Source organism: Sinorhizobium sp. KGO-5 (assembly GCF_036245905.1).
GTDB lineage: Bacteria > Pseudomonadota > Alphaproteobacteria > Rhizobiales > Rhizobiaceae > Sinorhizobium > Sinorhizobium meliloti_A.
In genome coordinates, this window is record NZ_BDIZ01000003.1 from 227,905 (window position 1) to 285,575 (window position 57,671).

The 57,671-nt window shown below is 62.5% G+C and carries 47 protein-coding genes and 1 pseudogene (2 of these 48 only partly in view); 30 read left to right on the forward strand and 18 right to left on the reverse strand.

The window, feature by feature from the left end:
• The 7 genes from BHD07_RS15115 to BHD07_RS15145 form a co-directional block, all read left to right on the forward strand.
• Positions 1-620, forward strand: the 3' portion of a protein-coding gene (locus BHD07_RS15115; protein ID WP_275599177.1) for a response regulator. It extends 52 nt beyond the left edge of the window; 620 of the gene's 672 nt are visible here — the last part of the coding sequence; its start codon lies beyond the left edge, outside the window; its stop codon occupies positions 618-620.
• On the forward strand, positions 620-1,969 hold the full coding sequence (locus BHD07_RS15120; RefSeq protein ID WP_275599178.1) for a sensor histidine kinase: 1,350 nt from the start codon (positions 620-622) through the stop codon (positions 1,967-1,969). The genes BHD07_RS15115 and BHD07_RS15120 overlap by 1 nt, the downstream gene beginning before the upstream one ends.
• A gap of 449 nt (positions 1,970-2,418) precedes the next feature.
• The gene (locus BHD07_RS15125) at positions 2,419-3,123 is read left to right on the forward strand and encodes a CerR family C-terminal domain-containing protein (RefSeq protein ID WP_338281309.1); all 705 of its coding nucleotides are present in this window, start codon (positions 2,419-2,421) and stop codon (positions 3,121-3,123) included.
• Positions 3,120-4,124: a secretion protein HlyD gene (hlyD, locus tag BHD07_RS15130; protein WP_338281311.1), complete on the forward strand. Its 1,005-nt coding sequence runs from the start codon at positions 3,120-3,122 to the stop codon at positions 4,122-4,124. Before BHD07_RS15125 ends, hlyD begins: the two co-directional genes overlap by 4 nt.
• Positions 4,124-5,869, forward strand: coding sequence for an ATP-binding cassette domain-containing protein (locus tag BHD07_RS15135; RefSeq protein ID WP_338281313.1), 1,746 nt, complete (start codon positions 4,124-4,126; stop codon positions 5,867-5,869). Before hlyD ends, BHD07_RS15135 begins: the two co-directional genes overlap by 1 nt.
• Positions 5,866-7,020 (forward strand): ABC transporter permease, encoded by a 1,155-nt coding sequence (locus BHD07_RS15140; protein WP_338281315.1) that lies wholly within the window; start codon positions 5,866-5,868, stop codon positions 7,018-7,020. The genes BHD07_RS15135 and BHD07_RS15140 overlap by 4 nt, the downstream gene beginning before the upstream one ends.
• Position 7,021: 1 nt before the next feature.
• A complete protein-coding gene (locus BHD07_RS15145) occupies positions 7,022-8,134 on the forward strand; it encodes an ABC transporter permease (RefSeq protein WP_338281317.1) in 1,113 nt (370 codons plus the stop codon).
• A 3-nt stretch (positions 8,135-8,137) separates the two neighbouring features.
• Here the strand turns inward: BHD07_RS15145 and BHD07_RS15150 are convergent, their stop codons facing one another.
• The 4 genes from BHD07_RS15150 to BHD07_RS15165 all read right to left on the reverse strand — a co-directional run bounded on the left by BHD07_RS15150 (position 8,138) and on the right by BHD07_RS15165 (position 10,478).
• The gene (locus BHD07_RS15150) at positions 8,138-8,524 is read right to left on the reverse strand and encodes a type II toxin-antitoxin system VapC family toxin (RefSeq protein WP_100670199.1); all 387 of its coding nucleotides are present in this window, start codon (positions 8,522-8,524) and stop codon (positions 8,138-8,140) included.
• Positions 8,521-8,760 carry a type II toxin-antitoxin system Phd/YefM family antitoxin gene (locus BHD07_RS15155; protein WP_100670198.1) on the reverse strand — a complete coding sequence of 80 codons (240 nt, stop codon included), beginning with the start codon at positions 8,758-8,760 and terminating at the stop codon, positions 8,521-8,523. Before BHD07_RS15155 ends, BHD07_RS15150 begins: the two co-directional genes overlap by 4 nt.
• 87 nt (positions 8,761-8,847) lie before the next feature.
• Positions 8,848-9,450 (reverse strand): alpha/beta hydrolase, encoded by a 603-nt coding sequence (locus BHD07_RS15160; RefSeq protein WP_018098433.1) that lies wholly within the window; start codon positions 9,448-9,450, stop codon positions 8,848-8,850.
• 95 nt (positions 9,451-9,545) lie between these two features.
• Entirely contained in the window at positions 9,546-10,478 is a 933-nt protein-coding gene (locus BHD07_RS15165) for a VOC family protein (RefSeq protein ID WP_338281319.1), read from the reverse strand.
• 273 nt (positions 10,479-10,751) lie between these two features.
• Here BHD07_RS15165 and BHD07_RS15170 point away from each other — a divergent pair, with 273 nt between their 5' ends.
• Both BHD07_RS15170 and BHD07_RS15175 read left to right on the forward strand, forming a co-directional pair.
• A complete protein-coding gene (locus BHD07_RS15170) occupies positions 10,752-12,572 on the forward strand; it encodes a sensor histidine kinase (protein ID WP_338281321.1) in 1,821 nt (606 codons plus the stop codon).
• Positions 12,569-13,912 (forward strand): sigma-54-dependent transcriptional regulator, encoded by a 1,344-nt coding sequence (locus BHD07_RS15175; RefSeq protein WP_338281323.1) that lies wholly within the window; start codon positions 12,569-12,571, stop codon positions 13,910-13,912. Before BHD07_RS15170 ends, BHD07_RS15175 begins: the two co-directional genes overlap by 4 nt.
• A 145-nt stretch (positions 13,913-14,057) precedes the next feature.
• On the opposite strand, the gene BHD07_RS15180 is transcribed toward BHD07_RS15175, so the two are convergent.
• The 4 genes from BHD07_RS15180 to BHD07_RS15195 are packed head-to-tail and all read right to left on the reverse strand — an operon-like array spanning position 14,058 to position 19,357.
• Positions 14,058-15,659: an ABC transporter ATP-binding protein gene (locus tag BHD07_RS15180; RefSeq protein WP_338281325.1), complete on the reverse strand. Its 1,602-nt coding sequence runs from the start codon at positions 15,657-15,659 to the stop codon at positions 14,058-14,060.
• A gap of 1 nt (position 15,660) precedes the next feature.
• A complete protein-coding gene (locus BHD07_RS15185) occupies positions 15,661-16,791 on the reverse strand; it encodes an ABC transporter permease (protein ID WP_338281327.1) in 1,131 nt (376 codons plus the stop codon).
• Positions 16,784-17,707 (reverse strand): oligopeptide ABC transporter permease OppB, encoded by a 924-nt coding sequence (gene oppB / locus BHD07_RS15190; RefSeq protein ID WP_003529067.1) that lies wholly within the window; start codon positions 17,705-17,707, stop codon positions 16,784-16,786. The genes BHD07_RS15185 and oppB overlap by 8 nt, the downstream gene beginning before the upstream one ends.
• 51 nt (positions 17,708-17,758) lie before the next feature.
• Entirely contained in the window at positions 17,759-19,357 is a 1,599-nt protein-coding gene (locus BHD07_RS15195; RefSeq protein WP_100670192.1) for a peptide ABC transporter substrate-binding protein, read from the reverse strand.
• A gap of 644 nt (positions 19,358-20,001) precedes the next feature.
• Between BHD07_RS15195 and fba the strand changes: the two genes are divergently transcribed.
• The gene (fba, locus tag BHD07_RS15200) at positions 20,002-21,045 is read left to right on the forward strand and encodes a class II fructose-bisphosphate aldolase (RefSeq protein WP_018098425.1); all 1,044 of its coding nucleotides are present in this window, start codon (positions 20,002-20,004) and stop codon (positions 21,043-21,045) included.
• A 169-nt stretch (positions 21,046-21,214) separates the two neighbouring features.
• Here the strand turns inward: fba and BHD07_RS15205 are convergent, their stop codons facing one another.
• The 5 genes from BHD07_RS15205 to BHD07_RS15225 all read right to left on the reverse strand — a co-directional run bounded on the left by BHD07_RS15205 (position 21,215) and on the right by BHD07_RS15225 (position 27,478).
• Entirely contained in the window at positions 21,215-23,008 is a 1,794-nt protein-coding gene (locus BHD07_RS15205) for an ABC transporter ATP-binding protein (RefSeq protein WP_338281332.1), read from the reverse strand.
• 9 nt (positions 23,009-23,017) lie between these two features.
• Entirely contained in the window at positions 23,018-24,055 is a 1,038-nt protein-coding gene (locus BHD07_RS15210; protein ID WP_338281333.1) for a glycosyltransferase family 2 protein, read from the reverse strand.
• Position 24,056: 1 nt separating this feature from the next.
• On the reverse strand, positions 24,057-25,160 hold the full coding sequence (locus BHD07_RS15215; RefSeq protein WP_338281335.1) for a glycosyltransferase family 2 protein: 1,104 nt from the start codon (positions 25,158-25,160) through the stop codon (positions 24,057-24,059).
• 16 nt (positions 25,161-25,176) lie between these two features.
• Entirely contained in the window at positions 25,177-26,310 is a 1,134-nt protein-coding gene (locus tag BHD07_RS15220) for an acyltransferase family protein (protein ID WP_338281337.1), read from the reverse strand.
• 337 nt (positions 26,311-26,647) lie between these two features.
• Entirely contained in the window at positions 26,648-27,478 is an 831-nt protein-coding gene (locus BHD07_RS15225; RefSeq protein ID WP_324763635.1) for a MerR family transcriptional regulator, read from the reverse strand.
• Between the two features lie 214 nt (positions 27,479-27,692).
• On the opposite strand from BHD07_RS15225, the gene BHD07_RS15230 reads away from it, so the two are divergent.
• Entirely contained in the window at positions 27,693-28,961 is a 1,269-nt protein-coding gene (locus BHD07_RS15230; protein ID WP_324763634.1) for a 4-aminobutyrate--2-oxoglutarate transaminase, read from the forward strand.
• Positions 28,962-29,076: 115 nt separating this feature from the next.
• Complete coding sequence (locus BHD07_RS15235; RefSeq protein WP_338281340.1) at positions 29,077-30,552, forward strand: NAD-dependent succinate-semialdehyde dehydrogenase; 1,476 nt, start codon at positions 29,077-29,079, stop codon at positions 30,550-30,552.
• Between the two features lie 182 nt (positions 30,553-30,734).
• Here the strand turns inward: BHD07_RS15235 and BHD07_RS15240 are convergent, their stop codons facing one another.
• Positions 30,735-31,907, reverse strand: coding sequence for an acetate/propionate family kinase (locus BHD07_RS15240; protein WP_338281342.1), 1,173 nt, complete (start codon positions 31,905-31,907; stop codon positions 30,735-30,737).
• A gap of 105 nt (positions 31,908-32,012) precedes the next feature.
• On the opposite strand from BHD07_RS15240, the gene htpG reads away from it, so the two are divergent.
• Positions 32,013-33,902, forward strand: a complete 1,890-nt coding sequence (gene htpG, locus BHD07_RS15245; RefSeq protein ID WP_338281344.1) for a molecular chaperone HtpG — start codon at positions 32,013-32,015, stop codon at positions 33,900-33,902.
• Between the two features lie 61 nt (positions 33,903-33,963).
• Here htpG and BHD07_RS15250 read toward each other — a convergent pair whose 3' ends face one another.
• On the reverse strand, positions 33,964-35,148 hold the full coding sequence (locus tag BHD07_RS15250) for a CaiB/BaiF CoA transferase family protein (protein WP_338281346.1): 1,185 nt from the start codon (positions 35,146-35,148) through the stop codon (positions 33,964-33,966).
• A gap of 8 nt (positions 35,149-35,156) precedes the next feature.
• On the reverse strand, positions 35,157-36,344 hold the full coding sequence (locus tag BHD07_RS15255; protein ID WP_018098414.1) for an acyl-CoA dehydrogenase: 1,188 nt from the start codon (positions 36,342-36,344) through the stop codon (positions 35,157-35,159).
• A 187-nt stretch (positions 36,345-36,531) separates the two neighbouring features.
• Here BHD07_RS15255 and BHD07_RS15260 point away from each other — a divergent pair, with 187 nt between their 5' ends.
• From BHD07_RS15260 to BHD07_RS15290, 7 genes are all read left to right on the forward strand, one after another.
• A complete protein-coding gene (locus BHD07_RS15260; RefSeq protein ID WP_338281348.1) occupies positions 36,532-37,485 on the forward strand; it encodes a LysR family transcriptional regulator in 954 nt (317 codons plus the stop codon).
• Between the two features lie 78 nt (positions 37,486-37,563).
• Complete coding sequence (locus BHD07_RS15265; protein WP_338281349.1) at positions 37,564-38,691, forward strand: NAD(P)/FAD-dependent oxidoreductase; 1,128 nt, start codon at positions 37,564-37,566, stop codon at positions 38,689-38,691.
• A gap of 453 nt (positions 38,692-39,144) precedes the next feature.
• Entirely contained in the window at positions 39,145-40,665 is a 1,521-nt protein-coding gene (locus tag BHD07_RS15270; protein WP_445190493.1) for an ABC transporter substrate-binding protein, read from the forward strand.
• Between the two features lie 87 nt (positions 40,666-40,752).
• A complete protein-coding gene (locus BHD07_RS15275; protein WP_198516622.1) occupies positions 40,753-41,694 on the forward strand; it encodes an ABC transporter permease in 942 nt (313 codons plus the stop codon).
• Positions 41,694-42,563 carry an ABC transporter permease gene (locus tag BHD07_RS15280; protein WP_338281353.1) on the forward strand — a complete coding sequence of 290 codons (870 nt, stop codon included), beginning with the start codon at positions 41,694-41,696 and terminating at the stop codon, positions 42,561-42,563. The genes BHD07_RS15275 and BHD07_RS15280 overlap by 1 nt, the downstream gene beginning before the upstream one ends.
• Positions 42,564-42,566: 3 nt before the next feature.
• Positions 42,567-43,778, forward strand: coding sequence for an amidohydrolase/deacetylase family metallohydrolase (locus BHD07_RS15285; protein ID WP_338281355.1), 1,212 nt, complete (start codon positions 42,567-42,569; stop codon positions 43,776-43,778).
• Positions 43,779-43,818: 40 nt separating this feature from the next.
• On the forward strand, positions 43,819-44,319 hold the full coding sequence (locus BHD07_RS15290) for a RidA family protein (protein ID WP_018098406.1): 501 nt from the start codon (positions 43,819-43,821) through the stop codon (positions 44,317-44,319).
• Positions 44,320-44,330: 11 nt separating this feature from the next.
• On the opposite strand, the gene BHD07_RS15295 is transcribed toward BHD07_RS15290, so the two are convergent.
• Positions 44,331-45,146, reverse strand: coding sequence for an IclR family transcriptional regulator (locus BHD07_RS15295; protein WP_338281358.1), 816 nt, complete (start codon positions 45,144-45,146; stop codon positions 44,331-44,333).
• A gap of 112 nt (positions 45,147-45,258) precedes the next feature.
• On the opposite strand from BHD07_RS15295, the pseudogene BHD07_RS15300 reads away from it, so the two are divergent.
• The 9 genes and pseudogenes from BHD07_RS15300 (at position 45,259) to phnN (ending at position 56,579) form a co-directional block, all read left to right on the forward strand.
• A pseudogene (locus BHD07_RS15300) lies at positions 45,259-46,456 on the forward strand (aminotransferase class V-fold PLP-dependent enzyme).
• Between the two features lie 33 nt (positions 46,457-46,489).
• On the forward strand, positions 46,490-48,325 hold the full coding sequence (locus BHD07_RS15305; RefSeq protein WP_338281360.1) for an ABC transporter ATP-binding protein: 1,836 nt from the start codon (positions 46,490-46,492) through the stop codon (positions 48,323-48,325).
• Positions 48,326-48,687: 362 nt separating this feature from the next.
• Positions 48,688-49,527: a phosphonate ABC transporter ATP-binding protein gene (gene phnC, locus BHD07_RS15310; RefSeq protein ID WP_100670170.1), complete on the forward strand. Its 840-nt coding sequence runs from the start codon at positions 48,688-48,690 to the stop codon at positions 49,525-49,527.
• Positions 49,528-49,616: 89 nt separating this feature from the next.
• On the forward strand, positions 49,617-50,522 hold the full coding sequence (gene phnD, locus BHD07_RS15315; RefSeq protein ID WP_100670169.1) for a phosphonate ABC transporter substrate-binding protein: 906 nt from the start codon (positions 49,617-49,619) through the stop codon (positions 50,520-50,522).
• Between the two features lie 173 nt (positions 50,523-50,695).
• The gene (gene phnE, locus BHD07_RS15320; RefSeq protein ID WP_100670168.1) at positions 50,696-51,658 is read left to right on the forward strand and encodes a phosphonate ABC transporter, permease protein PhnE; all 963 of its coding nucleotides are present in this window, start codon (positions 50,696-50,698) and stop codon (positions 51,656-51,658) included.
• Positions 51,659-51,667: 9 nt separating this feature from the next.
• Positions 51,668-53,185: a phosphonate ABC transporter, permease protein PhnE gene (gene phnE, locus BHD07_RS15325; RefSeq protein ID WP_275599205.1), complete on the forward strand. Its 1,518-nt coding sequence runs from the start codon at positions 51,668-51,670 to the stop codon at positions 53,183-53,185.
• Positions 53,186-54,149: 964 nt separating this feature from the next.
• Positions 54,150-54,857 carry a DUF1045 domain-containing protein gene (locus tag BHD07_RS15330; RefSeq protein ID WP_100670165.1) on the forward strand — a complete coding sequence of 236 codons (708 nt, stop codon included), beginning with the start codon at positions 54,150-54,152 and terminating at the stop codon, positions 54,855-54,857.
• Position 54,858: 1 nt separating this feature from the next.
• Positions 54,859-55,998 carry an alpha-D-ribose 1-methylphosphonate 5-triphosphate diphosphatase gene (locus BHD07_RS15335; protein ID WP_275600156.1) on the forward strand — a complete coding sequence of 380 codons (1,140 nt, stop codon included), beginning with the start codon at positions 54,859-54,861 and terminating at the stop codon, positions 55,996-55,998.
• Positions 55,995-56,579, forward strand: coding sequence for a phosphonate metabolism protein/1,5-bisphosphokinase (PRPP-forming) PhnN (gene phnN, locus BHD07_RS15340; RefSeq protein ID WP_338281367.1), 585 nt, complete (start codon positions 55,995-55,997; stop codon positions 56,577-56,579). The genes BHD07_RS15335 and phnN overlap by 4 nt, the downstream gene beginning before the upstream one ends.
• A 27-nt stretch (positions 56,580-56,606) precedes the next feature.
• Here the strand turns inward: phnN and BHD07_RS15345 are convergent, their stop codons facing one another.
• Entirely contained in the window at positions 56,607-56,975 is a 369-nt protein-coding gene (locus tag BHD07_RS15345; protein ID WP_324764624.1) for an ArsR/SmtB family transcription factor, read from the reverse strand.
• Between the two features lie 89 nt (positions 56,976-57,064).
• Here BHD07_RS15345 and BHD07_RS15350 point away from each other — a divergent pair, with 89 nt between their 5' ends.
• Positions 57,065-57,671: the 5' portion of an MFS transporter gene (locus BHD07_RS15350; RefSeq protein WP_100670162.1), read on the forward strand. Its footprint extends 578 nt past the window's final position; 607 of the gene's 1,185 nt are visible here — the first part of the coding sequence; it begins with the start codon at positions 57,065-57,067; its stop codon lies beyond the right edge, outside the window.

The window sequence follows — 57,671 nt, forward strand, 5'->3', positions numbered from 1 at the left end:
AGACCATGCATGACGCGGGTTGGCGGCTCGACGGCGTTTCGACATTGCGCGATGCCGAGGCCGCCATTGCCGCACGCGAGCACGATCTGGTTCTCCTCGATCTCGGCCTTCCCGACGGCGACGGCCTGCAGCTCCTGCAATGGATCCGGCGGGAGCATGTCGGCCTGCCGGTGCTGATCATCACCGCACGCGGATCGGTCGACGAGCGTATCGCCGGGCTCGACGCCGGCGCCGACGATTATCTCGTCAAGCCGTTTCACCATCGCGAACTTCTGTCCCGCTGCAGGGCGATGCTCAGGCGAAATCCCAATGCGATACAGCCGGTCCTCGAGGCCGGTGCCCTGCGCTATGATCCTGCAACGGCGGAGCTTACCTGCGAGGGCGCCGTTCTGCCGCTTCCTCCGCGCGAGCGCTCGCTGATCGAAATCCTGTTGCGCGAGGTCGGGCGTGTCGTCCCGAAGCGCAGGCTCGAAACGGCCCTTTCGGAATATGGCCAGGAACTGAGCTCGAATGCGCTGGAACTCGCCGTCTCCAGGGTGCGGAAGCGACTGCAGTCGGCGGAAACCGGCGTGCAGATCGAAACCGTGCGCGGCATTGGTTATCTGCTTCGGACGGTTTGATGAAGAGCTGGAACCCGTCGCTCATCGGCATCGTCGCCCGCCGCATCATCGCCTTCTCACTGCTCGCCATGATGCTGCAGGTCGGCGTCGTCTTCGCCGACTACTGGTTCGATGATGACGAGCTCAGCGTCCTGATGCTGCAGGAGGAGACAGACACCCTGTCGACCGCAATCGCGAAGCAGGACGGGGAGCTGACATTCAAGCTCAGTCACGAACTGAAAGAGCGTTACCTGGAACGCGATGGACCGGGTGCGATCTATGTGAGGGTGCGCACCGCTTCCGGCTCGGTGCTCTTCACCAATTGCTCGGCCGAATGTTCGGAGCATTTTCTTCCGCTCGCCGTCAACGCACCGACTTTCTGGAAACGGCTGATCGCACCCGGCAAACCCTTCAGCGTTGCCGGCGGCCAATCGTTCGAGCGTTATGGAGAGATCGTGCTCGTAGAGCTGGCCGTCCTGAAGGACCCCAACGGCTTCATGTACAGCGTTTTGCTGCGCGAGATGTTCGATTCCATGATCGTGCCCATGACGCTGATGTTCTGCCTCGTGATCGGGGCCACGATCTGGTCGATCCGCAGTGCGCTCAAACCGGTGGCAGCAGCGGTGCGGGCGGCCGATGCGATCGATCCGCGCGACGGCAATGCCCGCCTCCCCTCGTCGCGCATGCCGGAGGAGATCGAGCGCCTTGTCGTGGCCGTCAACCGTCTCCTGGCGCGCGTTGCAGATCTCATCCAGGCGCAGAAGGTCTTTTCCTCCTCGATCGCCCACGAGATCCGCACACCGGTTTCGATCGCCAAGATGGAGCTGAGCCGCATCGACGATCCGCGCGCCCGCAATGCGGAGCGCGATCTCGATGCGCTGACCCACATTCTCGAGCAATTGACCTCGCTTGCCCGGGCCGACTCTGTGGACCCCTCGGCCTTTCAGCGCGCCGACCTCTCGGCGATCGGGGCGGAGGTCGCGCAGACGACTGCGCCATTTGTTTTCGACAACGGCAAGTCCATCGAATTCGTAGACCACGGCACACCGCCCGTAAGCGTGATTGCGCCGCTCATCGAGAACATGTTGCGCAACCTGATCGAAAACGCGGTGAAGCATAATCCGCCCAATACGCGCATAGTGCTCGCCTGCGGTCCCGGACCTCTGGTGTCTGTCGAGGACAACGGCAGGGGCCTCGTCGATCTGCCGGAGCACAATGACGATCTCGGCTACGTCAAACGCTCCGGCCAGCTCGGGCTCGGCCTCAAGATCGTACACCGCATCGGCGAGCTTCACAAAGCGAGGATCGCGGTCGATACGGTTCCCGGCGGAGGGACGAAAATCACCATCGATTTCGCCGCGGCTGCCTAAGGCCCGTTGAGATCGGATACCCGCGACGACTTATGTTGACTTCCTCATTCCTGTGCTCGTCACGGGAATCCAGCCAGACCGAGTAATTGGGCTGTATAGGCTCTCCCGCGCCGCAGACGCGGCGCTGCTGGATCCCTGTGACGAGCACAGGGATGAGGGCGGAGAGGGGGCGGCCCCTTGGCGCGCCTCATAAACCGTGAAGATAGCCAGGCGGGGCGGAAGGTCGCGGGTCACGCCCATGTACAGCGTCCCGCTTCGCTTCGATGTAGTAGCCGCACATCCCGTCCCTCATTCCTGTGCTTGTCACAGGAATCCAGCCAGACCAAGTCCTTGGGCTGAAAGAACGCTTCCCGCGCCGCAGACGCGGGCTGCTCTCTGGCGTTGCAAGACAGTCACTTCATTTCATTCGATCGATTGACTTAGTCGATTGATTGGCGCATCATCGATGCATGGTCAAGGATGGAAACCGACCCACTGTGCTCCGAGCCGACCGCGGCGACGCGACGCGGGAGAAATTGCTCAACACGGCCATCGACGTCTTCGGACGCTATGGCTTCGATGGCGCGACCACGCGAAAGCTCGCCGATGCAGCGGGCGTCAATCTCCAGGCGATTCCCTATTATTTCGGCGGCAAGGAAGGGCTTTATGTAGCCGCCGCCGAGCACCTTGCGTCGATCATCGGCGGCCATGTCGGCGACCTGCGGAGCATGATCGTCACCCGCCTTGCCGAACTCGACGCCGAAGGCGCTGCGATGACGCCGATGGAAGCGCGGCATTTCCTGACCCAGATGGTCCAGAGGATGATCGCTCTCTTCGTCAGCAAGGAATCGGAAAGCTGGGCACGCTTCATCATTCGCGAGCAGATGGAGCCGACCGAAGCATTCAAACGCATCTACGGCAGCATCATGGGGCCGATGATCGACATGGCGAGCCGGCTGATCGGCGCGATCATCGAGGACGACCCGACTTCGGAGCACATTCGTCTGAGAACGCTCTCCTTCGTCGGAAGCGTTCTGGTGTTTCGAATGGCGCATGCAGCCGTCTATGCCCAGCTCGAATGGGAATCTGCCGGACCGAAGGAGATCGCGACATTGCACCGCCATGCCGCCGAACTCGTGGCGGTGCTCGGTGCCGAGAGGGACCGCCGGTCATGAGGAAGGTCGCCATACTCATTGCAATCGCCGCCGCAGCTCTCGCCGGTGCCTGGTGGTTCGACCTGCCGGCGCGCCTCGGCTTTGCGGGTGAGCCGCGGCAGGCGGTGCTCTACGGCAATGTTGACATTCGGCAGGTGTCGCTTGGCTTTCGGGTGAGCGGGCGGATCGCTGAGTTGCGCGTCGACGAGGGCGATAGCGTGAAGGCAGGCGACGTGATCGCGAGGCTCGACGCCGAGCCGTTCCGCCAGGCGCTCGGTGCCGCCGAAGCGGACGCCGAGGCTGCCCGGGCGACGCTGGCAAAGCTAAAGGCCGGGGCCCGCGCAGCCGAAATCGCCCAGGCGAGCGCCACGCATGAAGAACGCCTGGCGGAGCTTGAGAATGCGAAGCTCGCCTATGAACGCGCAAAGCAGCTGCGTCCGAACGGCACGATCTCGCAGGCGGAGCTCGACCAGGCAAACGCCAGCCGTGCAGCGGCAGACGCACGCGCAAGGTCGGCCCGCGAGGCTTTGGTGCTTCTCGAAGAGGGAAACCGCGCAGAGGACATAGCGGCAGCAGCGGCCCAGGCGAATGCCGCGACGGCAAAGGCCGAGAGCGCCCGCATCTCGCTCGATGACACCCAACTTGCCGCCCCGAGCGACGGCGTCATCATATCCCGCGTGCGTGAAACCGGCGCGATCGTCTCGCCCGCCGATATCGTCTACGTGCTTTCGCTGACGGAACCGGTCTGGGTCCGCGCCTATGTCGCAGAGCCCAACCTCGGCCGTGTGCATCCGGGAATGAAGGTGACGATCACCTCCGACACCGCGCCCGATCGCAACTATGAGGGAACCGTCGGCTTCATATCCCCGGTCGCCGAGTTCACGCCCAAATCGGTTGAGACACCCGAGCTCAGAACCGATCTCGTCTACAGGCTGCGCATCGTGATCGCCAATCCGGGCAAGGATCTTCGCCAGGGCATGCCGGTCACCGTGCACCTGCCGGAAGCGAAGGAGGCTTCCTGATGCCCGCCCCCGCAACGGAGCCCGGTGCGGCCCCGTTCGTTCGGCTGAACGCCGTCACCAAGCGGTTCGGTACCGCGCCCCCGGCGCTCGACGTAGTTGCGGGCGAAATCTTCGGCGGATGGGTAACCGGTCTCGTCGGTCCGGATGGCGCAGGCAAAACGACGCTGATCCGGCTGATGACCGGCCTGATGCTGCCGGATGCAGGCACCATAGAAGTGCTCGGCTACGATACCCGGAGGGATCCCGCCAGTATCCAGGCGGCAATCGGCTATATGCCGCAGCGCTTCGGCCTCTATGAAGACCTGTCGGTCCAGGAGAACCTCGACCTCTACGCCGATCTGCGCGGCCTGCCGAAGACCGAGCGCAGCCGGACCTTCGGCGAGTTGCTCGACTTCACCGATCTTGCCCGCTTCACGACGCGGCTTGCCGGCAAGCTCTCCGGCGGAATGAAACAGAAGCTCGGCCTCGCCTGCGCGCTCCTGCGCAAGCCGCGGCTCCTGCTTCTCGACGAGCCCGGCGTCGGCGTCGATCCGATTTCGCGGCGCGACCTCTGGAAGATGGTCGGAAATCTGAGGGCGGAGGGCATCGCCGTCGTCTGGTCGACCGCCTATCTCGAAGAGGCGGAAGCCTGCGACCATGTTTTCCTGCTCAATCAGGGGAGGCTCATGTTTTCCGGCCCGCCGGCGGAGATGACCGGCCGCGTCGAGGACCGCGTCTTTCGCCTCTCCGGCATCCGCGGCCGCCGCCGCGAAGCGCTTGCGCGCCTCCTCGAAGAGCAAGGCGTGGTCGACGGCGTGATCCAGGGCGAAGCCATACGTCTCGTCATGAAGCAGGGTCTTTCACCGCCGCTCGGCGACACGGCCGATGCCGCTCACGCAGCGGTCACCCCGCCCCGCTTCGAGGACGCTTTCGTCGATATGCTCGGCGGAGGTCCGGGCGGCCGGTCGAGGCTTGCGGAAACACAGCGCGAGTTCGCCGAAGACGCCGGCAGACCCGTGATCGAGGCGCGGGGTCTGACGAAACGCTTCGGCGACTTTACCGCCGCCGACAACATCACCTTCGATATTCCACGCGGCGAGATTTTCGGCCTCCTCGGCCCCAACGGCGCCGGCAAGTCGACGACGTTCAAAATGCTTTGCGGCCTCCTGAAGCCGACCGCCGGCGAAGGCCGGGTTGCCGGCTTCGACCTCAGGCGCAACGCCCCCGAGGCGCGCAATCGGCTGGGTTACATGGCGCAGAAATTCTCTCTCTACGGTGATTTGAGCGTCATCCAGAACTTCAATTTCTTTGCCGGCGTCTACGGGCTGTCCGGCGCGAGAAAACGCGAACGCATCGCTCTGATGAGCGAAATCTTCGACTTCCGCACGATCCTCGAGATGTCGGCCAAGGACCTGCCGCTCGGTCTCAAGCAGCGTCTGGCGCTTGCCTGTGCGGTGCTCCATGAACCGGAAGTGCTTTTCCTGGACGAACCGACCTCCGGCGTCGATCCAATCACCCGGCGCGAGTTCTGGACCCATATCAACGGCCTTGTCGAAAAGGGCGTGACCGTGCTCGTCACCACGCATTTCATGGATGAGGCGGAATATTGCGACCGCATTTCACTCATCTATCGCGGCCGCTCGATCGCACTCGGCTCGCCGGACGACATGAAGGCCCGTGTCGCAAGCAAGGACCTCCCCGACCCGACCATGGAGGACGCGTTCATCGCGCTCGTTCAAGGCTCCGAGGCGAAGGAGGCTGCATGAACGCCGAGAGGAAAATGGCGAAAGCGTACGAACCCGCGGGCCGGGCCCGGCGTTTTGCCGCCCTGGTGCGCAAGGAAACCTATCAGGTCGTACGCGATCCGAGCAGTATTCTGATCGCCTTCGTCCTGCCATTGGTCCTGCTCTTCCTCTTCGGTTATGGCGTGTCGCTCGATACGACGCGCACGCGCGTCGCCCTCGTGGTCGAGGAGGCGACCCCGCTCACGCGCGATCTCGCTGCCAGCTTCGAGGCATCGCGCTACTTTTCCGTCGTCACCGGACGCGACCGCAGGGAATTTGAGGACGACCTCGTCCTCGGACGGGTGCGCGGCATCCTCGTGATCCCCGCCGGCTTTGCCGCCGACCACGCGGCGGGGCGCCATCCGTCGGTCCAGGTGATCGTCGACGGCTCCGATCCGAACACCGCCAATTTCGTGCAGAACTATGCACAGGGTGCTGTTGCCAATTGGGAGCGCCAGCGCTTGAGCGAGGGCCGGAGCCCGCCTCCGGCGATCTCCGCCGAACAGCGCTTCTGGTTCAACCCGCAGCTGACAAGCCGCAACTTCCTGGTTCCGGGCTCGATCGCGATCGTGATGACGCTGGTCGGCACGCTGCTCACCTCGCTCGTCGTCGCCCGCGAATGGGAGCGCGGCACGATGGAGGCGATGATGGCGACGCCCGTCTCCGCCGCCGAGCTGCTCGCCGGCAAGCTGCTGCCCTACTTCGTCCTCGGCCTTACGTCGATGACGCTTTGCGTGCTTGTGGCGGTCTTTCTTTTCGATGTCCCCTTCCGGGGATCGGTGGCGGCGCTCTACGCCCTTTCGGCCACCTTCCTGATGCCGGCGCTCGGACAAGGGCTGCTGATCTCGGCCGCGACGAAGAACCAGTTTCTCGCTTCGCAGCTCGCGCTGATCTCGGCCTTCCTGCCGGCCTTCCTGCTGTCCGGCTTCCTCTTCGAGATCAATTCCATGCCCACCGTCATCCAATGGGTCACCTATGCCGTCCCGGCGCGCTACCTCATTCCCAGTCTGCAGACCGTGTTTCTCGCCGGCGATATCTGGCCGATGTTCACACGCGCCATCGCGGTGATGTTCCTGATCGGCTGCATGTTCTTCGCGCTGGCGGCGCGCAGCACCAGAAAGAGGATCGGCTGACATGTGGTGGACGCGGCTGAAAGCCCTGATCGTGAAGGAGCTGCTCGCGGTCCTGCGCGATCCGAAGGGCCGCACCGTTTTGATCGGCCCGCCGATCATCCAGCTCCTGGTCTTCTCCTATGCGGCGACGCTCGAGGTGACTGACGTCGATCTCATGGTGCTCAACCGTGACAGCGGCCAATGGAGCCAGGAACTCGTGCAGAAGATCGGCGGCTCTCCGACCTTTCGCTCGATAGAGCTCGCGAGCAGCCCTCACCAGGTCCGCCTCGCGATCGATACCCAGCGAGTCCTGGCCGCACTGGAGATCGGCCCCACCTTCTCCCGCGATATCGAGGCGGGGAGACCGGCGGAAGTGCAGATGATCCTCGACGGCCGGCGTTCCAACGCGTCGCAGATCGTCTCCGGCTATCTCGGCCGAATCGTCGGCGCCGTCGCGGCCGAAACGCCGGCGGGCAGGCGTGCGGCCTCCGAGACGATCCGGGTCGAGGTCCGCAACTGGTTCAATCCGAACCTCACTTACCAATGGTTCATGGTGCCGAACCTGGTCGCGAGCATCGCTCTCCTGATCGGGCTTATCGTCACGGCGCTGTCGGTCGCGCGCGAGCGGGAGCTCGGCACTTTCGACCAGCTCATCGTGTCACCGTTGCGCACCCACGAGATCCTGCTCGGCAAGCTCATCCCGCCGATGATGATCGGCCTCTTCCACATCACCATCTATATCCTTGCCGCGGTCTTCATCTTCGGCGTGCCGCTGCGCGGCTCTCTGTTCCTGCTCTATGGGAGCGCCATCTTCTATCTCGCCGCCGTCGTCGGCCTCGGTCTCTTCATCTCGGCGCTGTCCATGACGCAGCAGCAGGCAATCCTCGGGGCCTTCCTCTTCATGGTCCCGGCCATGCTGCTATCCGGCTTCGCGACGCCGATCGAAAACATGCCCTCCTGGCTGCAGCCAGTGACGCTGATCAATCCGCTGCGCTATTTCCTGGTGATCGTGAAAGGTGTGTTTCTAAAGGACATTCCCCTTGCCGAAGTCGTCCACCAGACGCTGCCGCTTTGCCTGATCGCGATCGTCACCCTCTCCTGCGCCGCGTGGCTGTTCCGCAGGCGGCTCGAATGAAGACTAAACAAGCCGGATAGGACCGGGGTAGCGGCTGACGACTTCATCGGACGTGACGAGCGTAAGTCCTTCGACGAGAGACTGCGCGATGAGAATGCGGTCGAATGGGTCCTTGTGGATCAGGGGGAGTTGATCAAGCGCCACCGCATGGGTGCCGTCGACCCGCAGTTCCCGGTAACCATTGTCCAGCAAACCTCGACGCAGGAGCCGTGGATCGGCATCGAAGTCCATCCGCCCCAAGCCACGCTTGATCGCGATCTCCCACACGCTCGCCGCACTGAAGTAAAGCGTATTCTCGGAGCTTTCGATAAGAGCGCGGGCCTCTTTCGACAAGCGGCCGGGTACACCGGCCGCCCAGAGGAGAATGTGCGTATCAAAAAGAATATTCATGCGCCAAAAAGATCTGCAACCTCGTCACGGCCCATCTGATCGAAGTCGTCCGGTACCGTAAACTGACCCGCCATGAAGCCGATCCGCTGCACTTTCGCATCGGAAGGCTGATCGATCGGGATCACCTTCACCATCGGCTTTCCCGCTTTTGCAATGATAAAGGGCTGCCCCTGCGCCGCCTTCTCGATCAGTCGCGATAGGTGGGTTTTCGCTTCGTGAATGTTGACGGTTTCCATCGGGGTCCTCGGAATCGAACTTAGTTCACTGAACTTAGTTCAATCCCCGTCTCTATTCAAGGTACCGCGCCGCCAGCCCTTATGCTGTCAGCCTTTAACGAACGCTTCGATGGCGGCGATCTCGTTCTGGCGGATGTCGTGGCCGCCGGAATGCCACTCGAATTCCACCTTCGCCTTCTGCTTCGTGAAGTAGTCCCCGAGCGCCCGTGTCAGCGGGGCCGGGCAGATCGGGTCGCGTTCTCCGGCCGTAATCAGGATCTTGCGGCCGGCGAGCGCGGGATTGTCCTCCGGACGGAACGGGATCAGCGGATGCATGAGCACGGCCTTGTCGAAGAGGCCCTCTTCGATCAGTACATTCGCGAGAATGTTGGCACCGTTGGAATAGCCGAGACCGACAATCTCCGAGGCGTCGTGTTCGCCAGCGAGCGCCTTCACGAAACCCGCCATCTTCTCCGTCGCACGCGCGAGGTCCGCCATGTCGTAAACGCCCTCGCCCGTTCGCCGGAAGAAGCGGGCGGCCCCGTGTTCCGATACGTCGCCCCGCGGCGAAACAACGGTGGCCTCCGGCAGGAGCTGCGCCCCGAAGCCGAAAAACTGGTTCTCGTCGCCGCCCGTCCCGTGAAGTACGAAAAGGATCGGACCGCCGGGCCTGCCGGATTTCAATGTGTGCACATAGCCATGATCGACCATCGATTTCTCCTTTGTGCGCGCGTGGTTGCGAACACTTCTTCTATCTAAAGAAGTGCGCTCCTTCCTGCGCCAGCGGAAGGAGCGCACAGGTGCCGCTAGGCGTCCAGCTTCTGCAAATGGCTTTCGAGAACCGGGCGCAGATGCTTGTGTTGCTGCGGCAGCTTCAGCGCCTCTCCCAGATGCGCGATGTCCTCGTCCCGGTCGAAACCGGGCTCGTTCGTGGCGATCTCGAAGAGAACGCCGCCCGGCGTGCGGAAATAGATCGCCCAGAAATAGTCCCGGTCAATCACCGGCGTCACGTGGTAGCCGGTGTCCATCAGCGCCTTGCGCACCTCCAACTGCTTCTCGCGGTTGTCGACGGCGAATGCGACGTGGTGAACCGAGCCGGCACCCTGTGCGGCGCGGCTGATGTTTGGCAGCGTCTCCAGATCGACGAGGCTCGCGCCGTTGCCGCCGGGCACGATCAGCCTGGTTACGCCGTCCTTGCGGTCGAGTTCCTCGTAACCCATGAACTTCAGCAGTTCCGCAGTCGCGCCTTCGTCGCGTAGCCGCATGGCGACCGAGTGGAAGCCGCGAATGGCGTGATCCGAGGAGATGCCGCCTTCGGTCCAGGGCGTACGCGGGTCATCCTCGACCTCGACGAGAGCGAAGCCGTCGCCGTCCGGACCGGCAAAGTTCAGGCGCTTTTCGCCAAAGCTTTCCGTCTGCTTGAGACCGCTTGCACCGAGTGCCGCCAGGCGCTCCTGCCAGAAGCCGAGCGAGCCCCGCGGGATTGAAAAGACGGTCGTCCCGACCTCTCCGGTGCCCGCGCGGCCGCGCGGCATCTGCGGAAAGGGAAAATAGGTCATCACCGTGCCGGGGGTGCCGGTCTCGTCGCCATAGTAGAGATGGTAGACATCCGGCGAGTCGAAGTTCACCGTCTTCTTGACGCGGCGCAGGCCGAGCGTACCGGTGAAGAACCGGTTGTTCGTGCGGGCGTCGTCCGCCATCGACGTTACGTGATGCAGGCCTTTGATCTGGTCAAGCATGATCCGCTTCCTTTCTGCCCGCGCTTTGCGGGGTGCGTTGATGTCGGTTAGATGCTCTCTGGACGCCGAGAGCGAAAGACCGTTGCGAAAGAACGGATTGTCAATGGGATGTTGACACGACAGGATGACCGTTAACAATTACGACCACAGACCGGAGAGGACTGCCTGCATGGCAGCTTGCCACGCGTCAGAGCGCCATTTAGCATCGCGGCGGCCGGCAACATTCGATCCTGCGGCCAACACCGCGAGCGGGAGGAGGAGCCCGGCCATCCCGTGAAATACCGTCTCGTTCTTGCCCTCCTTCTCCTGCCGGCAGCCGCAGGATTGATCGCCGTCCAGGGAACCGCCGTCGCCACGCGCAGCTATATGCAGGAGGCCTCGTCGCAGGCGAACACGGCTCTGCGGCTGGCGGTTGCGGCCCTTAGCGGTCACCTGAACCGCTATCAGGCCCTGCCCGCGCTGATCGCCGACCATGATGACGTCAAGGAACTGGTCACGCGTCCGCGCGATCGGCGGCTGCGCGGGGCCGTCAATTCGTATCTCAAGGAGATCAACGAACTCCTCAAGTCTTCCGACATCTACGTCATCACACCGGACGGCAACACGATCGCCGCCAGCAATTACGATGGACCGACGAGCTTTGTCGGCGAGAATTTCAGTTACCGCCCCTATTTCCAGGACGCACTCAAGGGGAACCAGTCCCGCTTCTATGCTCTCGGCACGACATCGCTGAAGCGCGGTTACTATTTCGGTGCGCCGGTCCGCGTCGGAGGGGACATCCGCGGCGTGATCGTGTTCAAGGTGGATATCGAAACCATCGAAGCCTCCTGGCAGGGTGGCGAATACCGGATCTTCGTCTCCGACCCCGAAGGCATCATCTTCATGAGCGGCAATCCTGCATGGCTCTATGCCGGGATCCTGCCGCTGACGCCTGACCGGCTTGCCCGGACGGAGGGCTCGCGGCGCTATGCGGACGCCACGCTCCGCCCCCTGCCGGTCGTACAAAGCGAGCTTTCCGGACATCGATTGCTAAAGGTGTCCGAGGGCAGCGAGCGGGAATATCTGGCCCTCTCGCATTATATGCCGGAGGCGGATTGGACCGTGAACGTTCTTACGGACACCGCATCCGTGCGGACCCAGGCCCTGACCACGGTTGCAGCCGTCATGCTGCTCCTTTGCCTCGCGGGCCTGGCGATCGCGATCATCATCCAACGGCGCGCACGGCTCAGGGAGCGCATTCTGATGCAGGAGCAGGCGCAGGAGGAACTCGAGCGCCGCGTCGAGGAGCGCACGGCGGATCTTGCGCGCGTCAATTCGCAGATCGAAGCGGAGATCGCCGAACGGCGGCTCACCGAGCAGCAGTTGCGCCAGACCCAGGCCGATCTCATCCAGGCGGGCAAACTCGCCGGCCTCGGGCAGATGTCCGCTGCCCTGTCTCACGAATTCAACCAGCCCCTCGCCGCCGCCAAGACCTATGCCGACAGCGCCGCGCTGCTCATCGAGCGTGGCCGCACGGCCGAGGCGAGCGACAATGTCCGGCGGATTTCGGGCTTGATCGACCGTATGGCCTCGATCAGCCGTCACCTGCGCAATTTTGCGCGAAAACCCAATGAAAAGCTCGGCCCGGTTCGTCTCGACGAGGTGATGCGCGACACGCTGGAGATCGTGGCAGTCCGGTTGAAAGCGGCAGACGCGGAAATGGATACCGATCTCGGCGATGAGCTGGCGGTCCTTGCCGGTTCGGTCCGCTTGCAGCAGGTGCTCGTCAACGTGATCTCGAACGCCGCCGACGCCGTCGAGGGACTTGACGATCGCAAGCTTTCGGTGCGCGCCTGGCGCGAAGGCGGCAGGGTCGTGCTGACGGTGCGCGATCGCGGCGCGGGCGTTGCTCCGGCTGTTGCCGAACGCATCTTCGATCCGTTCTATACGACGAAGGGCGTGGGAAGAGGCCTAGGACTCGGCCTGTCCATTTCCTACAACATCATCAAGGATTTCGGAGGAAGCCTCACCGTGTCGAACCATCCGGAGGGTGGCGCGGTCTTTCGTATCGAGCTTGCGGTTGCCGGAGAAGCCGGGCGGGAGGCAGCCGAATGAGCGAAAGCCGCATCCTGCTCGTCGACGACGAAGAGGAACTGCGTCGTTCCAGCGCTCAGGCGCTGGAACTCGCCGGCTTCCGGGTGGATACGTTTGCCAGCGCCGAGCATGCGCTCGAACGCATCGCCTTCAGCTTCCACGGCGTCGTCATCAGCGATATCCGCATGCCCGGAATGGACGGAATGACCTTTCTGCAGCGCATCCGCGAGATCGATGCCGAACTGCCGGTGATCCTGGTGACCGGACACGGCGATGTGCAGCTGGCGGTCCGGGCGATGCGCGAGGGCGCCTATGATTTCGTCGAAAAGCCCTTCACCGCCCAGATGCTTGCCGGCACCATTCGCCGCGCGCTCGATTGGCGTGGTCTCGTGCTCGAGAACCGCCGCCTGCGGGCCGTTGCGGGCAAACGCGACGACATAGAACAGCGGCTGCCCGGGCGAAGCCAGGCAATGGTCGACCTGCGCTACCGCATCAGGGCGATCGGCGCCTCCGACGCCGATACGCTGATCATCGGCGAAACGGGAGTTGGAAAAGAAGTCGTCGCCCGCGCGCTCCACGATTTGAGCAGCCGCGCGAGCGGCCCGTTCATCGCCATCAATTGCGCCGCTCTTCCGGAAAACCTGATCGAAAGCGAGCTCTTCGGGCACGAACCGGGCGCATTCCCCGGAGCGCTCAGGCCGCGCTACGGCAAATTCGAGCATGGCCGCGGCGGCACCATCCTGCTCGACGAGATCGGCTCCATGCCTTTCGATCTCCAGGCGAAATTCCTTCGCGTGCTGCAGGAGCGGGTCATAACGCGCCTCGGCTCGAACGAGACCGTACCGCTCGATGTTCGTTTCATCGCGACCAGCAAGGTCGACCTGGAACGCGAGGTAGCAAGCGGCCGCTTTCGTGCCGACCTGCTTTACCGGTTGAACGTCGCAACCTTGAGAGTGCCGACGCTTTCGCAGCGCCGTTCCGATATCTCCCTGCTCTTCATGCAGCTCGTCCGCGAATCCGCCGCTCGCTACGGCCGGGACGACATCGTCGTCTCGCCCGCGCTCGCTTCGGAAATTGCCGCACGCGAGTGGCCCGGCAACGTGCGCGAGTTGCGCAATGCCGCGGAGCGTCTGGTCCTCGGGCTCGAAGCCGAACGCGAAGAAGTGCTTGCATCGGCGAACGGCCGGCGCCTGGCCGACAAGGTGGCCGCCTTCGAAAAGAGCGTCATCGCCAGCGCTCTCGCGGCCCATGGCGGCGCGTTGAAGCCCGTCTACGAGTCGCTCGGCATTTCACGCAAGACGCTCTACGAGAAGATGCAGAAGTTCGGGCTCGACAAGAAGGCGTTATCGGAGGAGCGGTAGTGCTCCCCCGCACGCGGGGTGAGGGGATGCCCTGAAAATGTGCGGTCATGTTGACGAAGTCGGCCCATATAAGTCCCTTCTTCCCGCCCGCGGGGAGAAGGTCGCGGCGGCGGGATGAGGGCAATCCGGCACGAGATTGCCTGCCTCACACGTTGAACGCGGCTCCGATCAGCGTCTTGGTATAGGGCTCCCTCGGCGCATCGAAGATCGCGTCCGTTTCCCCCTCTTCGACGATCCGGCCGTTCTTCATCACGATCACATAGTCGGACATCGCCTTCACCACCGAAAGATCGTGGCTGATGAAGACGTAGGAGAGACCGTGCTTTTCCTGCAGATCGCGCAGGAGGTCGATCACCTGCCCCTGCACCGACCGGTCGAGGGCCGAAGTCGGCTCGTCGAGAATGACGACCTTCGGCTTCAGGATGATCGCGCGGGCGATCGCGATGCGCTGGCGCTGTCCGCCGGAGAATTCATGCGGATAGCGGTTGCGCGAGGCGGGGTCGAGGCCGACTTCCTTCAGCGCTGCGATGGCCCTGCGGTCGCGGTCGGCACGGCTCAGGTCGGGCTCATGCACATGGAGGCCTTCGGTGATGATCTCCCCCACGGTCCGGCGTGGCGAGAGCGACCCGTAAGGGTCCTGAAAGACGAGCTGCAGCTGGCGGCGCAGCGGTCGCATCGCGCCGCGGTCGAAGCCGGAAATGTCGGTCGAACCGAAACGGTAGTAGCCGCTGCTCGGCAGAAGCCTCAGCAGCGCCCGGCCGAGCGTCGACTTCCCGGAGCCGGATTCGCCGACGATCCCGATCGTCTGACCCTGCCTGAGCCTCAGATTGACGCCGTCGACTGCACGGAAAGCGGCCGAGGCTCCGCGGAAGAGGCCGCCAGGGATCGTATAGTCCACCGCGACATTGCGACCCTCCAGGATGATCGGGGCATTGTCGGAAGGCGGAGGCTTGCGCCCGCTCGGTTCGGCCTCCAGCAGCATCCTGGTATAGTCCGCCTTCGGCCGCTCGAAGATATCGGCCGTCACCCCCTGCTCCACGACCTCGCCGCGGCGCATGACCGCGACCCGGTCGGCGAAGTACTTGACGATGCCGAGGTCGTGGGTGATCAGAACGATCGCCATGCCGAAGCGCCTTTGCAGCGATTTGAGCAGATCGAGGATCTGGGCCTGGATGGTCACGTCCAGAGCGGTCGTCGGCTCGTCGGCGATCAGGATGTCCGGCTCGTTGGCAAGCGCCATGGCGATCATGACGCGCTGGCGCTGGCCGCCGGAAAGCTCGTGCGGATAGCTGTCGATGCGCCGCCCCGGTTCGGGAATGCCGACGAGCTCCAGGAGCTCGAGGACGCGCCTGCGCGCCTCCTTGAAGCTGCCGCCCCGGTGATGGACGATCGGCTCGGCGATCTGGCGGCCGATCGTGTAAAGCGGGTCGAGCGAAGTCATCGGCTCCTGGAAGATCATGGTGATCTTCGAGCCGCGCACCTTGTTCAGTGCCTTCGGTGCAAGGCCCACGAGTTCCTGGCCGCGATAGCGCGCCGAACCCGTCACCGTCCCGTTCTTGGCGAGCAGACCCATGATGCCCATCATGGTCTGGCTCTTGCCCGACCCGGATTCGCCGACAACTGCGAGCGTCTCGCCGGAACGGACGTCGAGATCGATGCCCTTGACCGCTTCGACGGTGCCGTCAGGGGTGGAAAAGTCGACCTTCAGGCCGCGCACAGCGAGAATGGAGTCCTTCATCTCTGTCATGTCAGCGGTCCTTCGGGTCGAGCGCATCGCGCAGGCCGTCGCCGACGAAATTCAGCGAGAACAGCGTCACGACGAAGAAGATGGCGGGGAAGATCAAGAGCCACGGCGCCGACTGTATATTGTTCGCACCTTCCGAGATCAGGGCACCCCAGCTCGTAAGAGGCGCCTGCACACCCAGTCCGAGGAACGACAGGAAACTCTCGAGCAGGATGACCTTCGGCACGACGACGGTGACGAAGACGATGACCGGACCGATCGTATTCGGGATGATGTGCCGGCGGATGATCTGCCAGTCGGTCAGACCCAGCGCCTGCGCCGCTCCGACGAACTCACGCCGCTTGAGCGCCAGCGTCTGGCCGCGCACGATGCGGGCCATATCCAGCCATTCGACAGCCCCGATCACCAGGAAGATCAGGATGAAGCTGCGGCCGAAGAAGACGACGAGCACCACGACCAGGAAAACGAAGGGCAGCGAATAGAGGATCTCGACCAGGCGCATCATGACGTTATCGACGCGCCCGCCGATATAGCCCGATGTCGCCCCGTATACGACGCCGATGCCGAGCGAAACGAGACTCGCCAGCAGGCCGACGGCGATGGAGATCTGGCCGCCCAGCATCACCCGGACAAGCAGGTCGCGGCCATTGGAATCGGTGCCGAAGGGGAAATATTCCCGAGCCACCTCGCCCTCGACCTTCAGGGTACGGCCGTCGTTCTCCGTCGCGACCACCTCGGTGTTCTCGAACTCGTTCGCCCGGTCGAAATAGCGCGTGGCGCGAGGATCGATAGGCTCGTCCGAGGTCACGGTGGCGGTGAAGGTCTGGCCTTCGACGTTGAATTCCGTGAGCGTGACGCGTGCACGGGTCGCCACGCCTTCCATCACGTCCTGAAGTGTCGAGGTGTCCGGACGCGGCTCGAGGCTGGGGCCGATCGTGACATAGGACGGAAAGACCTGATCGTAGCTGTGAGGCGAAAAAAGCGGCCCGACGAAGGAAAAGAGCGCGATAAGCACCAGCATGACGCAACCGGCCATGGCCGGGCGGTTGCGGCGGAAGCGCAGCGTTGCAAGCTGAAAGAGGCTTCGGCCTCTGGTGTCGGGCATCGATGCCGGGATCTGAGCGATATCAGTCATGGCGAACCCTCGGATCGAGCAGGCCGTAGAGAATATCGACCAGAAGATTGAAGAGGATGACGAAGATGGCGATGAGGATCACGGTGCCCATTACCAGCGTATAGTCGCGGTTGATCGCTCCGAGCACGAAGTAGCGCCCGACGCCCGGTATAGTGAAGATCGTTTCCACCACGGCCGAGCCCGTAAGGAGGGCGGCGGCGCAAGGAGCAAGATAGGAGACGACCGGCAGCATGGCACCGCGCATGGCGTGCGTCACGACCACGGCGCGGGACGGCAGGCCATAGGCTTTCGCGGTGCGGATATGATCCGTATTGAGGGCCTCGATCATCGAGCCGCGCGTGAGCCTGGCGAAGACCGCAAGCTGGGGAAGCGCGAGCGCGATCATCGGCAGGATGAGAAAGCGGAGAGAACCGTCGCCCCAGCCGCCGGCGGGCAGCCACGCGAGCACGATCGCAAAGATCAGCGTCAGCACGGGACCGACGACGAAGTTCGGCACGGTGACCCCGATCGTGGAAACCGACATGACCGCGAAGTCCAGGAAGCTGTTCTGCCGCAAGGCGGCGATCGTTCCCGTTATGACGCCGCCGACGACCGCGAGCAACAGCGCGTAAAAGCCGAGCTCCATCGAATAGGGCAGTCCCTTGCCGATCAGCTGCGCGACATTGTTGTCGTGGTAAATGTAGCTCGGACCGAAGTCGCCCGTGACGGCATTGCCGAGATAGGTGGCGTATTGGCGCCAGAGCGGCTGATCGAGGTGATAGGTCCTCATCAGGTTCTCCATCGTGGAGGGCGGGAGAGGACGCTCGAGGTTGAAGGGCCCACCGGGGGCAAAACGCATCAGAAAGAAGGATATGGTGACGACGATGAACAGCGTCGGCACCGCACTCGCCAGCCGGCGAAGGATGAAGGAGATCATTGACTTTGCTCCGGAGGCGACGCGCGGGTGCCCGCGCGTCGCCTCAGTTCGTTATTCGGCGATGCTCAGGAACTTGCTCAGATGCGCATTCGGCGCATTGTCCTGCCAGCCCTTGACCCGTTCCGAAACGAGCCAGAGGTCCGCCTGGGTCAGGAACGGCGCTATCGGCTGCTCCTTCATCAGCAGAGTTTCAGCCTCGTGCATGATCTTCGATCGTGCCGCCGGATCCTGTTCCTCATAGGACTTCTTCATCAGCGCATCGAATTCGGCGTTTTCGAAATGGCCGTAGTTGAAGGTCTTGTTGGTGCTGAGGCTCAGTGCCAGGAAGTTCTCGGCATCGGCGTAATCGGCGACCCAGCCGGCACGCGCGACGTTGAACTTGCCGCCCTCCTGCAGGTAGGCATAGTGCGACGACACGTCGAGATTCACCAGCGAGACCTTGGCGCCGAAGGTGTTCTTCCACATGTCGGCGACCGCCGTCGCGACACGCTCATGGTTGGGATTGGTGTTGTAGCGGATTTCGATGTTGAGCGGCTTGCCGCCCTCGCCGTAACCGGCTTCCTTCATCAACTCGATCGCCTTGTCCTCGCGGTCGAGTTGCGACATGTCGGCAAAGTCGGCCTTGGCGGGATCGCCGTAGCTCTCGATGCCCGGCGGGACCATCGAATAGGACGGCAGCTGCGAACCGCTGTAGATTTCCTTGGCAAGGAAGTCGCGGTCGACCGCCATCGAAAGTGCCCGGCGGACGCGGACATCGCTATAGGGCTCCTGGCGGGTGTCGAAAGCGTAGTAGTAGGTGGCAAGCGTCGGGGAAACGTGCACCTGCTCTCCATAGGACGTGCGCAGGCGCTCGATCTGGTCGGCGGAGAAGTTGTAGGCGAGATCCATTTCCTTCGCTTCGAAACGACGGACAGAGGCCGCCTGATCGTCGATCGGATAGAAGATCACCTTGTCGAGCTTGACATTGGCGGCATCCCAATAATTGGTGTTCTTCTCCACCGTCAGGCTGTCGTTCGGCACATGCGCCGTCAGCTTGAATGCGCCATTCGAAACCATCACACCCGGTTTGACGAAGTCCGCGCCGTTCTTTTCGACGCTCGCCTTGCTGACCGGAAGCGCCGTCTGGTGTGCGAGCAGTTCCAGGAAGAAGGGCGTCGGCCGTTCGAGGGTAACCTCCAGGGTCTTTTCGTCGACGGCCTTTACGCCGAGCTGGTCGACCGGCACTTCGCCCTTGTTCACCTTTTCGGCGTTCTTGATCGGGAAGAGGATGTTGGCGTATTCGGCCGCGGTCTTCGGATCCTCCACGCGGCGGAAGGAGAAGGCGAAATCCTCTGCCGTCACCGGCGATCCGTCCGACCACTTGGCATCGGCACGCAGTTTGAACGTGTAGACGGTACCGTCGTCCGAAAGCTCCCAGGTTTCGGCGGCGCCCGGAACGATCTTGCCCGCGGCATCGTAGATCGTCAGGCCTTCATAGAGGTCCTTGAGGATGAACTCCTCGATGTTGATGGAGGTATGGGCCTGGTCGAGCGTCTGCGGTTCGCCGGCATTGCCGCGGTGAAGTACCGCCTCGGCGAGCGCGGGGCTTGCCCCGATGAGCAGCGAGCCTATGAGCGCAGCGGCCCTGAGATTGAGTTTCAGTGAAGCCATTTTTCTTCTCCTTCCCCTCGTTTTGGGTTCATTGATCGCAGGAGAGAAGTGCAAATTTTCAGCGAACGCAAGCGATCTGCCCGGAAAATTGCAGCCTTCTCTTTAAAACGCGAACGCCGATAATCGCTCAGGTTGTATAGGCGTTTGCGACGAATTTCCTCCCTTTCACGACGCAGGTCTGCCGGCCGGCCCCGGCGCGCGGAGATCCACCTGCAACGTTGTAGATCGCTTCGGCATGTTGCGCTTCGTTACGGAAGAATGCTCCGAAAGAGCAGTCATGCAACCTTCATGAATTGTAGCGGCACTTTACGTAATATGCATAAAAAATTGCCCCCATCGCTGCAATCTTTTTGCACATCGGCTCACCCTCATGCGGACCCGAAAACCGCCACGTTCCGGACCGAACCTGCCGCCGATCGCGAAAACCCGCGGCTGCTCTGCGGGCACAACTGAGATTGGCAACACCACCAGAGGGCGAAAGTAGCGATTTCTGGCAGGGGGATTTCTCATCCACAGCAATTTGGTCTGACGCACGTCCATCAAGCGACCGGCACGACCGCCGGCCCGGTTGCCAAACGCCCCGCATGAATTATTGTGCGCTTGAACTGGCGCCTGGAGTGGCGCGGAGCATCAGGGAGTTAAGAATGGCATTGATCACATTGCGGCAACTGCTCGACCACGCGGCAGAGAACAATTACGCACTGCCGGCCTTCAATGTGAACAATCTCGAATATATCCAGGCCGTCATGAGGGCCGCGGATGCGACCGACTCTCCTGTGATCCTGCAGGCAAGCCGCGGCGCGCGGGCCTATGCCGGCGATGCGTTTCTGCGCCATCTGATCCTCGGCGCTGCGGAAGAATATCCGCATATCCCCGTCTGCCTCCACCTCGACCATGGCGACCAGCCGTCGACCTGCATCTCGGCGATTACCAACGGCTTCACCTCCGTGATGATGGACGGCTCGCTGGAGAAGGACGGCAAGACCGTCGCGAGCTACGAATATAATGTCGCCGTCACCGCGGAAGTCGTGAAGATCGCCCATGCTGCCGGCGTTTCCGTCGAAGGGGAACTCGGCTGCCTCGGCAATCTGGAAACGGGTGCCGGCGACAAGGAGGACGGCCATGGATTTGAAGGCAAGCTCTCACGCGAGGAACTGCTGACCGACCCCGAGCAGGCCCTCGACTTCGTCTCGAAGACCGGCGTCGACGCTCTTGCGGTCGCCATCGGCACCAGCCACGGCGCCTACAAGTTCACCCGCGAACCCGACGGCGAGATCCTCTCGATCGAGACTATCGCCAAGATCAACAAGCGTCTGCCGAACACCCACCTCGTCATGCACGGTTCCTCGAGCGTCCCCGCCGATCTTCAGGAACTCTTCAACGCCTATGGCGGCAAGATGAAGAAGACCTGGGGCGTTCCGGTGTCCGAGATTCAGAAGGCCATTCCGCTCGGTGTGCGCAAGGTCAATATCGACACGGACCTCCGCCTCGCCTTTACCGGCGAGATCCGCAAGCACCATATCGAGCATCCGGATAATTTCGATCCGCGCAACTATCTGAAGCCGGCAATTGCCCACATGACCGAGGTCTGCAAGGAGCGCTTCGAGGCCTTCCACGCCGCCGGCCAGGCATCGAAGATCCGGGTGCTGCGGTTGCCGGAGATGGCCAAGCGCTACGCCGCCGCATAATTTTCAGATCAGAGCCCCCCATCCGCCTGCCGGCCCCTTCTCCCCGTCCAAACGGGGGAGGTCGCGGCAGCGGGTAGAGGGGCCACGCCTCAGCGCCCGCAACCAGGGTCGATGGACAAGCAGCCGGGCGCGCCCTGCATCCGGCAGTCTGCGCGCGCGCCGCAAACCTCTACCCTCCGCCCCCCGTGCCGGTCTCATGCTCATAGAGCTGGTCCATGCTGAGCGACGCGACGTCCGCCAGTGCGGCCTGGCCCTTGACGCGCCCGGAGCCGAGGACCACGACGTCGTCGCAGAACGAGATCGTGCTCCGGTGATGGCTGATCACGATCGTCGTGCGCCTGCCGGCCCTCGATCTCAACGTCTCGACGATCGCCGCCTCCGACAGGCCGTCCACCGCATTCGTAGCCTCGTCGAGGATCAGGATCGCCGGATCGCGCACCAGCGCTCTGGCAAGCGCGATGCGCTGGCGTTGGCCTGCCGAGAGGCTTGCACCCCTGTAGCCGACGAGCGTCTCATAGCCCTGCGGCAGCAGCTCGATGAAGCCGTGCGCTTCGGCAAGCTTCGCGGCGCGTTCCGCTTCTGCAGGTGTGGCGCTTTGACCGTAGGTGATGTTTTCCAGGATGGTGCCGTCCACCAGTTCGAGGTCCTGGCTGGCGACCGCGATCTGGCGCCGCCACTGAACGGGATCGAGCTCGTCGAGCGGCACGCCATCGACGAGGATGCGTCCTTCATCCGGCTCGACGAAACGGCAGAGGAGATTGACGATCGTCGTCTTTCCGGCGCCGGAACGGCCGATGATTGCGGTGGAACGGCCGCTGCGGATTTCGAAGCTTGCGGAATGCAGCACCAGGGGACGCACCTCGGAACCGGGATACCGGAAGGTCACCCGGTCGAATTTCATGCCCTCGTGCAGGCCGTCGACCGGGGCATTGCCCTGAGGAGGCTTCGGCTTGTCGGAGGAGTCGAGAAGCCAACGCACCTCTTCGAGCGATCCGCTCCAGCCCTGAATCTGGCTCCAGGACATCTGCAGGGCGCGCATATGCGGCTGCAGTCGATATAGCAGCACGACGAAGGCGACGATCACCGGAAAGCTGACGCCGACGGACCAGGCGCTTACCACCACGGCCAGAAACAACGCCGAGTGGAGCACCTCGGTCAGCGGCGGCAGCGCCCCCTGTCGTGACTGGAGCGCAAAGCCGGCACGGCGAACGGCGTCGGACGCGGAATCGAATGCATCCTTCTCGCGTGTTTCCTGGCCGAACACGCGGATCAGCCTTCCGGCATGAACGAGATGCAGCATTCTGGCGGCAAGCTCGCTGTTGAAGGAGGTCACATGGCGGCTTGGGCCCTTGAGCGTCGCGGAGAGCGCTGCATGGGCAAGCTGGACAAGGACGAGGCCGAGCGCCACGAACAGCGTCATCTGCCAGGACATGAGCAAGAGAAAGGCGAGCAGAATGACCGCCGCCGAGCCGTGCACGATAGACGAAAGGACCGTCTGGATCGCGTCGGACGCGCGCCATGACTCGTTGGAAATGATGTTGAGCAGCCGGCCGGGACTTTGCTGCATGAAGAACGGATATCCAATCCGCAGGAGCTGATCCGAAAGCGCGCTGCGGATGGCGTGGCTGGCCTTGCCGTAGATGAAGGTCGTGAGCAGCGTGTTGGCGAAGGCGAGGATATTCTTGAGCACGATCAGCGCGAGCACGGCGGCCGCAATGACCAGCAGGCGTTCGCCGTCTCCCAAGCCCGCTCCTACCGCCTGAAAGTAAGCGGATATGCCGCTCAAGCCGTTGGCTTGTCCATCTCCTGCGATGATGCCCAGCATCGGAATGATGAGGCCGATGCCGGCGCCTTCGAGCGCGGCGCTGGCGAGGCCGAGAATGACGACGACCGGCAGCAGGCGCATTTGCCGCCCCAGCGCGCCGCGCAGGACCTCCAGTCCCGGCAATAGGAATCTACGCATATGCGGTCCTCACCTGAGCTTCGGTGCTGCTTGTTCGGGCTGGCGCCGTTCGGTCGGTTGCGCCGCGTCTGCCATGGCGATCCGCGCGAAGCGCGCAGCGCCGACAATGTTCATCGAAACGATCGGCCAATGCGACAGTTGCAGCTTCGGGTCGAAGCGCGCGCCTCCGAAAACTTCGCCGCATGCGGACCTGACGGTCCAGCCGAAATGCTTGAGGAGCCAGGGCGCGCCGAGCAGGTGCTTCAGACAGAGCCCGCCATTGCCGAGGCTGTAATTACGATGCAGTTCTTCGATCGCCGCACGAAAACGGCGGCCGTGATGATGATGGACGATCATATCCGGCACGTATTCGACCGGAATGCCGAGCCGAAATGCCCGGACCAGGTAATCCGTATCTTCCGCGGCCTTCAGCGGCGCGCCTGCGCCGAAGCGCTCGTCGAAAGGACCGATGCGTGCCGCGACGTCGCGATGCATGGTCATGTTGCAGCCGAGCACGAAGCCGCCGGGGTGGACATCGCGGGTCAGACGTGCCGCGACTTTCGACCGCTTGATGGTGAACGGCAGGTCGGCAGGATCGCCGAGTTCCACGCGTCCTCCGCGGATGACCCGCGCGTCGCCACTGGCGTAGTGCCGTTGGAGGTCGGCGAGATAGTTCCTGTCCACCTCGCAGTCGTCGTCGATGAAGACGAGAATCCGGCCCCGCGCGCGCGCCATCCCTGTATTGCGTGCCGCGGCGAGGCCCGGGCGAGGCTCGGTGGCGAGCGTGATCGGCATTGTCGAGGCTGCTGCCATGCGTGCGAGTTCTTCCGGGGTGCCGTCCGTGGAGCCGTTGTCGACGACGACGAGTTCGCTCCTGTTCGCCGCATGGGCATGGCATGCGGCCTCGATCGATCGGATCGAGGCGCCAAGCGCCCGGACGCGGTTGCGCGTGCAGACGATGAAACTGACGAACGGCTCCGACGCTTCGGACAATGAAGCGGCCACCGAGTGCCCAGCAGCCGGTGCTCTTGGAGGTTTCTGCGCTTTTGCAGGCAGTTCGACGGCCATGTCAGGTCCAGCCATGTCCGGAAAGCACGCTGGCGGCGGGCACCGACTGCAGGTGGCGCGCGAGCCGATCCACCCGCTTGCTCGCGGCGAGCGAAATCCGGCTGCACCAGGGTGCGCGAGCGGCCGCAAGCAGCCCGTATCGCTCGCGGCGGCGGATGAGGCCCCATTTCCCGGTCCGCGTCAGGAACTCATGGGTCAGTCGCGGCTGCTCCTCGTCGGCGATGAGCTGGTAGAGGAAGTAGAAGAAGCAAAGGGCGCCGTCCTCATAGGCACGCCGAACCTCGCCCGGCTGGGCCGAAATCTCACCCTCTAGCGCCAGGACCCAGTCGGCAAGACGTGCCACCGTCTCGCTCGTCACCGCGGCGCCGATCGCTTCGAGGGCTGCGGATTCTCCGAGAAGGGCATCCCGCGCCAGGTTCTCGGCGACGATGGTCAAATGGGTTCGGCGCATCTGCCGCTTGTGCTTGCTGGTCACGCTATCCTCATGGATGCGATAGGCGACCAGCGCCTCGTCGATCATGTGGACTGGGAAACGATCCGCGATCCGCCTGAAGAGATCGAAATCTTCCGCATGCACATAGTTCGGGTCGTAGCGGAGCATCTCTTCCGGGATGACGTTACGGTTATAGACGACGGTCGAGTGCATGAAGATGGTGAAGAACATCGACAGGATTCGCAGGCTTCCCGGGCGGTATATGGGATTGGGCTTGCCGCGGATGATCCGATTGCCGATCAGCATGTCGATGCCCGTGCCGGAAAGGGCGAGCCGGGGCTCTGCGGAAAACAATGCGACCTGCCGCGACAGGCGCGACGGATAAGCGATGTCGTCGGCATCCATTCGCGCGACAAGCTCGCCCTTTGCAAGCGCGAGGCCTTCATTCAGTGTCGCTATGAGGCCGCGGTTCTCGCGGGAAATGATGGAAACGCGAGAATCGCTCTTGCGATAGCGTTCGAGAATGTCCCGCGACCGATCCGTCGACCCGTCGTCGATCGCGATTACCTCCAGACGCTCGTAGTCCTGGCGCAACACGCTCTCGATAGCTGCGGCGATGTACGGTTCCGCATTGTAGACAGGCAGGACGATGGAGACGAGGGGCGTCGGCATGGTTCGGCTCGTGAGCTTATCGAAGGTTCTGGGGCTGCAGGGCTTCGTCACCACCGGCGCCAGGGATAGCGACTGCCGCCCCGGCACCCCCGTCGGAACGAATATAGGGAAAGTGGCGCTTCAGCCCGTTGAGCGGCTTTTCGAAGAACAGCCAGGAAACCGAGGCGAGTATCAGGGTCAGCGAGCCCGCAACGACGAACCGCCCTGCCCCCTGATCCGAAACATTGACCGGGATGAAAGGCTGCGCTTGAACGACCAGGGCCAGCACGACCGCGTGGAAAAGATAGACGCCATAGCTGATCCGGCCGAGCGCCGCCAAAGGCGAAAGCGCGACGAGCCGACCGGCAAGCCCGCCGATTCCCTTCGAACAGCCGCCGACCAGCATGGCGAGCGGCAGGAGCGGGAGGACCTCCAGGCCAATCCAGGCGAACCACGCGACGACCGGTGACATGGCGACGGGCTTCGACCACACGAGGACGAGCGAAGCGAGCGAAAGCGGCATCCAGCTCAGTTTTGCCCATGCCGGCCAACCGACTCGCCAGGATGGGCGGGCGGCGAGCAGCGCGCCCACGGCCAGCGCATCCATCGACGCCGGCGGCAAAAGGTCCCGCGCGAGTGATGGAGTACCGGTGAGCGGCCAGTAAAAGCGGTAGGCGAGCGAGCAAACGATAACGCCGATGCAAACCCCGGCAACCGACCGGCGCGGCACGAGCAGCACGATCAATGGCCATACGAGGTAGAACTGCTCCTCGATGCTCAGACTCCACGTATGACAGAGAACCCACGGCGTCCATTCGTTCTGCAGCGCGTACCAGAAATTGGACAGATAGAGGGCGTGCCACGCCATGACCTCCTTCGATCGTTCCAGATCAAGGAAAAAGACGGCGGCGAGGACGGCGAAGTAAGGGGGGAAGATGCGAAGTGCGCGGCGCGCGTAGAAGGATTTGAGTGCCGTCGCCGGCTCGAAACGGGCAGTGTCGCGCGCATCGAGCAGCAGCCGCGTTATCAGGAAGCCGCTCAATACGAAAAACAGCCGAACGCCGAGATGGCCCCAATGGGATCCATCGGCTGCGAAGAAATGCGCATAGAGCACCATTGTGACAGCTACGGCTCTCAGGCCGTCCAGCTGCTGGTCGCGCACCATCTGCATCAACACTCCCTCTCCGTTCGAGCTTTCTTCCGTCGATTCGCGAACAGGTGCATCGTCTGCAATCAGGTTCGTTGAGCGCTTGGCGATGGAAGCAAGCAGTCGGGCAGGCTAAAGAACTGTTCGAGGCTGAACGGGGGAATCGGGCCAAACTTTGTTCCGCCCTTCATCAACATAGCCGGCCGATTCCCAAGACGCCGGGAGTGTGTCTTGGGCGCAATATTCAGCGTCGGCACGATCGAGTAGGCGTTGGTTGGCAGCGGCCCGACTCATTACGTCGGAATACATCTGTCAGCACATAAACATCTGAATTATTTTCACGCTGTAAGTGCCGATGTTTTCAAAACGTCGGCGGCGTGTTGATCCACAACAACACGGTTTCGCCGTCGTGCCTGTTCGACCAGGCATGGCGGCGGCGGCTCTCGAAATAAAGGGAGTCGCCCGGGTGGAGATCGTAGAACTGATCCGAATCCAGCACGAACTCCACGCGTCCGGAAAGGACGTAGACGAATTCCTCCCCCTCATGCCGGTAGGCGCCCTCGCTCGAGGCGCCTGGCGCCAGAACGAAGCGATGGCAATCCATCTGGTTCTTGCCTTCGGCCAGCAACTGCACCGTCACCCCCGGTGTCGTGCGCGGCCAGTTGCGCCATTCGCCGGCCCGCACGAGCGCGCGCGCTCTTGTCTCACCTTCGCCGGAGAGGCTCGATACGGTGGTTCCGAAATATTCGGCAAGGTTGTGCAGAACGGCGACGGAGACGCCCTGCGACGTCCGCTCCAGGGTCGAGAGCACGGATGCGGCGATGCCGATGTCGCCGGCCACCTGCTCCAGTGTCTTGCCTGCGGCATGTCTCAGACTGCGCAGCTTCCGCCCGACCTGCAGGTCGCCATTGTCGTCGGTCGGCGTGGCGGAGCCATTTTCGTCTTCGGTAAAGGCGCTTTCAGCCTCCAGAGCCTCCCTGATCGCTGCGGGGTTGAGGCCGCGTTCGGAGCGGAACCAGGAAATGCGCTTCAGCCGGGCGAGATCGGCATCGGTATATTGTCTATGCCCCGTCACCGAACGCTCCGGCACGACGAGACCTTGCGTTTCCCAAAGCCTGAGCGTCGAGGCGGACACGCCCGCTAGCCTTGCCGCCTCGGCAACCTTGTAGCGAATGGTGCCAATACCGCCCATCAATTCATATCCTCATCACCGTGCCGGATCCGTGCCGCCGATCGCTGGCGGCTATCTAGCCGCGAGCGCGGCGGCTGCACAAGAAGCGCCCATCAATCCGGGTGTTGTCTCGATCAGCAAATTTGATTTGCAATCCATCCTGAAAAATGTACCTCTTCCTGAGAAAAGTTGCAGAAAAAATGCAATATATTCCCTCTCGACCAGGACGACAACGATGACGAGCCTCACAGATCGCAAGAATGCAGCCATCTCCCGCGGTGTCGGAATGACCACGCAGGTCTATGCCGAGCGCGCGGAAAACGCGGAGATCTTCGACAAGGAAGGCAACCGCTACATCGACTTTGCCGCCGGCATCGCCGTGGTCAATACCGGCCACCGCCACCCGAAGGTGATCGCTGCCGTCAAGGCGCAGCTCGATCGCTTCACCCACACCTGCCACCAGGTGGTGCCCTATGAAAACTACGTGCATCTGGCGGAGCGCCTGAACGCGATCGTGCCGGGCGAGTTCGCGAAGAAGACCATCTTCGTCACGACCGGCGCGGAAGCCGTCGAGAACGCCGTCAAGATCGCGCGCGCCGCGACGGGCCGCCAGGCGGTTGTCGCCTTCGGGGGCGGTTTCCACGGCCGCACCTTCATGGGCATGGCGCTGACGGGCAAGGTCGTCCCGTACAAGGTCGGTTTCGGCGCGATGCCGGCAGACGTCTTCCACGCCCCCTTCCCGATCGAGCTTCATGGCGTGACTGTCGAGCAGTCGCTTTCGGCGCTGAAGAAGCTCTTCGCGGCCGATGTCGATCCGGCCCGTGTCGCGGCGATCATCATCGAGCCGGTTCAGGGAGAAGGCGGCTTCTATCCGGTCCCGACCGCCTTCATGAAGGCCCTTCGCGAGATCTGCGACCAGCACGGCATCCTGCTGATCGCCGACGAGGTGCAGACCGGCTTTGCCCGCACCGGCAAGCTCTTCGCCATGGAACATCACGGTGTCGCGCCGGATCTGACGACGATGGCGAAGAGCCTCGCCGGCGGCTTCCCGCTTGCGGCCGTCACCGGCCGTGCCGAGATCATGGACGCGCCCGGGCCGGGCGGCCTCGGCGGGACCTATGGCGGCAATCCGCTCGGCATCGCCGCCGCGCATGCGGTCCTCGACGTGATTGCCGAGGAGAATCTCTGCGAGCGGGCGAACCAGCTCGGCAACCGGCTGAAGCAGCGCCTTGCGGCCATCCGCGAGAAAGCACCGGAAATCGTCGACATCCGCGGACCCGGCTTCATGAACGCCGTCGAATTCAACGACGTGAGGACGAACCTGCCGAGCGCCGAATTCGCAAACAAGGTCCGCCTCCTTGCCCTCGAAAAGGGGCTGATCCTGCTGACCTGCGGCGTCCATGGCAATGTCATCCGCTTCCTGGCGCCGATAACGATCCAGGACGAGGTCTTCGCAGAAGCCCTCGACATTATCGAGGCATCGATCCTCGAAGCACGCGGTTGACGGCTGCCGGACCGGCCGCTATCGCGGTCGCCCATGCCGGGGCGCACGATCCGCGCCCTCACAAGGAATAGAAGCGAAGCCTGCGGTCGCCGCAGGCATCGCGGGAGGACGCCCCATGGCCCTGACGCCCGCACTCACCAGACACATCCGTCGACCGAAGGTCTTAGCCTCCCTCGGCGAAGTCACGCCGTCTTCCGGACAGCCGGCCGGTCCCACCTTCGATGTTTCCAACCCATCGACCGGCGAACTGCTCGCGACGCTTCCGGACATGGGAATCGATGACGCACGCGCGGCTATCGACGCGGCCGCCCTCGCCCAGCCTCTGTGGGCCGGCAAGCCGGCCAAGGATCGCAGCATCATCCTGCGCCGCTGGCACGACCTGCTCGTCGAGCATGCCGACGACCTCGCCTCTATCCTGACTGCCGAAATGGGCAAGCCCGTCGGCGAGGCGAAGGGCGAAGTCCTGCACGCCGCATCCTATGTCGAATGGTACGCGGAGGAAGCCAAGCGCGTCTACGGCGAAACCTTCCCGGCACCCGCCAACGATCGGCGCATGCTCGTGATCAAGCAGCCGGTCGGCGTGGTCGGCACGATCACGCCCTGGAATTTCCCGGCTTCGATGGTCGCGCGCAAGATTTCCCCGGCGCTTGCCGCCGGCTGCACGATCGTCCTGAAGCCCGCCGAACAGACGCCGCTGGTAGCCGGCGCGATGTTCGCGCTTGCCGAGAAGGCGGGCTTTCCCGAAGGCGTGCTCAATCTTCTTTACGCCTCCGAAGGCGCCCCGATCGGGCGCGAGCTCTGCAGCAATCCCAAGGTTCGCAAGATCAGCTTCACCGGATCGACGGAGGTCGGAAGGCTCCTGATGCGGCAATGCTCCGACCAGATCAAGAAGGTAAGCCTCGAGCTCGGCGGCAACGCCCCGTTCATCGTCTTCGACGACGCCGATATCGACGAGGCGGTGGACGGCGCGCTCCAGGCGAAATTCCGCAATGCCGGCCAGACCTGCGTTTCGGCGAACCGCATCTATGTGCAATCCGCGGTGCATGACGCGTTTGCCGACAAGTTCGTCGCCCGCGTGCGCGAACTCACGGTCGGTGACGGTTTTGCTCCCGACGTCGCCATCGGTCCGATGATCGACGCCCACGCGATCGACAAGATCGAAGCGCATGTGGCCGACGCGGTAGCCAAGGGAGCGCAAGTGCGCTCGGGCGGCAGCCGGATCGGAACGACCGGCACCTTCTTCGAACCGACGGTGCTTACCGGCATCTCGCACGACATGCGCATCGCGCAGGAAGAGACATTCGGGCCGATCGCCCCGATCATCCGCTTCGAGACTGCCGAGCAGGTGGTGGCCGAGGCGAACGATACGATCTACGGTCTCGCGGCCTATTTCTACGCCGAGAACCTCAAGCGGGTCTGGCATGTCGCCGAGGCTCTGGAATACGGCATGGTCGGCATCAATACGGGCCGCATGTCTTCTGAGGCCGCTCCCTTCGGCGGCATCAAGCAATCCGGCATCGGCCGGGAAGGCTCCCGCCACGGCCTCGAGGACTATCTCGAGATGAAATATCTCTGCATGGGCAACATCTGACCGGGCGCCTGCCGACCGCCGGGACGCCCCCCGAGACGCCCCTCTGGCCTGCCGGCCATCTCCCCCACAAGGGGGGAGACGATTTGCGGCACGGTTCACGCTTCAGCCGAAGCATGCCACATGTAGAGGCGTTCCGTATTGGGAGGGGAACTGTCGGAACGACAAGATTTCGGGCCGGCTCTTCAAGGAGCACGGATGATCGCAAGCGTATGGCGGGCGATCATCAGTTCCTCGTCGGTGGGCATGACGTGGAGCGCGACGCGGCTTCCTGCCTTCGAGATGACCGAGGCATCTGCATCGTTTGCGGCCGGATCGAGCCGCGCGCCGAGCCAGGCCAGGCCTTCGGAAATACGGGCCCGGATCGGCGCGGCGTTTTCGCCGATGCCGCCCGTAAAGACAAAAGCATTGAGGCCCCCCAAGGCTGCGGCCAGCATGCCGGCGTTGAGCGCGCAGCGGTGCACGAAATGGTCTATCGCGAAGGAAGCACGCGGGTCCTCGCTCTCCAGAAGCTCGCGCATGTCGTTCGATATGCCGGAGAGACCTTTCAGGCCGGACTGGTGGTAGAGGAGGTCCGACACAGCTTGTGCACTCATGTCCCGGAGCAGGTGGAGAACGACGCCGGGATCCAATTGGCCCGGCCGCGTGCCCATCGGCAGCCCGTCAAGTGCGGTAAAGCCCATCGTCGTTTCGACGCTGCGTCCGTCGTTCAGCGCGCACATCGACGCGCCGCTGCCGAGATGGGCGACGATCACCCGGCCGCGGGCGACCTCGGGCGCCACCTCGCGCAGTCGGCCGGCGATATATTCATAGGAAATTCCGTGAAAGCCATAGCGCCGCACACCCTGCTCATAGAAGGCGCGCGGCAGGGCGTAGCAATCGGTATGCTCGGCGCGCCCTCGATGGAAGGCCGTGTCGAAACAGGCGACCTGCGGCACATCGGGTTTGATTTCCATAGCGAGCCGGATCGGCGCGAGATTGTTGGGCTGGTGCAGCGGTGCGAGGTCCTGATAGCTTGACAGACGGTCGAGCACCGTCGTGTCGATCAGCACCGGCCGGACGTAATCCGGACCGCCATGCACCACCCTATGGCCGATCGCCCGGAGGTCGAAACCGCGAAGCGTCGCCAGCCAGTCGCGTGCGACCGACAGGGCCGCGGGAAGGTCGCGAACATCGGTCCTGTCCAAGCTCCGATCGATGAGCTCGGTGCCGTCGGCTGCCGTCGCCTTCAGGCGCGGCCGGGTTCCGATGCCGTCCAGTTTCGCACGAACCTGCCGCTCGAGCCCCGCCGTGGCGATCCCGAATATCTGGAACTTCAGGCTGGACGAGCCGGCATTGATGACGAGCAGCGCTTCCATCTGACAGGAGCTTCGCACCGAAGCGGGGCTGCCGCAAGACGACCCTTGAAATTCAGGCCGCGGCTTGCCAATTGGGAGCAAACGTCAACGAGGTCCGAAAACGCAATGAGTGAAGTCGAAACGTCCGTAGAGAAACATGTCTTCGAAGCCGACGTGGCGAAGCTGCTGCACCTGATGGTGCACTCCGTCTATTCCGATAAGAACGTCTTTCTCCGCGAGCTGATTTCGAATGCGGCCGACGCCTGCGAAAAGCTGCGCTACGAAGCGATCGTCGCCCCCGAGCTCCTCGGCAGCGATCCCGCCTCGCGCATCACTCTGACGCTCGACGAGGAGAATGCCCGCCTGGTCATCGAGGACAACGGCATCGGCATGGGCCGCGACGAGCTTGTCGAATCGCTGGGCACGATTGCACGCTCCGGCACGCGTGCCTTCATGGAGCGGGTTGAAGCAGCGCAGAACAAGGACGGCGCCCAGCTCATCGGCCAGTTCGGTGTCGGCTTCTATTCGGCCTTCATGGTCGCCGACAACGTCGATGTCGTTTCCCGCCGCGCCGGCACCGACAAGGCCTGGCACTGGGCATCCGACGGCAAGGGCAGCTACACGGTTTCGGCGGTCAATCTCGCGGACGCGCCGTCGCGCGGTACGCGCATCACGCTGCATCTAATGGACGACGCCAAGACCTACACCTCGCGCTGGACGGTCGAGCGCATCATCAAGGAACAGTCCGGTCACGTGCCGGTTCCGATCTCGATCGTCGAGAAGCCCGGTGCAGAACCGGCACAGGTAGCAGACGGCACGGCGCTCTGGACGAAGCAGAAAAGCGAGATCAGCAAGGACGATTATACCGATTTCTACCGCGGCGTTGCCGGGCAGTACGACGATCCCGCGCTGACGGTTCATTTCCGCGCCGAGGGGCGCCACGAATATACCGCGCTTGCCTTCGTGCCCGGCTCGAAGCCGTTCGATCTTTTCGACCCCGATCGCAAGGGCCGGATGAAGCTCTACGTCAAGCGCGTCTTCATCACCGACGAGGCGGAACTGCTGCCGCGATACCTGCGCTTCGTGCGCGGCCTCGTCGACACGGCGGACCTGCCGCTCAACGTCTCGCGGGAAATGATTCAGGAAAGTCCTCTTCTCACAAATATCCGCAAGGGGCTGACGAACCGCGTCCTGACCGGCATCGAAAAGCTTGCGGAAAGCGATCCCGAGGCTTTCGCCAAGATCTGGGAAAACTTCGGGAGCGTGATCAAGGAGGGCATTTACGAGGATTTCGAGCGGCGGGGCCAGCTCCTGGCGCTGTCGCGCTTCCGCACGACCGCGGATGACGACAAGCCGCGCGGTTTGAGCGATTACGTCAAGGAGATGAAGGACGGCCAGTCGGCCATCTACTACCTTACCGGCGACAACCTCGCCCAGCTGAAGGCGTCGCCCCAGCTCGAAGGTTTTCGCGCCCGCGGCATCGAGGTGCTGCTCCTGACGTGCCCGGTCGACAGCTTCTGGGTGACGACCGCTCCCGATTTCGAAGGAAAGCCGTTCAAGTCGATCACCCAGGGTGCGGCCGATCTCGCCGCCATCGCCAAAAAGGACGATGCGGCCGCCGCTTCGACGGAAGCGGGCGCCGCCGTCACCGACTTCGTGGCTTTCGCGAGGGAGACGCTCGGCGACGTGGTTTCGGACGTCCGCACCTCCGACCGCCTCACGGAAAGCGCCGTCTGCCTTGTCGCGCCCGAACAGGGGCCTGACCTTCAGCTCCAGAAAATGCTCCAAGGCGCCGGACGCATGGAGGGCGCTCCCAAGCCAGTCCTCGAGATCAATCCCGGCCATAACCTGATCGCCGCGCTTGCCGCCTGCTCCGCGGAGGACAAGGGCTTCCGCGAGGACGCGGTCAGACTTCTCCTCGACCAGGCCCGCGTCCTCGACGGCGACAAGCCCGAAAACCCCCGCGCCTTTGCAGAGCGGCTTTCCCGCGTGTTCGATCGGGCCTTGAAGGTTTAGGCTCAAAAGAAAGGCTCCTTCGTCCCGCGGGCGGGGCGAAGGAGATTGATGCCGGCCTGACTTACCGGTCTTTCGGCAAGACCATTCCGATCTCCGCCAGCACCTCATCCGTATGTTCCCCGAGCCGGGGCACGCCGCGCTCGAGCGAAAGCGTTGCACCGGAGAAGCGGATCGGCGTGCGGACGCCCGGCGACGTTCCTGCCGTCGCGCCGGTATGGGGTGTCTCCACCCGCATCTGCCGGTGGACGACCTGCGGATCGGCGAAAACGTCGGCGACCGAGTTGATCGGGCCACCGGGGACGCCTGCGGCTTCGAGCCGGGCGAGCAATGTATCCCGCTCGAACTTCGCTGTTTCCGCCGCGAGCTCCGGTGTCAGGCTCTCGCGGTGCTGCACGCGGTCTGCATTCGTATGGTAGCGGGCATCCGAGGCGAGATCCGGCCGGCCGAGGAGTTCGCAGAATTTCACGAATTGGCGGTCGTTGCCGACTGCGACGATCAGATGCCCGTCGGCGGTCGGAAACACCTGATAGGGTGCGATATTCGGATGGGCATTGCCGAGCCGCCGCGGTGCCTTGCCGGAAACGAGAAAGTTCAGCGCCTGATTGGCGAGCACGCCCGTCATGCAGTCGAGCAACGCCATGTCGATCTGCTGGCCCTCGCCCGTGCGTTCCCGCTGTGCCAGGGCCGCCTGCACCGCGATAACACCATAGAGCCCGGTGAAAATATCTGCGAAGGCAACGCCGATCTTTTGCGGTTCACGATCCGGCTCGCCCGTCAGGTCCATGATGCCGCTCATGCCCTGGACGATGTAGTCGTAGCCGGCGCGGTGAGCATAGGGCCCGTCCTGCCCGAAGCCGGTGACCGAGCAATAGATGAGCCGCGGATTGACTTTCCTCAGGCTTTCATACTCGAGACCATATTTGGCGAGGCCGCCGACCTTGAAGTTCTCGAGCAAGACGTCGGATTGCGCGGCAAGCCGGCGCACCGCCTCCTGCCCCTCTGCGGTCGTAAAGTCGAGAACGACAGACCTCTTGCCGCGGTTGCACGCGTGAAAATAGGCGGCATCCAGCCTTTCGTCGTCTTCGCCTTTCACGAAGGGAGGTCCCCAGGTCCGGGTGTCGTCTCCGGCCGGGCTCTCGACCTTGACGACGTCGGCGCCGAGATCGGCAAGGGTCTGCCCGATCCAGGGGCCCGCCAGTATGCGGGCAAGTTCGAGCACCCGGATGCCCTTGAGCGGCGCTTCCATGGCGGCGCTCAGAAGAAGGCCTGCAGCCCGGTCTGGGCGCGGCCGAGGATCAGCGCATGCACGTCGTGCGTGCCCTCATAGGTGTTGACAGTCTCGAGGTTCATCATGTGGCGCATGACCTGATATTCCTCGGAAATGCCGTTGCCGCCATGCATGTCACGGGCCATGCGCGCAATATCGAGTGCCTTGCCGCAATTGTTGCGCTTGACGATCGAGATCATCTCCGGGGCCATGCGGCCCTCGTCCATCAGCCGTCCGACCCTGAGCGAGCCCTGCAGCCCGAGCGCGATCTCGGTCTGCATGTCGGCGAGCTTCTTCTGGAAAAGCTGGGTCTGGGCGAGCGGTCGGTTGAACTGCTTGCGGTCGAGACCGTACTGACGGGCCGCATGCCAGCAGAATTCGGCCGCGCCGAGCGCGCCCCAGGAAATTCCGTAGCGAGCACGGTTGAGGCAGCCGAATGGTCCCTTCAGCCCCTCGACATTCGGCAGCAGCGCGTCGTCTGCGACCTCGACATTGTCGAGGACGATTTCGCCGGTGATCGAGGCGCGCAGCGAGAGCTTGCCTGCGATCTTCGGTGCGGAAAGGCCTTTCGCGCCTTTTTCCAGCACGAAGCCCCGGATGGCATTGTCATGCGCTTCCGACTTCGCCCAGACGACGAAGACATCGGCGAGCGGCGCATTGGAGATCCACATCTTGGAGCCGACGAGACGGTAGCCGCCTTCGGTCTTGATCGCCCGGGTCTTCATGCCCGCCGGATCGGAACCTGCGTCCGGCTCGGTCAGCCCGAAGCAGCCGATCCACTCGCCGCTGATAAGCTTCGGAAGGAACTTCCGCTTCTGCTCTTCCGAGCCGTAGGCGAAAATCGGATAGATGACGAGCGACGATTGCACGCTCATCATCGAGCGATAGCCGGAATCGACGCGCTCCACCTCGCGTGCGACGAGCCCGTAAGCGACGTAGGACGCGCCGACACCGCCATAGGTGTCGGGAACGGTCACGCCGAGCAGGCCGAGGTCGCCCATCTCGCGGAAGATCGCCGGGTCCGTCGTCTCCTCGCGGTAAGCTTCGATCACGCGCGGCTGCAGCTTTTCCTGGGCATAGGCGCGCGCCGTATCGCGGATCATCCGCTCGTCTTCGCTCAGTTGATCTTCGAGGAGGAACGGATCGTCCCACTGGAATTGGCTTTTGCCGGCCATCTCTATCTCCCGTCGCATTGTCGCGCCTGTGTTATGACAAGCCGGGTCAAGGCTTTCAAACGAAATTGAGACACTGGCTCATGCGCCTGCTGCATGATTCATTTGATCGGCCCCGTGGCGATTGGCCTTGTGCAAGCGACCATTCTTCTGAATATGCATAAAGTACATCATCGCTCCGCCGGCCACCATGACCAACAACCGCCTTGAACGTTTCGCCCACAATCTCGATTGGAACCTGTTGCGCACCTTCGTCGTGGTCGTCGAGGAAGGCAGCATCACGGCGGCCGCAAACCGGCTGCTCCTGCAGCAGCCCGCCGTCAGCATGGCCCTCAAACGGCTCGAGCAGACCATCGGGCAGAAACTGATCGACCGCCGCCCGGGGCGTTTCGATCTGACGGAAGCAGGTGAGAAACTGCACCTCCAGTGCCGCGATATCTTCGCGGCCGTCATTCGCCTGCCCCATGTTCTGGAATCGGCGGGCGAGGAGATCACCGGTCATCTCAACATCCATGCGGTGAGCCACGCCCACAATCCCGCCTGGGACCGGAAACTCGGCAGCTTCTTTCGCATGCATCCGAAGGTGACGATATCGATGACCGTGGCAACGACAGTCGACGTGTTGAGCGCCGTCGAGCGCAACATTGCGACGATGGGCCTCTGCGACGGCATCATACCGGAGGGCTTGAACAAGAGCTTCCACATACGCGAGCGCTACGCGCTCTACTGCGGCCGCGGCCACCGGCTTTTCGGCGTTGAGGGCGTTGATTTCCACGATCTGCGCGGCGATCCTTACATCGCCTTCATAGCCGATGTACTCGGCGGTCAGCACATGAATTCCGTGACCGCAGTCCGCGCCGTAGGCTCCTTCGGCCAGCAGGTTCGGGGCGTCTCCTGCAATGTCGAGGAGGTCATGCGGCTGATCGCCGCCGATGTCGGCATCGGCATGCTGCCCGATCATATCGCCCGCGAGGCCGTCGCGGCGGGAGATTTGTGGCAGTTGCCCCCCTATCGCGACCTGCCGACGACCGACGTCTTCCGCATTTCCAATCCGAATTCCATCCTCAATCCGGCCGAAGCCGCCTTCCTCGCCCACGTCGCCGACACCGAAGCGCTGGATCATTGCGACCATCAGCAGGATTGATAACGACATTTACCACTATAAATTTGAGCGGCACCCGCACCGTCCCTATTCTCCGCCGTCAAGTTGCGGGAGCGGTACATGCCAGACTACGACGTCGTGATTATCGGGGGCGGGATCGCCGGCTTGTCGCTCGCCTATTTCCTGAGCCCGCATCGTTCGGTCGCCGTCCTGGAACGGGAGGAGGCGCTCGGCTATCACAGCACCGGCCGCTCGGCCGCCGAGTTCGTGCTCAGATACAACGCGCCGGAAATCTGCAAACTTGCGACGATATCGAAGGCCTTTTTCGATCGGCCGCCGGAAGGCTTCAGCGACGTGCCGCTGTTAAGGCAACGCGGCGGCGTGATGATCGCGGGTGCCGGGAAACTCGATCGGTTTGAAAAGCTGCTCGCCGAAGAACGCGAATTCACGCCTGAAATCGAACGGCTCACGAAAGACGAGGCGCTTGCCCGCGTTCCGATCCTCAAGCCCGACTATGTCGCAGCCGCCTTCCACGACCCGAATTTCTGGGACATCGAGGTCGAGAACCTGCTCCAGGGCTACGTCAAGGGCGCCCGCCGCAACGGCTGCGACATCCTCGAGCGCCATGAAATCCTCACCGCTCGGCATCATGGATCGGGCTGGCTGCTGGGCACGGCGGCCGGTGAGATCGGAGCCAGGATCGTCGTCAACGCGGCCGGTGCCTGGGCGGACCCGGTTGCCGCGGTCTTCGGCGTAAGGCCGAGCGGCATCGTCCCGCATCGGCGCACCGCCATCACCGTTGACCTTCCGGCAGGCATCGATGCAGCAAAGCTTCCTGAAATCAACGAGATAGATGAAGATTTTTACATGAAGCCCGAGGGAGGGAGGCTGCTCGCCTCGCCCGCCGACGCGACGCCGTGCGAAGCATCGGACGTTCAGCCGGAGGAGATCGACGTCGCCTGGGCCGCACACTACGTCGAAGAGGCGACGACGGTCCCGGTAAGAAGAATCGTCAAGAGCTGGGCGGGTCTGCGCAGCTTTTCCCCTGACCGGCTGCCGGTCATCGGTTTTGCGCCAGGCTGCCCGGATTTCTTCTGGCTGGCCGGCCAGGGAGGCTATGGGATTCTCACCTCGCCTGCGCTGGGCGCTCTGGCGGCTGCCGTTCTGAGCGACACCGCACCGCCCGCAGCCTTCCGCGCCGAAGAGCTCGATCCCCGACAGTTCGACCCGCGTCGCCTGCCGAGCTGAAGCAATTTTGCGAGCCTGGCCGCAATCGCGACAAATTCCAAAACCACAGGCCACAACTCCGTCTATCGTTGTCGAGCAGCCGTCACGCGACTGAGGAGCCGCTCCTGACATCGATCAGGCTGCCCACGTTCGCATCGTTTGCGAAGTGCCGATCCTTTCGGTGTTCAAGCTCTCAACGAAATCACCCCGGAAAGGCGCGCAGCGAGGAAGGTTCGCCGCGCCTACTGTGCAACGGCCACAAAAGATCTGCGTCTGCGCGCACCATGTTGAACTCCGTTAAATCCGAGCTCTTAGGCGGCGCCATGGACGAAGCCCCGGGGGCGATCAGCCGCTGATCGGACAACGGAAACGTGTGGCAGTTCAATTTTCGATTGACAGCCACCGCTTATCCAATATTCTTTTATAAGAACACATATAACATAATAGTGGAACAAGGGGAACTTCAACGTGAAAATGGTGACTGCACTTCTGCTGGGAACTGCACTGACAGTCCTTCCTTCCGGCCTTTTCGCTCAAGAAAAGGGCGGCATCGTCGATGTCGCCACGATCGGTGAGCCGCCGACGCTTGATCCGATGTCATCGACGGCCGATCTCGTCGGTATCGTCACGCAGCATATTTTCGAAACCCTCTACACATTCGACAAGAACTGGAACGTCACGCCGCTTCTGGCCGATAGCCTGCCGGACATCAGCGCCGACGGTAAAACCTACACAATCAAGCTGCGTACCGGCATCAAATTCCACGATGATACAGACATGACATCCGAGGATGTTGTCGCCTCTCTTGCCCGCTGGGAAAAGATTGCCTCGCGCGGCAAGCAGGCAGCAGGCTTCATTGCTTCCATCGAAGCTGCCGATCCGGCAACGGTGAAGATCACCCTGACGCAGCCCTACGCGCCGCTGGCGTCCCTGCTCGCCTTCAACAATTCGGCAGCCATCATCATCCCGTCGGAAAAGCAGGATGACGTGATGAAGGACTTCATCGGTACAGGTCCCTACATGCTCAAGGAGCGCAAGGCCGACCAATATATCCAGCTGACCCGTTTCGAGGGCTACAAGTCCCGGGCCGGCGAGAGCGATGGCTACGGCGGCGCTCGACACCAGTATCTCGACGAAATCCGCTTTGTCCCCGTTCCTGATCCCAACACGCGCGTCGAAGCGGCAGTATCCGGCCAGTATGACTATGTGGATTCCATCCCGGTCGAATCTTTCGACAAGGTCAAGGCTTCGGCCTCGACGCAGCCGATTATGCTCAAGCCGTTCGGCTATCCGGTCTTTGTCTTCAATACGGCCGAGGGGCTGAACAAGGACGTCGCCGTGCGCAAGGCCATCCGCCAGGCGCTCAGCATGGAAGACATGATGGCTGCGGCCTTCGGCAGCCCGGACTTCTTTTCCCTCGACGGCGCGATCTACCCGGAGGCCTATTCCTGGCATACCGAAGCGGGCACTGACGGAGCCTACAATGTGGCGGACCCGGAAGGCGCGGCGGCAGCGCTGAAGTCCGCCGGTTACAATGGCGAGCCACTGCGGATTCTCACCAGCCGCCAATATGAATTTCATTACAAGATGGCCCAGGTCGCGGCGGAATATCTCAAGCTTGCCGGCTTTACCGTCGATATGCAGGTGGTCGACTGGGCAACGCTGACGCAGCGCCGGGCCGATCCCAAGCTTTGGGACGTCTATATCACCCACAGCCCGTTCCTGCCGGAGCCGGCTCTGATCGGCTCGCTTTCGACCAGTTCGCCGGGCTGGTGGAACACCCCTGCCCGCAAGGCAGCCGTGGATGCATTCACTTCCGAGGTCGATCCAAACAGGCGTGTCGCGCTCTTCGCCGATGTCCAAAAAGCGATCTATGACGACGCGGCCTTCATGAAGATCGGTAATTTCAACGCGGTGGCTGCCAAGTCGACAAAACTGGAAGGCGTCGATCCGGCCCCTTGGCCATTTTTCTGGAACGCGTCGATTACGAAATGATCATTCCTCAGTCGGAGACATCGGCTCGCTCGAGCCGGTGTCCTTTGCAGACCTGCGCGCTCTCCGGAGCATGAGGATCAGGCTTTCATGATACGGTATATTCTCCAGCGCCTTTTCGGCATGATCGTCGTGATGTTCCTTGTCGTCACGATCGTCTTCGTGATCGTACGGGTGACGCCCGGCGATCCGGCAGCGGTCATGCTCGGGCCGGACGCCAGCGCCCAGGATATTGCGGAGCTGCGCATACGGCTGGGCCTCGACCGTTCGCTGGGCGTTCAATACATCTATTATATGGGGCAGCTGCTGAAGGGCGATCTCGGCCAATCGATCTTCCTCAACATGCCGGTCGCATCGGCCCTGCTCGAGCGGGCCGAACCGACCTTTTTCCTTACGGTGTTCTCGCTGCTCATCGCAAGCGCCATCGCCTTGCCGATCGGGATCTATGCGGCCTATCGGCGTGGTTCGCTCTTCGACCAGGCAGCAACAGCGCTGGCGATGCTGGCTGCCAGCATTCCGAGCTTCTGGCTTGGCCTGATCATGATGCAGGTCTTTGCCGTCCGTCTCGATCTGTTCCCCGTGTCGGGCTACGGCGGACCGGGATCGACGTTTGCTGAGCGGATGCATCATCTGACGCTGCCGGCGTTTGCGCTTGGCATCGTCTCCTCGGCGCTGGTGCTGCGCTTCACCCGCGCCTCGATGCTCGATGTGCTCGGAGATGACTATATCCGGACTGCCCGCGCCAAGGGTCTGATCGAGCGGCGTGTCATCCTCAAGCATGCGTTGAAGAATGCGCTGGTTCCGATCCTCACGGTGATCGGCCTGACTGCGGCGGTTCTCGTCTCAGGCGCCGTCGTCACCGAGACCGTGTTCGGCCTGCCCGGCGTCGGCAACCTGGTGGTATCCGCCGTGCTCAGGCGCGATTACCCGGTCATCCAGGGGGCGTTGCTGGTCATTGCCGCACTCTATGTCCTGATCAATTTTGCCATCGACATGCTCTACCTGCTGGTCGATCCGAGGGTGCGTTACTGATGACAGCAATCGTCTCGAAACCGGCGCTCAGCGAGCGCAACAAATTCATTCGGCGCCTGCTGAAGCGCAAGACCGTGGCCTTCGGACTGATCGTTCTGACGATCTTCGTGCTGCTTGCCATCTTTGCCCCGCTGATCGCGCCTTATGCGCCGTCAAAACTGTCCATCGTCAACCGGTTGAAACCGCCGGGCGGCACGTTCATCTTCGGTACCGACGAGTTCGGCCGCGACGTGTTTTCGCGGACCATCTATTCGGCGCGGCTGTCATTGCTGGTCGGTGCCGCCGTCGTGACATTGTCCGCGATCATCGGTGTGACGCTCGGGCTGATCGCCGGATTCTTCAAGCAATTCGATGCGCCGATCGCCCGTCTGATCGACGCGATGATGGCCTTTCCGGACATTCTTCTCGCCATCGCGCTTGTGGCCGCACTGGGGCCATCGCTGACCACCGTCATCATCGCGCTCAGCATCGTCTACGCGCCGCGCCTGGCGCGTATCGTCCGTGCGTCGACCCTGGTGATCCGCGAGCTCCCCTATATCGAGGCCGCCCGGGCGCTTGGCATTTCGACGCGCCACATCATGACGCGGCATGTGCTGCGCAACCTGCTGTCGCCGATCCTCGTGCAGGCGACATTTCTCTTTGCGAGCGCCATGCTGGCCGAAGCGGGACTTTCGTTTCTCGGGCTTGGCGTCAGCCCGGAAATCCCGACCTGGGGCACGATGATCTCCGCCGGCCGGCAATATATCGGCCAAGCCGACTGGATGACGCTGTTTCCTGGCTTCGCCATCATTCTCTCCGTGCTGTCGCTGCAGATGGTTGGCGACGGATTGCGCGATCTTCTCGATCCAAGGCTTCGAAAGGACTTATGAAACATGTCTTATCGATATGAGGCGAAGGGGCCTGTGCTCCTCGCCAATGTCAAACCCATTGCCTTCGGCGCCAGCACACCAAACGGCCCGATCGATATCCTGATCAATGCTGACGGCCGCATCGCCGAAGTCGGCCCCTCGCTTGCCGTATCCACTGAGGTGCAGCGCATCGATGGCAACGGCGCGTGGATCTCGCCCGGCTGGATCGATCTGCACGTGCACATCTGGCACGGCGGCACGGATATTTCCCTGCGCCCGTCCGAATGCGGCGCGGAGCGTGGCGTCACGACCCTGGTGGATGCCGGCTCTGCCGGCGAAGCCAATTTCCATGGTTTTCGCGAGTATATCATCGAGCCGTCGCGCGAGTGTATCAAGGCATTCATCAATCTCGGCTCCATCGGTCTTGTCGCCTGCAACCGCGTGCCGGAACTCAGAAGCATTCAGGACATCAATCTCGACCGCATTCTTGAGGTCTACGCCGAAAACAGCGAGCATATTGTCGGCATCAAGGTCCGAGCGAGCCACGTCATCACCGGATCCTGGGGCGTGACGCCGGTCAAGCTCGGAAAGAAAATCGCCAAGATCCTCAAGGTACCGATGATGGTACATGTCGGTGAGCCTCCGGCGCTTTATGACGAAGTGCTGGAAATCCTCGGCCCAGGCGACATCGTCACCCATTGTTTCAACGGCAAGGCTGGCTCGAGCATCATGGAAGACGAGGATCTGTTCGATCTCGCCGAGCGATGTGCCGGCGACGGTATCCGGCTGGATATCGGCCATGGCGGGGCGTCCTTCTCGTTCAAGGTTGCCGAGGCGGCAATCAAGCGGGGTCTTCTGCCATTCTCTATCTCGACCGATCTGCACGACCACTCGATGAACTTCCCGGTCTGGGATCTGGCGACGACCATGTCAAAACTGCTGGTGGTCGGCATGCCGTTCGACAAGGTGGTGGAGGCAGTTACTCAGGCGCCGGCGTCCGTTATCAAGCTGCCGATGGAAAACCGCCTCACCGTTGGCGAGCGGGCCGATTTCACCGTTTTCGATCTGGTCGATGCCGATATCGAGGCGACCGATTCGAATGGTGACGTCTCGGTGCTCACCCGCATTTTCGAACCGCGCTATGCCATCATCGGCGCGGAAGCGGTGTCAGCCAGCCGCTATATCCCGCGCGCACGAAAACTCGTGCGTCACAGCCACGGCTATTCATACCGTTAAGCCGGGGCCACTCTCATTTTTACAGGACACAGGAGTTCGCGTGAACAGTTCCACGGCAACCGCCGCCGACAGGACGGGTTCGCCTGCCGAGCGGCTGACGTCGCTCGGCATCGTGTTGCCGCCCCCCCCGCCGCCGATAGCCAATTTCGTGACGCATGTGCGCGAAGGCAATCTGATCTATCTTTCCGGCCAGGGCCCGCGTGAGGCCGATGGCTTCATGCATACCGGCAAGGTGGGATCGGGCGGCGTCGATGTCGCCGATGCCTATAGCCACGCGCGACTGACAGGCATCAACCTGCTGGCCGTCCTGCAGGAGGCACTGGGAGACCTTTCCCGGGTACGGCGCGTCGTCAAGCTGCTCGGCATGGTCAATGCGACACCAGACTTCGAGGATCATCCCGGCGTCATCAATGGGTGCTCGGATCTTTTCGTCGAGGTCTTCGGCGATGCCGGGCAGCATGCCCGGTCCGCCGTCGGCTTCGGGTCGTTGCCCGGCAATATCACAGTCGAGATCGAAGCGATCGTCGCCCTGCACGGTTAAGAAAAAGCATGTCAGTGACCGCGCCAGCCCATCAGTTTTTCGATCCTGTCCGCGGAAGCGCGCGCATGCGAAGTGTAATGCGTTTCGTCGGAAAAGGCCTTCTGCTCCGGCAGAACGATCGAGATGGTCGCGACGCACCGGCCATCGCGATCGCAGATCGGCGATGCGATGCAGGCAACGGCATAGTCGGATTCGCCCGCCTGAATGGAAAGTCGCGCCTTCATCGCATCCACGGCCGCGGCAGACAGCTTGGCGGGATCGACATCGGCGCGTCCGGTCGGCGAGGAACGGGCGCATCGCCTGAAGAGCTCGAGCCGCTCATCGTCGGGCAGATGACCCACCAGAAGCCGGCCGGACGCGGTCCAGTTCAGCGGCACACGGGTTCCAACGCGCGAGGCGACCTGGAAATGGCTTGGACCTTCCGCCATCGCAAGCACCAGCATATGGTCGCCGTCACGGCCACAAAGCTGGACGGTTTCACCGACCTGGCGACAGAGATCGTGCATTTCATGGGTGGCGACACTCATGAAATCCAGCGAGCGGGCATAGGCAAGACCGAAGTGGTAAAGCCGCGCTCCAAGCCAGATCAAGCCATCGGCACCGCGCGTCAAAAGGTTCTTTTCCACCAGATCATCGACGATCACGTAGACCGTGGAAAGCGGCGCGCCAATTGCCTTGGCAATAGCATAGGCACTACAGGGCGCGCCGGTCTCGTAGAGGTGATCAAGAACCTGCAGGGCCCGGTCTATGCCGCTGACCCGAGAGCGTTTTCCGCTTTTCACGCTGTTCTCATCGATCACGGAAATGGGGTGGATTTTGGCGTTCAAGACACGAACTCACATGATGATTTTGGACTGTTATTACATTGTAATGGCATAGCTGTCGATGATCGGAAGGCAATCCCCTCCGTTTTCGGCCGCAATAATTTCGGAGAGCACAATGCCCAGTGAAGACATTCGCACATCCCTCGGACTGCGTCCGGTCATCAATGTTTCAGGCACGATGACAAGTTTGGGGGCATCGATCGTGGTTCCGGAAGCGATTGCCGCTATGACATCCATCCTGCCGCAATTCGTCGAGATGAATGACCTGCAGCGAAAAGCAAGTGCCGTGATCGCGCGGCTGACCGGCGGCGAAGCCGGTTTCGTGACGGCATCGTGCGCGGCAGGCATCACCCTTGCCATTGCCGGAACCATCACCGGCAGCGATCTGCTCGCCATCGAGAAACTGCCCGGCGTCAGCACAGAAAAAAATGAGGTCCTTGTGCAGATGGGCCATATCGTCAGTTACGGCGCGCCGGTCGATCAGTCCATTCGTCTGGCGGGCGCCAAGACCGTGATGATCGGGCAGGCGACCTCGACCCATCGGTACCACATGGAGAACGCGATCACGGAAAAGACGGCTGCGGCCCTTTACGTCGTCTCCCATCACGTCGTCGACTACGGCCTGTTGAAGCTGACGGAATTCGTGGAAATCGCCCACGCGAAATCAGTGCCCGTCATCGTTGATGCGGCATCGGAATACGATCTGCGTAGCTTTCTCGAGCAGGGAGCGGACATCGTGCTTTATTCCGGTCACAAATTTCTGGGCGGCCCGACTTCCGGCATCGTGGCTGGGAGGAAGGACCTCGTGCGCAACGCCTTCCTTCAGAATATGGGGATTGGGCGGGGCATGAAAGTCGGCAAGGAGAGCGTCTTCGGCCTCATGGCGGCCCTGGAAGCCTGGGAAAAGCGCGATCATGACGGTATCCGCGCCCGCGAGACCGGCTATCTCCATCTCTGGCGCGACACGCTGGAGAACCGACCAGGCGTCACAGCGCTGATCGAGCCCGATCCGACCGGCAATCCACTCGACAGGCTGCGGGTGATCGTGACCGCGCGAAGCCCATATCACGGCGTGGGATCTTGCCGCTGCGCTGGCGCGCGGTACGCCGCCTGTCATCGTCCGCGACCACGAGGTCGAGCATCACTACTTCTACCTCGATCCCTGCAACCTGCATCCGGGTCAGGAGACCATCGTTGCCAACCGTCTGGCCGATGAACTCGATAAGGCCAGCGCCTCGAACGACATCATCGCCACACCGCTGGAAAACCGCAGCAAGCACCGTTTCGATGGCGCACTGCGCTGGCCGGATTGAACCCGACGGCTGAAACCGAAGAAGGATCCCGACATGGCAACCCTCCCCGCCTTACAAACAGAACCCGTGCCGCCGATTTTGTCCGTGGAGAACCTGACGACGTCGTTCATCGTCGACGGGGAGTGGAGGTCCGTTGTGCGGGATATGTCGTTCACGGTGGCCCCTGGCGAGACCGTGGCGATCGTCGGAGAATCCGGCTCCGGCAAGAGCGTCACCTCGCTGTCGATCATGCGACTGCTCCCGGCCGATACCAGCCATATCGCGGGAAGGGTCGAGCTCGACGGCCGCGATATTCTGCAACTGCCTGAGACCACGATGCGGCAGGTGCGCGGAAACGATGTTGCGATGATCTTTCAGGAACCTATGACAAGCCTCAATCCGCTCTTCACTATCGGCGACCAGATCTCCGAAGCGCTTCTCTGCCACTCGCAGATGGGCAAGCGGGACGCCAGGGCCGAGACCATCCGGTTGTTGGAAAAAGTGCGCATTCCATCCGCCGCCTCCCGTTTCGATGAATATCCGCACCGGTTTTCGGGTGGTATGCGCCAGCGCGTAATGATTGCCATGGCACTTGCCTCACGACCAAAGCTGCTGATTGCCGACGAGCCGACGACAGCACTTGATGTCACCATCCAGGGACAGATTCTCGATCTCATCAAAACGCTGCAGGAGGAAGAGGGAACCTCCGTGCTCTTCATCACGCACGATATGGGCGTCGTTGCCGAAATTGCCGACCGAACGGTGGTAATGTACCGCGGCGAGCAGGTGGAATCAGGCCCAACGAGCGATATCTTCTTCCGCGCCAAACACCCGTATACGCGTGCGCTTCTGTCCGCCGTTCCTGTCCTTGGCTCGATGGGCGGCAGGGATCGGCCCATGCGCTTTCCTGTCGTCGATACGGCGACCGGGCTCTCCGATGTCCCGGTCGAGACGGCAGATACCGTTGCACTCGGGAAACGCCCGGTGCTCGAAGTCAGGAACCTCACTAAGCATTTCGACATCCACTCCGGCCTGTTCAGCCGCTTGAGTGGCCGCGTCCATGCGGTCGAAAACGTTTCCTTCGACCTGCATGCCGGCGAGACTCTATCTCTGGTCGGTGAATCCGGTTGCGGCAAGTCGACGACCGGTCGTGCGATTATGCGCCTGATCGAGCCGCAGGCCGGCTCCGTTCTGGTGGATGGAACCGAGATCTTGACGCTTGATGCAAGCGGAATGCGCGAGATGCGCAAGACCGTCCAGATGATCTTCCAGGATCCCTTCGCGAGCCTCAACCCACGCATGCGGATAGGTGCTGCAATCGCCGAACCCTATCTCGAACACGAGATGGGAACCGCCAAACAGGCACGTGATCTGGTGGCCGATCTCCTGGTCAAGGTCGGACTGACAGCCGACATGGCTTCGCGCTACCCGCATGAGTTTTCCGGAGGCCAGCGTCAGCGCATCTGTATCGCCCGGGCGCTGGCGCTCGATCCGAAGGTGATCGTCGCCGACGAGAGCGTCTCGGCTCTCGACGTTTCGATCAAGGCGCAGGTGATCAATCTGCTGCTGGATCTGCAACAGAGCCTCAATCTTGCTTTCCTCTTCATTTCCCACGATATGGCCGTCGTCGAGCGCGTCAGCCATCGCGTTGCAGTCATGTACCTTGGTGAAATCGTTGAGGTCGGCCCTCGCGCTGCGGTCTTCGGCAATCCGCAGCACGCTTATACGAAGAAACTGATTTCCGCGGTGCCGGTCCCCGACCCGGATCGCCGCCGGGGAAAGGGCCTTATCAGCAATGAAGAGATAAAAAGCCCGATCCGTCCGGTCGATTACAAGACTGTACCAATCCAGTACCACGAGGTTTCGCCGGGGCACTTTGTCGCCGCGTGATCTCGACGCGATGATTGGCCCTCTCCTCGCATCAGGCTGTTTCCCGAGGCTTCGTCTATGACGTGCCCAGCTCGGAGTTCGAATGAGGACCTTTGCTGCACGTCTGAAAGCTACGGCTTCGGCACCGACCATTCCGCGCTTCCGCTGCCGTTCGATCCGCGGCTGGAAGCCGACCTGCGCTGCAGGCTGCGGGGGTGACGGATGTCACCTGTCACGATGACTTCGGCCGGTGCGTTCGAGATTCATGAACCGCACCCGTGCACTGTTACAGAACCTACACGAAACTGACACTGCGCCTTCATGAAGCGCGGATATGGCAGGGTCATACCGATGATCGGTCTCCCCGAAAGAGGAAGCTGCCAATGTTTCAGTTGAAGAACGTAACCCGCCAGTTCGGCAAGAAGACAGCCGTCAGCTCGGTTACCTTCGACATTCCACAGGGCCAGATGGTTGGCATTATCGGCCGCTCCGGCGCCGGCAAGTCGACACTCCTGCGCATGATAAACCGTCTGGTGGACCCCTCCTCCGGCTCGATCGAATTCGCCGGGGTACAGGTCTCCTCGATCAGGGGCGCGGCCCTGCGCGAGTGGCAGCGCGACTGCGCCATGATCTTCCAGCAGTTCAATCTGGTGCCTCGCCTCGACGTGCTGACCAATGTTCTCCTTGGGCGGCTCAACCATCGATCCACCGTACTGAGCGTCCTCAACATGTTCAGCCGCGAAGAGCGCATCATGGCGATCGGTGCACTGGAGCGTCTGGGGATCGAACAGACCGCCCTTCAGCCGGCCGGCACGCTCTCGGGTGGACAACAGCAGCGCGTCGCGATCGCCCGCGCGCTGATGCAGCAGCCGAAGATGCTGCTCGCCGATGAGCCGATCGCGTCGCTCGACCCGCTCAACGCCAAGATCGTGATGGACGCGCTGCGCGACATCAACGAGCGCGACGGCATCACCGTGATTACCAACCTGCATACGCTCGATACCGCGCGGAACTATTGCGAGCGGATTATCGGCATGGCGCATGGTCAGGTCGTCTTCGACGGACAGCCGAAGGATCTGACCGCCGCCGCGGTCGCGGCGATCTACGGCGCGGAAACGGCGATCGAGGAGTCGATGACCTCGACCAGCATCAACATCCCCGCGGAAGCACCGCAGGAAACAGCATCGGCCGGCTTGAAGCCGCTGGCACTGGCCGGCCCTTAAGGTCCGCCGCGATCGAATGCCCGCGTCAAGGGCGCCTTTTCGAAACCGAGAAAGACCCGGCGCGTCCGGGAAACGGGAGAACGAACCCAATGCTTAAAAAAGCTCTTCTGAGCGCGGTCGCGCTTTTCGCCCTCGTCGGCCACGCACAGGCCGAAGACCTGAAGGAATTCCGCGTCGGCATCATCGGCGGCGAAAACGAAGCCGACCGCCTGCGCAACTACCAGTGCCTCGTCGATCAGCTCCCGGCAGCCATCGGCGTCGAGAAGGTCTCCCTCTTTCCGGCGGCGGACTATGACGGCGTGATCCAGGGCCTCCTCGGCGGCACGCTCGATTACGCCGAACTCGGCGCCTCCGGCTATGCCAAGATCTATCTCGCCAAGGCTGACGCCGTCGAACCGATCCTGACGACCGTCCAGACCGACGGCTCCACGGGCTATCATTCGATCATGGTCGCCCGCAAGGACTCCGGCATTACAAAGCTCGAAGACCTGAAGGGCAAGAAGCTCGGCTTCGCCGATCCGGACTCGACCTCGGGCTATCTCGTTCCCCTCGTAACGCTGCCGGAAGCGATCGGCGCGCCGATCAAGGAATATTTCGGTGAAACCGGCTTCGGCGGCGGCCACGAGAACCTCGTGCTTGAAGTCGTTAAGGGTACCTTCGATGCCGGTACGACCTTCGGCTCGGGCGTCGGCGAGTTCAAGGACGGCTACACCTCGGGCAACCTGCGCAAGATGGTCGACAAGGGTATCGTCGACATGAACGACCTCGTCGAACTGTGGAAGTCGCCGCTGATCCCGAACGGCCCGATCGTCGTGCGTTCCGCATTGAACGACGACATGAAGGCCAAGTTCAAGCAATTCATGATGGATCTGCCGAAGACCGACGCCGCCTGCTTCTCCGCCATCCAGGGCGGCGACTTCACCGGTTTCGTCGAGGTCAATAGCGATTTCTACAAGCCGATCATCGATGCCCGCAAGGCGACGATCGGCGGCTGATTGCCGAACGCATCATCCTGCGCCGGCCGCCAAGCTGCGGCCGGCGTTCGACTATCGGGGCAGCTGCAGCCACCCGCTCCCGGATCGTCCCGATCAAGCGATCCTACTTTTTGAAACGACGCACTTCCTCTTCCCGGAAGCGCTCTAGAGGCCGGCCCCTTGCCGGAAACCCAATGGCCACTTCCGTGTCAACACGACACCTCAGCGAGAACGGCGCCCTTATCGAGCGTCACTGGCAGGAGCTCAACAATCGCCGGCGTCTTTATACCTGGCTCGGTCTCGCATTTCTCGCGTTGACGCTTGTCAGTTCGCTCTGGTTCGCGAACGAGTCGAACGCGGGCAAGTTCTTCGACCGGCTGCCGCACTTCTTCGATTTCGTCGGCCATCTCATGCCGCGCGATCCGATAGAGATCGTTCGCGCCCTCTTCGACCTGCCTTCGCCCTATGACGACGGCAGCTTCAAATACAATTACCCGGAGGGCCGCCTCTACCTGACCGAGAGCATCTACATTCCGGAATATGTGCACAAGATGCTGGAGACCGTGAACATCGCCATCTTTTCGACGGTTATCGGCGTCTTCTTCGGCTTCATCCTGTGCTTCCTCGCCGCGAGAAATCTGATGCCCAATCCCTGGATCAGGGGCATCGTGCGCCGGCTGATGGAAATCCTGCGCGCCTTTCCTGAAGTCGTCATCGCCGGCTTTTTCCTGGCAATCCTTTCGCTTGGGCCTATTCCCGCCATCGCTGCGGTCTCGATCCACACGATCGGCGCGCTCGGCAAGCTGTTCTTCGAAGTGGTCGAGAATGCCGACATGAAACCGGAGGAAGGTCTGCGTGCCGTCGGCGCCAACTGGATCGAGCGGGTCTGGTTCGGCATGGTCCCCCAGGTGCTGCCCAACTTCACCAGCTATTTTCTGCTCCGGCTGGAAATCAACGTGCGCGCCTCGACGATCATCGGCGCCGTCGGCGGGGGCGGCATCGGCGAACTCCTGCGCCTGTCGATCGGCCAGGGCCATGAAGCAAAGACGCTCGCGATCGTCCTCCTGCTCTTCGCCACGATCTTCGCAGTCGATCAGTTCTCCGCCTGGCTTCGCCGCCGCCTCGTCGGCGACCAGGCCTTTCAGCTTGCGCAATAGGACCGCCTCATGATTGCCTCGACCAACCTCGACGCGCGCGAAATGGAAGCTATCGCCGCGCGCCACCCGCATCTTCTGCAGTCGTCGGCCGCCAAGCGGCGCAGCAAGGCATTGATAACGGCAGGCGTCGTTCTTTACATGATCTTCAGCTGGTGGTTCTTCTCGATCGGGCACGTGCTCGCCAACGCCAATTGGGGAATTGCCGGCATCTACCTCGCCGATTGGGTTTCCTACGAAGTCCGGCCGGAGATCGCCGTCGCGCCCGATGGAACGATGAGCATCTCATACGGACGCAATTCGCCGCTTGGAGACAATCCGAGCCCGGAATGGGTCACGCTCGAAAAGCAAACGGTCACGCGCACCGTTGAAACGTCGACGGCCCCGACGCAGGCCCCGAAGCCGAAGACCGCCTCCTCTTTCAGCTTTATGGCGCCGAACGCGGCGCGCGGCGGCGATACGAACGAGACGCCGCAGGAAGAGGCCGTCACGACCCGCACCGAGGAAGTCGTCACGCACGCCGTGGTGAACTTCGATAGCTCGACCCGCATCGAAGTTGCCGAAAAGCTCGTCACGGTCACGCATGCCGGCGAAACGCTCCGACTGAAGGTCGACGGCGCCGACACTGTCACGCCTGAAGGTGCCCTTCCCTCCTGGGCCGTCCAGAAACGTCCGGGCGAGAAGGTGACGCTGTCCTTCGGCGCCACCGGCTGGGCCCAGGTGGAGGGCGACGAGGTCTCCATCCGCAATCGCTTCTTCGGCTGGGTGAATTTCCTCTTCGACACCAACTCGCCCTTTTTCGGGAAGTCCTACAGCGACGTTGCCTCCTTGATCGTCTCCGGAGAACGGATCGATCCGGCGCGCTCAAACCTCTCGCTTGCCTGGAACAACATCCTCTACAATGCGGAATGGCAGCATCTGGATGTTTGGACCAAGCTCCTGCAGACGATCGTCATGGCTTTCGTCGGAACGCTCTTCGCCTCCTTCATTGCCTTCCCGCTTTGTTTCCTCGCGGCGCGCAACATCACGCCGAGCCGACTCACCAATCAGTTCGTGAAGCGCTTCTTCGACTTCCTGCGGTCGGTCGACATGTTCATCTGGGCGCTGTTCTTCACGCGCGCCTTCGGGCCTGGACCGCTCGCGGGCATCTCGGCGATCTTCTTCACCGACACGGGCACGCTCGGCAAGCTCTACTCCGAAGCCCTCGAGAACATCGACGACAAGCAGCGTGAGGGCGTCAAATCGGTCGGCGCCGCGCCGGTCGCCGTGCAGCGCTTCGGCGTGCTGCCGCAGGTCCTGCCGATCTTTGCCAGCCAGGCTCTCTACTTCTGGGAGTCGAACACGCGTTCGGCCACCATTATCGGCGCCGTCGGCGCCGGCGGGATCGGCCTGAAGCTGTGGGAGGCGATGCGCACAAATTCGGATTGGGAAAATGTCGCCTATATGGTGCTGCTGATCTTGATGGTCGTCTTCGTTTTCGACAGCATTTCCAATCTTTGCCGATCGCGTCTCATGGGCCGTACACGCTAGCGCGCGTTGAGATTCATTTCGAGTTTATGACGGCTGCTGCGAGATGGATAATGGCGTTGAAGCTCTGGCCGGTCTTGTCGGCATGATGCGCTTGAATTCCTTGAGTACCGACCGTGCGCCCCTGCATGTTTCCATTGATCGTAGCCGATCAATGGAGACATGCAGCAGATCGTCTCATAAGACGCGCGGCGCTGTAGGAAACGTATCGGAGGACTGCAATCTCTCCTTTACCTCATCCCTGTGCTCGTCACAGGGATCCAGCAGCGCCGCGTCTGCGGCGCGGAAGAGCCTTTCCAGCCCAAGGACTTGGTCTGGCTGGATTCCTGTGACAAGCACAGGAATGAGGAACCGGGGATGTGCGGCTACTGCAACTTTCGATTGCGAATATGCTAGGGAATGGTCGACCTGTCACGCAATGAAAGGTTACGCCTACATTATCGAAGCGAAGCGAAACGCTGTACACGGGCGTGACCCGGGACCTGCCGTGTCGCCTCGCTATCTTCACGGTTTATGAAACGCGCCGAGGGGCCGCACCCTCTCCATCTTCATCCCTGTGCTCGTCACAGGGATCCAGCAGCGCCGCGTCTGCGGCGCGGAAGAGCCCTTCCAGCCCAAGGACTTGGTCTGGCTGGATTCCTGTGACAAGCACAGGAATGAGGAACCGGGGATGATGAGGAAAAGTGTGTGCAGTTTTCCGCCCGCTCATGATTTCAGGTTGTTCCGACCTAAAATCATCATGGTCTAGAAACGGACCGGTCGATTCGGATAATGATGACTGATTCCGATCACTGGCGCGGGAGCAGGCGAAGCTGCAAATAAATCCATCCCGCTCCCAACCGATTTGCGTTCTGGGCCGATGTCATCATGATGTTGTCATGCAAATCGGCTAGCTGCGCATTTCATCCCGGAAACCGTCGACTCGGGGCAACTGCGTCGAAGCGACTGATGAAGAAAGTGTGAATTCGTGCGCTATGCAATCTACTTCGCGCCGCCGTCCGATGACCGGCTGTCGCAGACCGCTTCCCGTTGGCTGGGACGCGACGCGTTCACCGGCGGCGCCCTGGACTGCCCGGAAAATCCGGCAGTAGGACGTGAAGAGCAGATGGCATTGACGACCGAGCCCCGCCGTTACGGCTTCCACGGGACCCTGAAAGCACCGTTCGAGCTTACCTCCGGCCGCGGTGAAGCCGACTTGATCGCGGCTTTCGACGAGTTCGCCGCGGAGATCGAGCCGTTCGAAGTGCCGGAGATCGCCTTGCATCAGATCGGCCCCTTCTTCGCGCTCGTCGCGGCCGATCCTTGCCCGCCTCTGCAGCGCCTTGCGGAACAGGCGGTTCGCCGTTTCGAGCCATTCCGGGCGCCGCTTTCGGAAGCCGATCTCGCCCGCCGCAATCCGGACAGGCTTACGCAACGTCAGCGCGAGTACCTGGCGGCATGGGGCTATCCATACGTCTTCGAGGAGTTCCAGTTCCATCTGACGCTGACGGGGCCGGTGCCGGAAGACATGCAGCGGCCCATGAGAAAGGCGCTCGAAACGGTGTTCGCCGAATTCATCGGCAAGCCGCTTGCCGTCTCGACGATTGCCCTTTTCGCCGAAGAGCGCCGCGGCGCTCCTTTCACCGTCCATTCCCTGCTGCCGCTTGGCGGCGCATCCGAACGAAAGATTGCATGACATGCCCAAAGAACAGGTTTTGACCAACGCCCGTATCGTTCTGGAGGACCGGGTCCTCGACGGTTCGGTGCTGATCCGCGACGGCAGGATCGCCGACATTTCCGAAGGGGCGAGCGCCACGGGCGAAGATTTCGAGGGTGACTACCTGCTGCCCGGGCTCGTCGAACTGCACACCGACCATCTCGAGGCGCACTATTCTCCGCGCCCCGGGGTTCGCTGGCTGAAGATCGCGGCGATCCAGGCTCATGACGCCCAGGTCGTCACCTCCGGCATCACCACTGTCTTCGATTGTCTGCGCCTGGGCTCGGACGAGGACAGCGGCTTTCCGAAGGGCGAGATGCGCAGCATGGCCGATGCGCTCGCCCAGGCCAAGCAGGAGGGCCGTTTGCGGGCCGATCACCTGATCCACCTGCGCTGCGAAGTGTCGACCGCCGACGTGCTGGAACACTATGAGGACTTCCGGAACGATCCGCAGGTTCGTCTCGTCTCTCTGATGGACCACGCTCCCGGGCAGCGGCAGTTCCAGACCATGGACCAGTACATAATCTACTACAAAGTCAAACGCGGCCTTACCGACGAAGCCTTTGCCGCGTTCATCGACCGCCAGCAAGCGCTATCGGCGCGCTATGCGACCCCTCATCGCATCGCGCTCGCGAAAGCCTGCGCCGAGCGGGGCATTACGGTCGCCAGCCATGATGATGCGACACTCGAGCATGTGGACGAGTCTATCGGCTACGGCATCCGGCTCGCGGAGTTCCCGACGAGCTTCGAGGCGGCCGAAGCCTCTCATCGCGCCGGTCTCAGCGTATTGATGGGGGCGCCCAATATCGTGCGCGGCAAATCGCATTCCGGCAACATCGCCGCGCGCGATCTCGCCGAACGCGGCGTTCTCGACGTGCTTTCTTCGGATTACGTACCTTTCAGCCTCATCCATGCGCCGTTCATTCTGGCAGATGAGGTCGACTCGATCGACCTCCCCCAGGCCATCGCGATGGTGACGGCAACGCCGGCGCGCACTGTCGGGCTCGAAGATCGCGGCCGGATCGCCGTTGGGCTCCGCGCCGACATCGCGCGCGTCCGCCGGCCGGAGGGAATACCGGTCGTCCGCTCGGTCTGGCGCGAAGGACGGCGTGTCGCATGACCGCCGATCGGGGATCCGGAACGCTCATCGTCGTCGTCGGTCCTAGCGGTGCGGGCAAAGACAGCGTCATGGGCTTTGCCGCCCGCCATTTCGCGCAGCGGCCCGATATTCTCTTCGTCCGGCGGGCGATCACACGCCCCTCGGATGCAGGCGGCGAGGTGCACGAAAGCGTGTCCGACGCCGAATTCGAGGAGATGAGCCAGAGCGGCGCTTTCGCCGTTTCGTGGCAGGCGCATGGGTTGAGCTACGGCATCCCGGCGGAGATCGCCGAAAAGATCGCCAGAGGCATGACCGCGGTCGTAAACGGCAGCCGTGCCGCCCTCCCTGCCATTCGCCAGGCGTTCGGTACGATCGCCGTTGCGGTGATCACCGCCGAGCCGCCGGTGCTGGCGAAGCGGCTGGCGGAGCGCGGCCGCGAGAGCGAGGAAGACGTGCTGCGCCGCCTGACGCGGCAGGCACCCGACGTCATCGCCGATCCCGATGTAACGGTGATCGACAACAGCGGCAGGCTTGATGTGGCCGGCCGGCAATTCGTCGCGCTGGTCGAGCGCCACTCGGCCAAGAGCCATCACCCTGCCTGAAGAAGCGGCGAGCGGTTAGGTAACCCTTTATCGCGCCTCGCCTTGTGCCAAAGCTTCCTCTGCATCCTCGATCTTCTTGACCATGGGCAGGTCCACCGCGGCGGCGATAATGGAATCGAGGAGGCCGGGAAAGCGGATGTCGAGATCGTCCCGCCGCAGCGTGATCAACCGGCTGGTGCCGGAGACTTCGGTACGCGTAATGCCCGCCTCGCGCAGCTTGGCCAGATGATAGCTGATATTGGTCTTGGAGCCGAAATCCGTGAAGTTCAGGCACATGGTCGGCCGTCCGTCGCGGCGGGCGAGATAGCCCACGATCGCCAGGCGCGTCGGATCGCCGAGGGCCGCGAGGACATTGGACAGAGTAATCTGGTCGGCGGTGGGATGCGGTAGGGTCATTGGATCAACAATTAGCAGTCTCGGCATATTGACACGGCGAGCAACCAAGTTCAATAGTTCAATATATTTTGAACAAGCGAGGTCTCCCGATGGACAGGCGCATCATCTGGCTCGCCGTTGGCTCTTTCACGATGAGCACGGTCGGCTTCGTCTTTTCCAGCCTTCTGCCGTCGATCGCCGCCGACACGCACACGACCATTCCCCATGCGGGGCACCTGATCACGCTGTTCTCGCTTTCCTACGCCATCGGTGCGCCGCTGCTTTCGGCCCTGGCAGGCGCGGCGGACCGGCGTCGATTGCTGGTGGCTGCAATGCTCGTCTTCGTCGTCGGCAACTGCATCGCGGCAATGAGCGTCTCCTTCACCACGCTGCTGCTCGCCCAGATCGTGATGGGAATGGCAAGCGGACTCTTTGCCGCCACGGCGCAAGCGACGGCGGTTTCACTGGCCGGACCGGAGCACCGCGCATTGGCGATTTCCATCGTGGTGGGCGGCACCACATTCGCGGTGGCGCTCGGCGCGCCCCTCGGCGCGCTGATTGCCGCCTTCTGGGGATGGCGCGGCACGTTCGGGGCGGTCGCGCTGCTTGGGCTCACCTGCGCTGCCGTGCTCTGGCTGCGCCTGCCGCGGGGCCTCAGCGGAACGAAGCTGACAATGTCCGAGCGCTTCGGCGCCATCGGCCGTCCGGGCGTGGCCT

Excerpts from the sequence above, each read along its gene's own strand:
- BHD07_RS15120 (WP_275599178.1), top strand. The coding sequence starts at position 620 with ATGAAGAGCTGGAACCCGTCGCTCATCGGCATCGTCGCCCGCCGCATC.
- BHD07_RS15125 (WP_338281309.1), top strand. The coding sequence starts at position 2,419 with ATGGTCAAGGATGGAAACCGACCCACTGTGCTCCGAGCCGACCGCGGC.
- hlyD (WP_338281311.1), top strand. The coding sequence starts at position 3,120 with ATGAGGAAGGTCGCCATACTCATTGCAATCGCCGCCGCAGCTCTCGCC.
- BHD07_RS15135 (WP_338281313.1), top strand. The coding sequence starts at position 4,124 with ATGCCCGCCCCCGCAACGGAGCCCGGTGCGGCCCCGTTCGTTCGGCTG.
- BHD07_RS15140 (WP_338281315.1), top strand. The coding sequence starts at position 5,866 with ATGAACGCCGAGAGGAAAATGGCGAAAGCGTACGAACCCGCGGGCCGG.
- BHD07_RS15145 (WP_338281317.1), top strand. The coding sequence starts at position 7,022 with ATGTGGTGGACGCGGCTGAAAGCCCTGATCGTGAAGGAGCTGCTCGCG.
- BHD07_RS15150 (WP_100670199.1), bottom strand. The coding sequence starts at position 8,524 with ATGAATATTCTTTTTGATACGCACATTCTCCTCTGGGCGGCCGGTGTA.
- BHD07_RS15155 (WP_100670198.1), bottom strand. The coding sequence starts at position 8,760 with ATGGAAACCGTCAACATTCACGAAGCGAAAACCCACCTATCGCGACTG.
- BHD07_RS15160 (WP_018098433.1), bottom strand. The coding sequence starts at position 9,450 with ATGGTCGATCATGGCTATGTGCACACATTGAAATCCGGCAGGCCCGGC.
- BHD07_RS15165 (WP_338281319.1), bottom strand. The coding sequence starts at position 10,478 with ATGCTTGACCAGATCAAAGGCCTGCATCACGTAACGTCGATGGCGGAC.
- BHD07_RS15175 (WP_338281323.1), top strand. The coding sequence starts at position 12,569 with ATGAGCGAAAGCCGCATCCTGCTCGTCGACGACGAAGAGGAACTGCGT.
- BHD07_RS15180 (WP_338281325.1), bottom strand. The coding sequence starts at position 15,659 with ATGACAGAGATGAAGGACTCCATTCTCGCTGTGCGCGGCCTGAAGGTC.
- BHD07_RS15185 (WP_338281327.1), bottom strand. The coding sequence starts at position 16,791 with ATGACTGATATCGCTCAGATCCCGGCATCGATGCCCGACACCAGAGGC.
- oppB (WP_003529067.1), bottom strand. The coding sequence starts at position 17,707 with ATGATCTCCTTCATCCTTCGCCGGCTGGCGAGTGCGGTGCCGACGCTG.
- BHD07_RS15195 (WP_100670192.1), bottom strand. The coding sequence starts at position 19,357 with ATGGCTTCACTGAAACTCAATCTCAGGGCCGCTGCGCTCATAGGCTCG.
- fba (WP_018098425.1), top strand. The coding sequence starts at position 20,002 with ATGGCATTGATCACATTGCGGCAACTGCTCGACCACGCGGCAGAGAAC.
- BHD07_RS15205 (WP_338281332.1), bottom strand. The coding sequence starts at position 23,008 with ATGCGTAGATTCCTATTGCCGGGACTGGAGGTCCTGCGCGGCGCGCTG.
- BHD07_RS15210 (WP_338281333.1), bottom strand. The coding sequence starts at position 24,055 with ATGGCCGTCGAACTGCCTGCAAAAGCGCAGAAACCTCCAAGAGCACCG.
- BHD07_RS15215 (WP_338281335.1), bottom strand. The coding sequence starts at position 25,160 with ATGCCGACGCCCCTCGTCTCCATCGTCCTGCCTGTCTACAATGCGGAA.
- BHD07_RS15220 (WP_338281337.1), bottom strand. The coding sequence starts at position 26,310 with ATGCAGATGGTGCGCGACCAGCAGCTGGACGGCCTGAGAGCCGTAGCT.
- BHD07_RS15225 (WP_324763635.1), bottom strand. The coding sequence starts at position 27,478 with ATGGGCGGTATTGGCACCATTCGCTACAAGGTTGCCGAGGCGGCAAGG.
- BHD07_RS15230 (WP_324763634.1), top strand. The coding sequence starts at position 27,693 with ATGACGAGCCTCACAGATCGCAAGAATGCAGCCATCTCCCGCGGTGTC.
- BHD07_RS15235 (WP_338281340.1), top strand. The coding sequence starts at position 29,077 with ATGGCCCTGACGCCCGCACTCACCAGACACATCCGTCGACCGAAGGTC.
- BHD07_RS15240 (WP_338281342.1), bottom strand. The coding sequence starts at position 31,907 with ATGGAAGCGCTGCTCGTCATCAATGCCGGCTCGTCCAGCCTGAAGTTC.
- htpG (WP_338281344.1), top strand. The coding sequence starts at position 32,013 with ATGAGTGAAGTCGAAACGTCCGTAGAGAAACATGTCTTCGAAGCCGAC.
- BHD07_RS15250 (WP_338281346.1), bottom strand. The coding sequence starts at position 35,148 with ATGGAAGCGCCGCTCAAGGGCATCCGGGTGCTCGAACTTGCCCGCATA.
- BHD07_RS15255 (WP_018098414.1), bottom strand. The coding sequence starts at position 36,344 with ATGGCCGGCAAAAGCCAATTCCAGTGGGACGATCCGTTCCTCCTCGAA.
- BHD07_RS15260 (WP_338281348.1), top strand. The coding sequence starts at position 36,532 with ATGACCAACAACCGCCTTGAACGTTTCGCCCACAATCTCGATTGGAAC.
- BHD07_RS15265 (WP_338281349.1), top strand. The coding sequence starts at position 37,564 with ATGCCAGACTACGACGTCGTGATTATCGGGGGCGGGATCGCCGGCTTG.
- BHD07_RS15270 (WP_445190493.1), top strand. The coding sequence starts at position 39,145 with ATGGTGACTGCACTTCTGCTGGGAACTGCACTGACAGTCCTTCCTTCC.
- BHD07_RS15275 (WP_198516622.1), top strand. The coding sequence starts at position 40,753 with ATGATACGGTATATTCTCCAGCGCCTTTTCGGCATGATCGTCGTGATG.
- BHD07_RS15280 (WP_338281353.1), top strand. The coding sequence starts at position 41,694 with ATGACAGCAATCGTCTCGAAACCGGCGCTCAGCGAGCGCAACAAATTC.
- BHD07_RS15285 (WP_338281355.1), top strand. The coding sequence starts at position 42,567 with ATGTCTTATCGATATGAGGCGAAGGGGCCTGTGCTCCTCGCCAATGTC.
- BHD07_RS15305 (WP_338281360.1), top strand. The coding sequence starts at position 46,490 with ATGGCAACCCTCCCCGCCTTACAAACAGAACCCGTGCCGCCGATTTTG.
- phnC (WP_100670170.1), top strand. The coding sequence starts at position 48,688 with ATGTTTCAGTTGAAGAACGTAACCCGCCAGTTCGGCAAGAAGACAGCC.
- phnD (WP_100670169.1), top strand. The coding sequence starts at position 49,617 with ATGCTTAAAAAAGCTCTTCTGAGCGCGGTCGCGCTTTTCGCCCTCGTC.
- phnE (WP_100670168.1), top strand. The coding sequence starts at position 50,696 with ATGGCCACTTCCGTGTCAACACGACACCTCAGCGAGAACGGCGCCCTT.
- phnE (WP_275599205.1), top strand. The coding sequence starts at position 51,668 with ATGATTGCCTCGACCAACCTCGACGCGCGCGAAATGGAAGCTATCGCC.
- BHD07_RS15335 (WP_275600156.1), top strand. The coding sequence starts at position 54,859 with ATGCCCAAAGAACAGGTTTTGACCAACGCCCGTATCGTTCTGGAGGAC.
- phnN (WP_338281367.1), top strand. The coding sequence starts at position 55,995 with ATGACCGCCGATCGGGGATCCGGAACGCTCATCGTCGTCGTCGGTCCT.
- BHD07_RS15345 (WP_324764624.1), bottom strand. The coding sequence starts at position 56,975 with ATGACCCTACCGCATCCCACCGCCGACCAGATTACTCTGTCCAATGTC.